Below are 56,574 nucleotides of genomic sequence, written 5' to 3' on the forward strand. Positions count from 1 at the left end.
TTTTAAAGTGTATAAGAAAAAAATCTAATCGTATTGATATTTATGATTTGCTAAATTATAGTAAATACATCTTCTTCATCAAGTCTTGATTTAGGTAGACTAGCATTAAAATCATCATCAGATCTATACCCAAGAGGAACTATTGTAACAGCTGTAAGACCTTTTTTATTTAATCCAAGTTCTTCATTTAGTATTTTAACATCAAATCCTTCCATTGCAACAGCATCAATTCCAAGAGTAGCAGCACCAAGTAGAAGGCTACCCATATTTAAGTATACTTGTTTATCCATCCAATCTTGTAGATCGTTATAATCATTTTTATGGAAATTAGTAAATGTGTTACGTGCATTATGCATACTATTTTTTATTTCATCATTTAGAAAACGTCCATCTTTATCTTCTTTTTCTAGAACATGCTTTAAGTAGTTCTCATCCATAGTAGTTCTTGAACAAAGCACAATAACATGTGACGCATCAAGCACCTTTTCATCATTAAAAGCGAAAAATCCTTGTGTACTTTTACTTATTTTTTTCTTTCCTTCTTCTGTGGAAGCAATTACAAAGTGCCATGGCTGAGAATTAACACTAGAAGCACTAAGTCTCAAAAGTTCTTTAATCTGATTCATATCCTCTGATGAAATTTTTTTTGTTTTATCAAACTTTTTTGTTGAGTAGCGGCTATTCATTATTTTTACTAAATTCATATATGTAGTCCCCTTCTTACTTGAATTTTTATACCTTTCATATCATAGTAGTATATTATCGCAATGCTGTATGATACAATGATAACAACAAATTATATATTAAACAAGTATGTACTTTAAAGTAAGTACTATCAAAAAAATAAAGGTACAAAAGAAAGGCTTAAGCTAAGCTTTTTATAGAATAGATGGAGGATAAGAAATATAATGTGTACAAGTAATGATTTATATAAGGATTTAAAAATTGATTGTGAAAAATGTTTTGGGTTTTGCTGTGTAGCTCTATATTTTTCAAAATCAGAAGGATTTCCTACTAATAAAGATGCGGGAAAGTCATGTATAAACTTACAGAAAGATTTTAGTTGTTCTATTCACAACAATCTTAGAGAACAAGGCCTAAAAGGATGTACAGCATACGATTGTTTTGGTGCAGGACAAAAAGTGGCTCAAGTTACATACAAAGGAGAAAGTTGGATAAACTCACCGCAATTATCACAACAGATGTTTGATGTATTTTTAGTTATGAGACAAATACACGAAATGTTGTGGTATCTTACAGAAGCATATAATATAGAAGTAGCGTATTCTATAAGGGAAGAAATTAGTTTAATGATAAAAGAAACTGAGAATATTACTAATATGAGTCCAAATAATTTATTAAAATTAGATGTAACAACCCATAGATTTAAAGTGAATCAATTATTAAAAAAAGCCAGTGAATTAATAGCTCAAAAATATAAACCAAAAAATAATCAAAAGACTTCTACTAATATAGATTTTATTGGTAAAAACCTTAAAAAAATTAATTTGATAGGTGCGGATTTAAAAGGAGCATTTTTAATTGCAGCAGATTTAAGGGAAAATAACCTGACGGCAGCAAACTTAATAGGAGCAGATATGAGGGATGCTGATATTAGAGGCGCAAATCTTGAAAATAGTGTATTTATTACTCAATCTCAAATAAATGCTGCTAAAGGAGATAGTAATACAAAATTACCTAAAACAATAGTAAGACCTACATATTGGAATAAATAAAATATATTGATACTTTAAAGGGAATCTGACTCACCATAATTAGTTGTTAAATTGGTTATAATATAAAACAAATTAAGGTAAATTTACTAATTGTTTTTTTATCTAAACAGATAAAAAAGATGAATATATATAGAGTTTACGAAGTTTGTAAATAGCATAAGAATATGATATTATATAACCCAATGAGTTTTATAAACTATAACCAATGGAGGTAAGACAACTATGGAAAATTTACCAAATTGTCCTAAATGTAATTCGGAATACACTTACGAAGATGGAAGTCTTTTAGTTTGTCCTGAATGTGGTCATGAGTGGTCTTTAGCATCAGAAGGAAATAATGAAGATAATAATGTTATTAAAGATGCAAATGGAAATATATTAAATGATGGGGATGCTGTAACAGTAATAAAAGACCTTAAAGTAAAAGGAAGTTCTTCATCTATAAAAATAGGAACAAAAGTAAAAAGTATACGTTTAGTTCCAGATGCGGCTGATGGACATGATATAGAATGTAAAATAGATGGTTTCGGAGCTATGAAGTTAAAATCTAGCGTTGTTAAAAAAGCATAATAAGATTTTATATAAAAACTAAGCTATATTTTACTACAGTAGTAAGATGTAGCTTAGTTTTTTACGCTTAAGTAAATTATATTTCACCAACAGGTCGCTCAAGAGAAGCGAATTTTTTATGAAATGGAAAAAAGTGAAATGAATAGTTTCGTGAAATTAAATTGTTAAGATTGTAAAAACATAATATAATAAATAAGACATTAAATAGAAAATAGAGAAAGAGATGACAAAAATGACAAAAGAAAATAGAATGAATATTATTAAGGAATATATCATAACAACTATAGGAGTGATTATAGTTGCATTTGGGATACAGTATTTTTATGCACCTAATGAGATAGCAGGTGGAGGGTTAAGTGGAATGGCTTTAGTAATTAGTAATTACATTCCTCAATTATCTGTAGGAACTATAATATTTATAGGAAATTTAATTTTATTCCTAATATCATTTTTATTAGTTGGTGGAGATTTTGGATTAAAAACAATATATGCTAGTATTATGTTATCTGTAGTAATGGATGTAATGGAAAAAGTATTTCATTCTTATGCTTTAACTAATAATATGGTATTAGCAGTAATAGTTGGTACGTTAATATGCGGTACTGGATTATCTATTGCATTTGCTATAAATGCATCTACAGGTGGTACGGATATACTTGCTAAGATATTAAATAAATATTCAACATTTAATATAGGGATATCATTGTTATTAGTAGATTTATTTGTAGTAGTATGCGGAGGATTAACTTTTGGATTAGACAAAGGGATATATTCTTTAATATGTGTAATTTTAAATGGAATTTTAATAGATAAACTAATGGCTATAATAGAGAAAAAAATAGAGAAAAAAAGAGAAGAAAAAAGAAAAAGCATAAAAGACTATGAGTTAAAAAAAGCTCAGTAGATATAATTGATTAATATAATAAACGAAAAAACACTAAGTTTTAAAATAAAATTTAGTGTTTTTTCGTAAAATTATGTATAAATATATTTTAGTAAAAAAAAATAAAAATATATATTGACCGTTACGTAACGTAACCTTATACAATGATATTAAGCAAGAACTTGGGGGAATTATTATGAAAGAAAAAACCTTTTACACTAGTGGTGAATTTGCTAAAATGGCAGGGGTTACAATTAGAACCATTAGGTATTATGACACAAAGGGGATACTGAAACCATCTCATCGTAATAGTTCAGGTCATAGACTGTACTCAGATATTGATTTCGTAAAGTTAAAGAAAATTTTAGCGTTGAAGTATTTAGGATTATCTTTAGATGAAGTTATGAGTACTGAATTAAGCAACTTTAAAAAGGATGAAATGGTAAATTCTTTAAAATTACAAAAGAATATTTTACAAAATAAAATCAACCATATGAAGACCGTATTAAATGCAATAGAGACAGCAGAGCATAGTATTGAAAATGATGACAATCTTGATTGGAATAAAACAGTAGATATAATAAAAATACTAGAAGACGAAAAAGAATTGTCACAACAATACGTGGATTCATCAAATTTAAATGCGAGTGTTAAACTACAAGATAGATTTAGTTCAAATGAATATGGATGGTATAAATGGACATTTAGCAAGCTTAACTTAAAATCAGAGTGTAAAATTTTAGAAATTGGGTGTGGAAATGGAGCTTTATGGTCTAAAAACATAGGCGAAATAAATGAAGGTTTAGATATAACCTTAACAGATGTTTGTGAAGACATGATTAAAGAAGCTCAAAAAAATCTTATTAATGATAAAGAAAAATTTAATTTTCAAATTGCAGACCCAAATAAAATTCCATTTCAAGATGAAAGTTTTGATGTAATAATAGCTAACCATATATTGTTTTATATGAAAGATATGGATAAGGTACTTTCTGAAATAAAAAGAGTACTAAAAAAAGATGGATGTTTCTATTGTTCTACAATAGATAGTAGTAATATGAAAGAGTTAGAAAATCTTATGTTAGAATTTAATAACCATATTAAAATTTCAGAAGAAAAGCTTTCTAATAAGTTTGGTTTAAAAAATGGAAAATCAATTTTATCTAATTACTTTACAGATACAAAAGAATATTTGTATGAAGATAAGTTGGTAGTAAATGATAGGGATGGAATAATAGAATATATTTATTCTATACCAGGTAATATTTTAGAAGTTTTAGAAACCAAAAAGAAAGAATTTGAGTCTTATGTAGATAAAAATATACGACAAAATGGATCAATTCTTATAACGAATAGAAGTGTTTTATTTGAAAGTAAGAAAGGATAATTTATTTCAAAATATATTTACAGGAAAAGAAAACGATTGCTTAAGGGGCGGGAAGAGAGAGAGGTAATAGTTATGGGGATTAGAGTAACTAGTGAAATTAAACCACTAAAACAAGTTTTACTTCACAGACCTGGTGCAGAAATAGAAAATTTAACACCAGACTATCTAGAAAGATTATTATTTGATGATATACCTTTCTTAGAAGTGGCTCAACAAGAACATGATACTTTTGCTGAAGTATTAAGACAAAATGGGGTAGAAGTATTATACTTACACAAATTAGCAGCTAAAGTTATAGAAGATAAGGAAGTAAAAGAAACTTTTATAAATCAATTTATAGAAGAAGCTGGAATAACTAACTTAGAATTACATAAAAATGTTTATAATTTCTTAATGAAAATAGAGGATAATGAAGAGTTTATAAGAAAGACTATGTCAGGTATAAACAAAAATGAATTACCAAAGTTAGATAAAAAAAGCTTATCTGATTTAGCAGAAGATGATTATCCATTTGTTGCAGATCCAATGCCAAACTTATACTTTACAAGAGATCCATTTGCAAGTATAGGAAATGGTGTTAGTTTAAACAAAATGTACTCTGTAACAAGAAATAGAGAAACTATATATGCAGATTATATATTCAAATATCATCCAGAATTTAAAGATCAAGTTGAAAGATTTTATGATAGAAACTTTGAACATCACATAGAAGGTGGAGATATATTAAACCTAACTGAAAAAACTTTAGCAATAGGTATATCTCAAAGAACTCAAGCTAATGCAATAGAACATATAGCTAAGCAAATATTCTTCAATAGCGGTAACAAAGAAATAGAAACTATATTAGCTTTCAACATACCAAATAATAGAGCAATGATGCATTTAGATACAGTCTTTACTCAAATAGATATTGATAAATTCACTATACATCCAGGAATACAAGGTCCACTACAAGTATTCGAAGTAACAAAAGGTGATGTAGAAGGAGAATTAAATATAGAAGAAATAAATGCTCCATTAGAAGAAATATTAGCTAAACATCTTGGAGTTGAAAAAGTTACATTAATCCAATGTGGTGGAGGAGATAAAGTTATAGCTGATAGAGAACAATGGAATGATGGTTCGAATACATTATGTATAAAGCCAGGAGAAGTTATTGTTTATTCTAGAAACTATGTAACAAACAGATTATTACAAGAAAATGGAATAAAAACACATATTATACCATCAAGTGAATTATCTAGAGGTCGTGGAGGCCCAAGATGTATGTCAATGCCTTTAGTTAGAGAAGCATAAACAAGCTAACAATATCTATAAAAAGGGTTATACATAAACCTTTTTATAGATATTTAAATAAAATTATTTACAACATAATATTAGGGGGATTTTACAATGGGAGCTAATTTAAGAGGACGTTCATTTTTAAAATTATTAGATTTTTCAAGTGCTGAAATAAGATATTTATTAGATTTATCTAGAGATTATAAAAATTTAAAGAGATCTGGTGTAGTACACAAGCAATTAGAAGGAAAAAATGTAGTTATATTATTTGAAAAAGATTCAACAAGAACTAGATGTGCTTTTGAAGTTGGAGCTATGGACTTAGGAATGGGTGTTACTTATATAGGACCAACAGGTTCTCAAATGGGTAAAAAAGAATCTATAGCAGATACTGCGAGAGTATTAGGAAGAATGTATGATGGTATAGAATACAGAGGATTCTCTCAAGAAATAGTTGAAGAATTATCAGCTAATGCTGGTGTACCAGTATGGAATGGTTTAACAGATGAATTCCATCCAACTCAAATGTTAGCAGACTTATTAACTATAGAAGAAAAATTAGGCAGATTAAAAGGTGTAAACTTTGTTTATATGGGAGATGCAAGAAACAACATGGGTAACTCTTTAATGGTTGCTTGTGCTAAAATGGGATTAAACTTTACAGCATGTGCTCCAAAAGAATTATTCCCAGCTCAAGAACTAGTTGATACTTGCAGGGCAATAGCAAAAGAAAATGGATGCACTATAACATTAACTGAAGATGTTATAGCTGGAACTAAAAATGCCGATGTTGTATATACAGATGTTTGGGTATCTATGGGAGAACCAGATGAAGTTTGGGAAGCTAGAATAAAACAATTAATGCCATACCAAGTTAATCAAGCTGTTATGGATAATGCTCATCCAGAATCTATATTTATGCACTGCTTACCAGCATTCCATGACTTAAAAACTAAGACAGGTGCGGAAATGGGTAAAAAATTCGGTATAACTGAAATGGAAGTTACTGATGAAGTATTTGAATCTAAGAAATCAGTTGTATTTGATGAAGCAGAAAATAGAATGCATACTATAAAGGCTGTAATGGCTGCTACAATAGGACAATAATAAATATATAGATTAGGTTAAGATAACTACATAGCCTCCATTTGTTTATAAAAAATATAATGGAGGTTATATTTTTCTAAAAAATTAAGAATTTATCAAATAAATGGGGATATTTAAGAAAAAACAAACTTAGGATATGTTTTAAAAAATTATTAACAGGGGGCTAAAAATATGAAGAGATTAGTTATAGCTTTAGGGGGAAATGCGTTAGGGAATAATGCAGAGGAACAGCTTGAATTAGTTAAACATACAGCTAAAACAATAGTTGATTTATCTCAAGAAGGATATAGTGTTATAGTAGGTCATGGTAATGGGCCACAAGTAGGTATGATAAATTTAGCTATGGATTTTGCATCAAATAATGGTGCTAATACTCCGAGTATGCCATTTGCAGAGTGCGGATCAATGAGTCAAGGGTATATAGGTTATCATCTACAACAAGCTATAAAAAATGAATTAAGACGTAGAAAAATAAAGAAAAATGTAGCTACTGTAGTTACTCAAGTTGTTGTAGATGAAAATGATGAAGCATTTAAGAATCTAACAAAACCAGTAGGTATGTTCTATACAAAAGAAGATGCTATAAAAATATCTGAAGAAAAAGGATTTACATTTGTAGAAGATTCAGGTAGAGGATATAGAAGAGTAGTAGCTTCTCCACAACCACAAAAAATAGTTGAATTAGAAACAATACAAGAATTAGTTGATAATGGAACTATAGTAATAACTGTTGGAGGTGGTGGTATACCTGTAATAGAAAAAGAAGATGAAACGTTAGAAGGTGTAGCGGCAGTAATAGATAAAGATAAATCAAGTGCAAAACTTGCTAAAGATTTAGATGCAGAGATGTTAGTAATATTAACTGCTGTTGATAGAGTTTGTATAAACTTTAATAAACCAAATCAAGAAGAGTTAGCATCTATAAACTTAGAAGAAGCATCTAAATATATAGATGAAGGTCATTTTGCAAAAGGTTCGATGTTACCTAAAGTAGAAGCTTGTGTAGATTTTGTTCAAAGTTCTACTAATGGAAAGGCACTAATAACTTCTTTAGAAAAAGCTAAAGAAGCACTACACGGAACAACTGGAACTATAATATGCAAAACTACTGAGGGTTTTAACACATCTGAAAAGTTAGAATTAAATGCATAAACAAAAAATGTACAAATAAACAAGGAAATGTTATTCTATATTATACAGAATAATATTTCCTTTAAATACCATTTAAGGAAGTTTATTATTAGCTAAAGAAGAGTTAAGCTCTTTAGAAAATATATAGACAAAAGGGGGGACAATTAAATGTCAAATGATGCGAAAAAGAAAAAGTTTAGATTTCCATCAGCTTATACGGTATTATTAACTTTAATGATATGTATAGCACTTATAACTCAAGTTGTGCCAGGGGTAAAGAAAGCACAATTATCAGATTTAGTTATGGCGCCGGTTACAGGTATGATAGGTGTGAGAGATGACGCTTTAGATGAAGAAATATCTGCATCTCTGGATGAAGGTGGAGTTAATTCAGCATTAAAAACAATAAGTAGTGCAGAAGGTCAAAAAATGAGTGTGTGGAATAGTGGTACTCTTAAGGGGGCAATAGATGTATCATTATTCGTATTAATTATAGGTGGTTTCTTAGGAGTAGTAACAAAGACAGGAGCATTAGATGCTGGAGTTGGTGCACTTGTTAAGAAACTAAAAGGAAAAGAAATAATGCTAATACCAGTACTAATGATTATATTCTCATTAGGCGGTAGTTCATACGGAATGGCGGAAGAAACATTAGCATTTTATGCACTAATAACTGCAACTATGATGGCAGCAGGATTTGACCCAATAGTAGCAGTCGGGACTGTATTATTAGGAGCAGGATGTGGTGTATTAGGTTCAACTGTAAACCCATTTGCTATAGGAGCTTCAATTTCAGCAGCAGGAGCAGTAGGTGTAAAAATAAACCAAGGTACAATAATAGTAATAGGTGTTTTATTATGGATATCAACACTAACGATATCAATACTATACGTAATGAAATATGCTAAGAAAGTTAAAGCTGATAAATCAAAAAGTATACTTTCTAAACATGAATTAGATGCTGCATATGAGGCATTTAGTCAAAATTCAGAAGAAATATTAGAATTAGACGGAAAGAGAAAAGGTGTTTTAGTTCTATTTGTACTTTCTTTTGTAGTTATGATATTAGGCGTTATTCCATGGAATGACTTTGGTATAACTATATTTGATAATACAACAGCTTGGTTAAACGGTACTCCATTAGGAGCATGGTGGTTCCCTGAATTAACAGTATGGTTCTTCTTAATGTCAGTAGTTATAGGTTTAGTATATAGAATGCCTGAAAAAGATATAGTATCATCATTTATAGCGGGATCTGCAGATATGGTAGGAGTTGCTCTTGTTATAGGTATATCAAGAGGTATATCTTTCATGATGGCAAACTCAGGATTAGACTTATATATACTTGATAAAGCAGCAGGAGTATTAAGTGGAGTATCAGGGATGTTATTTGCTAATATGGCTTACGTTATATATATGGCGCTATCATTCTTAATACCATCAACTTCAGGATTAGCATCAGTATCTATGCCAATATTTGCACCACTAGCGCAGAAGTTAAACATAGCACCTGAAATAGTAGTAGCTGCATTCTCAGCAGGTTCAGGTATAATAAACTTAGTAACACCAACATCAGGGGTTGTTATGGGAGGTCTTACTATAGCTAAAGTAGATTATGATACCTGGTTAAAGTTTGCAACTAAGCTATTAGTTATGATATTCCTTGCTACAGTGGTAATATTATCAGTAGTGCCAATGTTATTAGGTATGTAATTAAATAAATATATTATAAAATAAAACCATAAGATTTATAATCTTGTGGTTTTGTTTATAATTAAAAATAGGAGAAGATAAATGAGTATAGTTAGTTTTTTAAGCTGTTTATATTTTTTACTTACTATAGTATTAATGTTTAAAAGAAATACTTTAGGAAATACATATATGGGATTTGGCGCATTAACCTTTGTTTTTGTAATGGCATATCCTAGTATTCCTAAAATACCACCACAATTTCAAAGTTTAGGAATATTTTTAGTATTTTCTTTAATGATAATATTGTTTGGGCTAACTTTTGGAATTATAATTATATTATGCAAAAAAAGTAATAAAGTATCAAGAATAACAGCTGTAATTTCATCTACACTATTAATAATATTGTTATTTAACTCAAAAGGATACTTAACATATATGTATATACCAGTGTTATTGTATATGCTACAAGACTATACTAATAAGATGATGGAGAAAGCAACAAATAAATCTTTTGTACTAAATAAATAAAATAAGGACCTGAGCATAAATTTTAAAATTTATGTTCAGGTCCTTATTTTATTTTTATTAAGATAATCATATTATATATAAATTAAAGTTATTAATAGTTAGATTTTGATATGAGTAAATATAAATTAATTCTATTAGGAATACTAAATTATAAAATATATAAATATAGGAAGTGTGAGCTATGAAAAAAGCACTTATTGTTGGAGCTGGTATAGGTGGATTATGTACAGCAATAAGATTATTAAATAAGGGTTATGATGTAACTATTGTAGAAAAAGAAAATACAATTGGAGGAAAAGTAAATGTAATAGGAACTAATCAATTTAAGTTTGATTTAACAGCTTCAATATTAATGACACCAGATATATATACAGAAATATTTAAAGAATGTAAAAAAGACTATAGAGATTATATAGAATTAACAAAGCTAGAACCTACATATAATGTTAGTTATTATGATGGAAAAGAATATAAATTTTACAGCGATTTAAGACGTATGACTAATACACTAGAAAGTATACAACCTGGATTATCAATAGAGTATATAGACTTCTTATCTAAATCTATGAAAAAATACTTGGTTAGTAAGAAATATTTATTAGATAAACCAATGATGAAAATAAATGAAGTTTTAAATATAGAAACACTTAAAAATATAATAAGTATAAACCCTTTTGAAATAACGGAGGATTATATATGTAAGGTTATAAGCAATGAAAAATTACAGGAATTTCTCATATTTCAGTCAATGTATATAGGCGTAAATCCCTACACTAATTCTAGTATATATACGCTAATACCTGCTATATCTCATACTTATGGATTATGGTATATAAAAGGAGGGTTTTACCAATATATTAAGGCTTTAGAAAAATTAATATATGATTTAGGAGGAAAAATAATAACTAATACAAATGTTGAAGAAATAATAGTTCATAAAAATAAAGTAAAGGGACTAAGAACAAATAGAGGTGCTTTTAAATCAGATATATTTGTATGTAATGCAGATTTTTCTTATGCAATGGATAAATTGATAAAGCATAAAAAAACAAAAAATATAGATAAGATAAAGGAAAAAGAGTATTCATGCTCTACATTTATAATATACTTAGGTCTAAATAAAAAGTACGACAAGCTAAAAGTACACAATATATATATAAATAAAAATTTTAAAGTAGGAATAGAATCTCCTTTTAAAGGATTGGTTTGCAAATATCCATCTTTCTATATATATTGTCCTAGTTCAATTGATAATACTGTATGTGAAAAAGGAAAAGAAACCTTAAATATAGTGGTTAGAGTACCAAATCTATCTGCTAAAAATATAAATTGGAACGAAAAATTTATAACGGAATATAGGAATAATATAATAAATCAAGTAAAACAAATAAAAGGTTTAGAAGATATAGAAGAAAATATAATCTACGAATCATACTTAACACCTGTAGACTTAAAAAATAAATTTAACTCCTATAAAGGAACTGCCTTTGGTATTAGTCATAAATTAAATCAAACAACGTATTTTAGACCTCATATGAAAGATAAAAAAATAAAAAACTTATATTTTATAGGATCATCTACTCATCCAGGAAATGGAGTATCCGTTATAATTGGAGGTAGTAAAGTTTTAGTAGAGAAGATTACTTAATCTTCTCTTTATCCCAGAATAACTTTTTTGAATTATGATTTAATACACCTCTCCTCAAGTTAGCACATAAAGAACATGGATTTTTTTCTTTTCTTATATCAAATACTATTTCTTTTATATCAGTTTGAATTTCATAGAAAGGAACATTTAATTCCTCGCATAATTTGTATAAAGGAGAATTATCTACTCATCTTGGATTTAATGTTATAGCAAACTTAACTAAAGTAAAAAATGATAATAAATTGGATTGGAGTATAAAGAATGTTGTTATACGTGAAACTACAAAATAATATATAGATATATTTATAAAAATAGGATGTTATAGATTGATTTTGAAGTATAATATTAAATATATGAGTATAAAAATATGGAGGTATTTGGGATGCAAAAAGTAGAAAGTTTTAAGCTAGACCACACAAAAGTAAAAGCACCTTATGTAAGAAAATGTTGTGTATTAGATGGAGCAAATGGGGATAAAGTATCTAAGTTTGACTTGAGATTTTTACAACCTAATGCAGAAGCTTTTGGGACTGCTGCAATGCATGGTTTAGAACATTTATTAGCTACATACTTAAGAGAAACATTAGATAACATAATAGACTTATCTCCAATGGGGTGTAGAACAGGATTCTACTTAATAGTATGGGGAGATGTAGAGCCATCAGATATAAAGGTAGGACTAGAAAAAGCATTAGAAATGGTGTTAGAGTCAACTGAAATGCCTGCAGCTACTGCTATAGAGTGTGGAAATTATAAAGATTTATCTTTATTTGGAGCTAAAGAATATGCTAAAGAAGCTTTAGACAAAGGATTTTCTTTAAATATATACGGGGAATAAAAACTATGGATAAAATCTGTATTAATCGAGTAGATATAAATAGAGATGAAGTTTTAAGATATTTAGAGTATAAAGGTCAAGAAATAAGTGGAAATTTAGAAAAAGTAATTGACGAATGTATAAAAACAACAATAGAGAAGATAAACCCTCGGTATATTTTGAGGGTTTATCCTATATTGAAAAAATGTGAAGCTAACGAGTATAAAATAATACTACAGGGGACTAATTTAGTAATAAAAAGCAAAGATATTTATAATTTGCTATATGAATGTAATGAATGCATCGTTATGGCAGCTACACTGGGAATAGATATTGAAAAAGAAATAAGAAAAAACTCTTATTGTGAGCTTACTAAAAGTATAATAATAGATGCATGTGCTACTACTGCCATAGAAGCAATTTGTGATTTAATACAGCATAAAGCAAAAGAAGTTTTAAATAATAAAAATAATTACATGACTAATAGATACAGCCCAGGATATGGGGACTTACCGCTACATATTAATAGTAACATTATCAATATTTTAAATGCATCTAAAGAAATAGGATTGACTATTACTGGTAAAGATATTATGATACCAAGAAAATCAGTTACAGCTATAATAGGAATATCAAAAAATAAACTGAAAAATAATTCAGTTAAGTGTTTAGGATGTTCAAAGTATGAGACTTGCAAATATAAAAAAGGGGATGAAAATTGTGGATATAAGAGAGTACATAAAAAATAATATCTTAATATTTGATGGAGCTATGGGGACTATGCTTCAACAAAGTGGATTAAAATTAGGAGAAAATCCTGAAGTGTTTGGTTTTGAAAATCCAGATAAACTTATAAAAATTCATGAATCTTATTTGGAGGCTGGGTCAAATGTAGTGACTACTAATACATTTGGTGCCAATGAATTAAAAGTAGATAAATTAGGATATACTGTAGAAGAAATCGTTGATAATGCAGTTAATATTGCAAAAAAGGCAATAGAAAAGGCAGATAAATCAAAAACAAGGTATGTTGCCTTAGATATAGGTCCAATAGGAGAAATGTTAGAACCTATGGGTACATTAAGTTTTGATAGAGCATATGAAATATTTAAAAGACAGATGATACAAGGTGAAAAATCGGGAGCAAATCTTATAATAATAGAAACAATGATGGATTTATATGAAGCTAAAGCAGCAGTATTAGCAGCAAAAGAAAATACAAATCTTCCTGTATTCTGTACAATGACTTTTGATGCAAATGGAAGAAGCTTTACTGGATGTATGCCTGAAAGCATGGTAGCGACTATAGAAGGATTAGGAGTGGATGCTATTGGAGTAAACTGTTCATTAGGACCAAAACAATTATTACCTATAGTAAAGAAAATCTCAGATATGGCTAATATTCCAGTTATAGTTCAAGCTAATGCAGGTTTACCAGAAATAGTAGATGGACAAGCTGTATATAATGTTAATCCAGAAGAATTTTATGAAGGTGTAAGCAAATTTATAGAAGTAGGAGCCTCTATAATAGGGGGATGTTGTGGAACTGATCCAAAGTTTATTAAATTGATTTCAGAAAATACTAAGACTTTAAAGAAAAGTGATAGAGTTGAATATAATGAATGTATAGTGTGCTCTCCTTCTAAAATAGTAAAAGTAAAAGCCCCTACAGTTGTAGGTGAAAGATTAAATCCAACAGGAAGAGAGCCTCTAAAAGAAGCATTAAGAAATGAAAATTTAGAGTATGTTATGAATCTAGCTCTAGATCAAATTAAAGATGGAGCAGATATTTTAAATGTTAATGTAGGACTGCCAGATATAGATGAAAAAAAGATGATGCCGAAGGTTTTAAAGGAAATACAAGCTATAATTGATACTCCACTTCAGGTAGATTCTTCAAATATAGATGCATTAGAACAAGGTTTAAGATATTACAATGGTAAAACTATAGTAAATTCTGTGAATGGTAAAGAGGAATCTTTAGAAACTATATTACCAATAGTAAAAAAATACGGTGCATGCGTAGTGGGATTAACTTTAGATGAAAAAGGGATACCAAACACTGCACAAGGAAGATTTGAAATAGCTAAAAAAATTGTAGATAGAGCAGTATCTTATGGTATTAGAAAACAAGATATTTTTATTGATTGTTTATCATTAACTGTTTCTGCTCAACAAAATGAAGCTATGGCTACATGTGAATGTATTAGAATGGTAAAAGAAATATTAGGAGTAAAAACTATATTAGGAGTATCTAATATATCTTTTGGTTTACCAAATAGAAAAGCTCTTAATAATACATTCTTAACTATGGCGTTAGCTTATGGATTAGATTTACCAATAATAAACACAAATGAAGAGTGCATGATGGAAGCTATAAATTCTTTTAAAATTATACAAAATATAGACAAAGGATGTACTAATTATATAGAAAAATATAGCACATATAAAAAAGAGCAAAAGGTTGAAAAAAATAATGAAAAAATATCTTTAGAACAAATAGTAGAAAGAGGATTAAAAGATGAGGCGGAAAGTGCTACTTTAAGTATGTTAGAAAAATGCGATGAAAGTCATATATTAGATCAAATACTAATACCAGCATTAGATAAAGTAGGACAGAGATATGATGTAGGAGAAGTATTCTTACCACAATTGATTCAATCAGCTGAAACAGTAAAAGTATCATTAAAGGTTATAAAAGAAGAGTTAATGAAGAAAAATACTAATACAGTATCTAAAGGTAAAATAATAGTAGCTACAGTAAAAGGTGACATCCATGATATTGGGAAGAATATAGTAAAAATAATGTTAGAAAATTATGGTTATGAAGTGATTGATTTAGGTAAAGATGTACCTATAGAAGATGTAGTAGAATGCGCTAAAAAGGAAAATATAAAACTAATAGGTCTTAGTGCATTAATGACAACAACTGTAATTAGCATGAAAGAAACTATAGAAGCTTTAAAATCAGAAGGTATAGATGCAAAAGTCTTTGTAGGTGGTGCTGTACTAACAGAGGAATATGCTAATAATATTGGAGCTAATTATTACTCAAAGGATGCAAAATCAGCAGTTGAAATAGCAAGAATGAATTTTAATAAAAACTAACTTTTACTGTAAAAATATGTATAAACTACATTAAAATACAAAATATATAGAAAAAACTTATAATAATGTGATAAAATAGGAAGGTGATTTTTACGGAAGGTGGACAAAAATGATGGAAAATAGACAGCCTTATGCATTAGTTTTTGGAGTATCAGTATTTGATATTTGTGGCTTTACAGATAGAAATTATAGATCCAATGACTCTAATCCTGGTAAAGTAAAAACTTCTTTTGGAGGTGTTTGCAGAAATATCGCCGAATGTATGGCTAGAGTGGGTGTTAATACAAAGTTTATTTCTATTCTAGGTGATGATGAAACTGGAAACAGAATGATGGAACACTCTAAGATTATGAAGTATGATATGAGTGAGTCTTTAATAGTTAAAGGGGGTCACACGCCTACATATATGGCTATTTTGGATGAGCAAGGTGAGATGGTATCCGCTGTAGTAGATATGAAAATAATAGATATGTTTACTACAGATTTTATAGATTTAAAAGCAGATATAATTAAAAATTCTGAGTATATTATAATGGATTCAGACAGACCTGATATAGTAGAATATATAATAAACAAGTTTAGAGGACAAACTAAATTCGTATTAGATCCAGTATCTGCTGCTAAAGCTAAAAAAGTAAAACATTTAATAAAGCACTTCCATACTATAAAGCCAAATAGATATGAAGCAGAAATAATGTGTGGATTTAAGATACACAATGAAGAAGATTTAAGAAAAGCAGGACAATATTTTATAAGTTTAGGTATAGAAAATGTATTTATAACACTAGATGAAGATGGTATATACTATAACAATGGTAAAGAAGAAGGAAAAATAAAAGCTAATGATGTAAAAGTAGTAAATGTTACAGGAGCAGGTGATTCTTTCGTTGCTGGAATAGCTAGTGGGTATATGAATGATATAAATATAGTAGATACTGTAAAATATGCTATAGCAATGTCTACAATAACTATATCAACAGAAGAAACTATACATCCAGATATGTGTAATGAATTAGTTAAAGAATATATGAATACAATAGAATGGACAGAGATAAACTATTAAAGTAATAATTTATGTTAAAAAACATATAATTAAAGTTAGAAATTAATTTATTTATAAAGATTAATTAATATAAAAATCATTTATCGTCAACACGTCAACATAAAGAAGGCCGAAAGAAATAAATAGTTTCTCTCGGCCTTTTTACTTATAAAATAATATTAAAAAGCCCAGTTTCCGTTTTTGAAAATTTGAACTTCAGTATCATCATAAGTAACACCCATTATATCCATATCATTTGAACCTATCATGAAATCAACGTGAGTTAAACTATCGTTCACTCCGTATTTATCCATTTCATCATCTTGAATTTTATCTCCATCTTTTATACAAGTTTTGTATGCAGAACCAAGAGCGAAGTGGCAAGATGCATTTTCATCAAATAATGTATTAAAGAATACTATGTTAGTGTCAGAGATAGGAGATTTAAAAGGTACTAAAGCAACTTCTCCTAGATAATGAGAACCTTCATCAGTATCTATTAATTTACCTAAAGTTTCATAACCTTTTTCAGCGGAATAATCTACTATTTTACCATCTTTAAAAGTTAAAGAGAAATTATCAATAATATTTCCACCGTAAACGAGAGGCTTAGTACTATAGACAACACCATTTACTTTGAATTTATGAGGCATAGTAAAAATTTCTTCAGTTGGCATATTTGCGTTGAAACTTATGCCATTAGGATCATGAGAAGCACCACTTAGCCATATATGACCTTCTGTTAAATCCATAGATAAATCAGTTTTTGAAGATTTAAATCTTAATGTTTTAAAGTTATTTTTATTTAAAAATTCTGTTCTTACTTTTAAGTCTGCATTATGTTTTTTCCAAGCTTCTACAGGGTTTTCAGTATCTATTCTTGTACATTTAAATATAGCTTCCCAAAGCTTATCAATAGCTTCTTCTTTAGATACGTCAGCAAACACTTTTGTAGCCCAAGCTTCAGTAGGTATAGAAACAATACTCCATTTACATTTATCAGATAAAGTATAAGATCTCCATTCTTTTAAAGCTTTAGCAGAAGCTTTTTGGAAATTAGCAACCCTTTGAGGGTCTACGTTTTTTAGCAAATCTGGATTTTGAGCGTATATAGTTAAGAATGCTCCTCCATCTTTTGCTATATCTACATATTGATCAGATACCCATCTAGGGAATTCATTGAAAGTTTCTTCAGGTGCATTTAGATACTTTATTAAAGTACACTCTTCATCAGACCATTCTATATGTACATTTTTAGCTCCTAGTTTATAAGCCTGTGTTACAACTTTTCTAACAAAATTAGCACATTCTATTGGTGATCTAACAAGAAGAGTTTGGCCAGGTTGTATATTAACACCAACTTCTACGGCTAATTTAGCATATTCATTTAAATTTCTTTCAAAGTTCATACATTTACCTCCTAGTTTTAAATTTAATGCTATTTATATTTTAGTACATATTAAGGATAAAAATACTATTAAAATTAATAAAATGGGTATTTAATACATAATATCCAAATTAAATCAATTTATCTAAAGAATATAGATAAATATGAATCTAATATTGGAAACAATATATAAAAATAAAGTAAATATTAATAAAATTATTTAAAAAAAATTATAAATGTTGAAAAATAGTGTTTTTTAACTTAAAAACTATACACAAAAATAAAAAAGAATTTATAATAGATATATATAGATAATGCAATTAATTAGGAGGAAGCAGATGGAGCTATATGATGCCATTTTTTATAGAAGGACAACGAGAAAGTATTCAAATAAAAAAGTAACCGTAGAACTATTAGAAGAAATAAAGAGAGTTTGTAATAATATAACATATTTAAATCAAGATTTAAATATAAAAGCACATGTTGTAGAGAGAGGTCATATCGTACATTTTTTACAAGGTAAAAACTGTAAAGTTAAAGCTCCCCATTATTTAATAATAACATCTACTAAAGGGGAAGACTATTTAGAAAACATAGGATTTGCGATAGAAGAAATCGTATTAAATTTGACTACTTTAGGGATAGCAACATGTTGGCTAGAGTCTAATTTAAAAAGAGAAGATATTTTAGAATTTGTAGATTTAGATGAGGAAGTAGTGCAAGATGAAGAGGTGGAAGAAGAATTGAATTTAGAACAGCCATGTATTATGGTAGCGTTTGGGTATCCAGGAGAGTCAGAACAATTACTTAGAAGAGATAAAGCGAAAATAGATAGAAAGAAGTTAAGATATATTTGTAAAAAGGCATCAAGAAAAAATATTAAGATTATAAATGCTATTAGATTCTCTCCATCAGTTAAAAATTGCCAACCTTGGGTTTTATATAACGATGATGATTCACTTCATTTATATGAAGATAAACAAAAGAAAAACTTAAGGGAAATGAGTAAAATAAGTATGGGTATAGGTCTTAGACATATAGATATATCTTGTAAAAAACATGCTATACCAGTAACCTATGAAAAGGTTAAATATAAGAAAAAGATAGGGAAAGAATATTATATAAGCATTATTTTAAAATAGGAAATAAAATATAAATAAAAAAATGAAATAATAAATAAAAGAATAGTTGACAATAATAGGAAAAGATGTGATAATTGTATACAAAGATAAAGCTTTAAAATATCCCAGAGAGGATATGAAGCTAATCAAGATTAAATATAATAATAAAAATCCTTAAAAATAGTCCAGAGAGGCTAAAAAGGTTCAATATAAACTATGATTATTTGAATTTGTATTTATAACCTCTAGCTGGATTAGTTAGAGGTTTTTTTGAGTAAAGAGTAAAGTTGTTGATGGTCTAAAAAGTAGCACCAACACGTGGCTCACGCAAAATTAAGTTTCATAACATATTAAAAAAAAATAAAGTCTTTTAAACTAGTCCAGAGAGGCTGGGAAAGATATCTTGAAATAGATAACCTCCTTATACCCTCATTTGGTATAAGGATTTTTTATTGTAAGGCTTTATTAAAATAAGGAGAGGTCAATATGATAAACGGAAAAGAAAAACTAATAGTTGCAATCGATACTAATGAATTTGATAAAGCTAAAGAACTTATAGATAAACTAGAAGACAGTGTAGATATATTCAAGGTAGGGTTAGAGCAATACGTAGCTACAAGAGGAAAAACAGTAGATTATTTAAATGAGAAAGGGAAAAAAATATTCTTAGATCTTAAATTCCATGATATACCAAATACTATGCAAAGTGCAGTAAGAGCTGCGGTAAGAGATAAGGTTTGGTTAATGACAATACATGTATCAGATATGGAGGGTATGAGACAATGTGCTTTAGCTGCAAATGAAGAAGCAGAAAAGTTAAATATAGAGAAGCCTATAATAGTAGGGGTTACAGTGTTAACATCGTTAAGTAACAAAGATTTACAAGATATAGGATGCAATATGACTACAGAAGAATTAGCTATAAAGAGAGCTAAATTAGCTAAAGAAGCAGGAATAGATGGAATAGTTTGTTCAGCTCAAGAAGTAGATAAAATAGTAGAGGCATGTGGAAAAGATTTCGTAACGGTATGTCCAGGAATAAGACCATCTACAGCAGACGCAGGAGATCAAAAAAGGGTAGTTACTCCAGCTGAGGCTATAAACAAAGGTGCACATTATTTAGTAGTTGGAAGACCTATAACTAAAGCAGAAAACCCAAGACAATCAGCAATAAATATAGTAAATGAAATAGAAAATGCTTAGGAGGTAGGATTATGAAGGGAAAATTAATATTACAAGATGGAACAGTATTTGAAGGTAAAGCTTTTGGATATTTACAAGACAGCGTGGGAGAAGTTGTATTTAATACTTCTATGACAGGATACGGAGAAGTATTAACAGATCCTTCGTACTATGGACAGATAGTAACAATGACTTATCCACTTATAGGGAATTATGGAATAAATTTAGAAGATGTAGAATCAAGAGGAGTTCATGTAAAAGGTTTTATAGTGAGAGAAAAAAGTGACACACCAAACAACTTTAGATGTGAAATGGATTTAGATACTTACTTAAAGCAAAACAAAGTTATAGGTCTTGAAGGAATAGACACAAGAGCTTTAACTAAGATATTAAGAAATAGTGGAACTATGAAAGGCATAATAACTTTAGAAAATGCTTCATTAGAAGATGTTCAAGCTAAGTTAGATAATTTCTCAAACACTACAGCTGTAAAAACAGTAACTAGAAAAGAAATAGAGCGTATAAATGGAGAAGGAACTAAAGTAGCTGTAATGGACTTTGGTGTTAAGCAAAATATATTAAGATCATTTGCTAATAGAGGGTGTGATATAACAGTATTCCCTGCAACAACAAAAGCAGATGAAATATTAGCTATAAATCCTGAACTAATATTCTTATCCAATGGACCTGGAGATCCAGAAGATTTAGAAGATGTTATCGAAAACATAAAAGAATTAGTAGGTAAAAAACCTATAGTAGGTATTTGCTTAGGTCACCAATTATTAGCATTAACATTAGGTGGAAAAACTTCTAAATTAAAATTCGGTCATAGAGGTGGAAATCACCCAGTTAAAGATTTAGAAGAAAATAAAGTATTCATAACATCTCAAAATCATGGATACTACGTATCTGAGATGCCAACAGATATGGAAGTAACACATATAAACTTAAATGATAATACAGTAGAAGGTATGAAACATACTAAGTTACCGATATACAGTGTTCAATATCATCCAGAGGCTTGCCCAGGGCCAAAAGACAACGATTATATATTTGATAAGTTCTTAGAATTAGTATAGATTGTTAACATTTATTAGATTAGATAAGGAGAAAAAAATATGCCTAAAATAGATAGTATAAAAAAGACATTAGTATTAGGTTCAGGACCTATAATCATAGGTCAAGCAGCAGAGTTTGACTACTCTGGAACACAAGCATGCCAAGCATTAAAAGAAGAGGGAATAGAAGTTGTATTAATAAATAGTAACCCAGCTACAATAATGACGGATAAAGAAGTAGCGGATAAAATATATATAGAGCCATTAACAATAGAGTTTATAGAAAAGATAATAGAAAAGGAAAGACCAGACAGTTTACTAGCAGGAATGGGTGGTCAAACAGCTCTTAATTTAGCTGTTGAATTACATGATGCTGGTATATTAGAAAAGTATGGTGTAAAGATAATAGGTACTTCTGTTGAATCTATAAAAAAAGGTGAAGATAGAGATACTTTTAGAGAAGTAATGAGAAAAATAAACCAACCAGTAGTAATTAGTGATATAGTAACAGATTTAGAAAGTGGATTTAAATTTGCAGAGCAAATAGGATACCCGGTAGTAGTTAGACCTGCATACACATTAGGCGGAACTGGTGGAGGTATAGCTGAAACAGTTGAAGAACTTACTGAAATACTTACTCAAGGATTACAATTAAGTCCAGTTAGCCAAGTATTACTTGAAAAAAGTATAAAGGGTTGGAAAGAAATCGAATATGAAGTAATGAGAGATAGTAATGGAAACTGTATAACTGTATGTAATATGGAAAATATAGATCCTGTTGGAGTACATACAGGAGATAGTATAGTTGTAGCGCCAAGCCAAACTTTAAGTGATAAAGAGTACCAAATGCTTAGAAAAGCATCAATCGATATAATAAATGAAATAAAAGTTGAAGGTGGATGTAACGTTCAGATAGCATTAAACCCAACTAGTTTAGAGTATGCAATAATAGAAATAAATCCAAGAGTAAGTAGATCTTCAGCATTAGCATCAAAAGCTACTGGTTATCCAATAGCTAAAGTTGGAGCGAAAATAGCTTTAGGATATACATTAGATGAAATTGAAAATGCAGTAACAAAAAAGACTTATGCATGTTTTGAGCCTACATTAGACTATGTAGTAGTAAAAATACCAAAGTGGCCATTTGATAAGTTTAAGCAAGCTAACAGAAAGCTAGGAACAAAGATGATGGCAACTGGTGAAATAATGAGTATAGGAAGCAACTTTGAATCGGCTATGCTTAAGGGAATAAGATCTTTAGAAATAGGTAAATATTCTTTAGTTCATGCTCCATCAGAAGAAAAAAGTATAGAAGCATTAAAGAAAAGTGTAGTAGTTCCTGATGATGAAAGATTGTTTGATTTAGCTGAAATGATAAGAAGAGGCTATAAAATAGAAATGATAGAACAAATCACTGGTGTAGATAAGTGGTTTATAAATAAATTCAAGTGGATAGTAGATCAAGAAGAAAAATTAAAGGGAATGAAAATAGAAGACTTAAGTAAAGACTATCTATTACAACTAAAGAAAAAAGGATTCTCTGACAAAGGTATAGCAGACTTAATGAAGATAAGTCCAGAAAGATTACTTGAGTTGAGAAAATTATATAATATACAACCAGCATACAAAATGGTTGATACTTGTGGAGGAGAGTTTGATGCCTTATCTCCATACTACTACTCAACATATGAGCAATATGATGAAGTAGAAATAAGTGAAAAAAGAAAAATAATTGTTTTAGGATCTGGACCAATAAGAATAGGTCAAGGTATAGAGTTCGACTATTGCTCGGTTCACTGTATAAAATCGTTAAGAAACATGGGAATAGAGACAATAATAATAAATAATAACCCTGAAACAGTAAGTACAGACTTTGATACATCAGATAAATTATACTTTGAACCACTTACAGAGGAAGAAGTATTAAATATAATAGAAAAAGAGAATCCAGAAGGTGTAGTATTACAATTTGGTGGTCAAACAGCAATAAAATTAGCTAAGTTCTTACATGAAAAAAATATAAGAATATTAGGAACTGATTTCAGTGATATAGATGCAGCAGAAGATAGAGAAAAATTTGAAGAGTTACTAGAAAAATTAGATATAAATAGACCAAAAGGAAAAGCTATTTGGTCGGTAGAAGAAGGTATAGAAGAAGCTAGTAAGTTAGATTATCCAGTATTAGTTAGACCATCTTATGTACTTGGTGGCCAAGGTATGGAAATAACTTATGATGAAAATAAATTAGCTACATACTTAGAAAGTGCTTTTCAAAGAGATAAGAAGAATCCTGTACTTATAGATAAGTACTTAACAGGAAGAGAAATAGAAGTAGATGCAATCTGTGATGGAACAGATATATTAATACCAGGAATAATGGAACACTTAGAAAGAGCAGGAGTTCACTCTGGAGATAGTATAACAATGTATCCAAGCCAAAATATAAGTAATGAAATAAAAGCTAAAATATTAGAGTATACGAAAAAAATTGCTATAGAGTTAAATGTACTTGGAATGGTAAACATTCAGTTTATAGAATTCCAGAATGAATTATATATAATAGAGGTTAACCCAAGAGCGAGTAGAACAGTACCATATATAAGTAAGGTAAGTAATGTACCTATAGTAGACTTAGCTACTAGATGTATGTTAGGAGAAAAATTAGTAGACCTAGGATATGGAACGGGTGTATATAAAGAGCCTAAGTTAATATCAGTAAAGGTTCCTGTATTCTCAATGTCAAAACTTGCTAGAGTTGATATAAGCTTAGGTCCTGAAATGAAATCTACAGGAGAAGTATTAGGTGTAGGTGAAACTTTAGAAGAAGCTTTATATAAAGGATTCTTAGGAGCAGGTAAAACTATGTCTGATAAAAAAGGTGTAGTATTAGCAACTGTAAATAACTATGATAAAGAGGAATTTATAGAAATAGCAAAAGATATGAATGAATTAGGATATACTTTCGTAGCTACAGAAGGAACTGCAAATTTATTAAGAAATAATGGAATAAATGCAGATACAGTTAATAGAGTAGAAGAAGCTAGACCTAATATATTAGATGCTATAAGAAACAAGCAAGTTGATATAGTAATAAATACTCCTACAAAAGGAAATGACTCAACAAGAGATGGATTTAAAATAAGAAGAACTGCTATTGAATTCGCTACAGAAATAATGACATCACTTGATACATTAAGAGCTCTAGTAGAAGTTAAGAAGAAGCAAATAAGCAATAAAGAATTAAAAGTATATGATATAGCGCAAGAAGAAGTTGCAACTACAAACTAGAACTATATAATAGTTAAAATAAATTCTAACATAAAAAAATCGAGGTTTAATTAAACCTCGATTTTTTATGTTAGAATTTATTTATTTTTTAAGTTGTTTAGACCTTTTTAGGGAATCTTCATAAACGACATTAGTGGAATCACAATAAAAACGAGGATTAATATAAGGTGCAAACCTACTGAAAGACATTTTAAACTTAGGTATACCCATCTTTGAAGGAGAAAGTTCATCTAAGCCAAAATATATTACTATACCATCATCTGTAATATAAAATGCTTGGTCTTCAGGAATTTCTATTACTACATCTTTATAATACAGATCTTTATTTTGACTTATCTTATAGTTAATATAATTAGAAACAACTTTAATATAATTAATATTTTTGTTAAATATATCCTTTAGGTAAATGTTATTCCCGGTAAGTAAGTCAATGTTATAGTTATACAAATCATTGTATTCAGGACCGAAATCACCTCCAAAGCCCATAAGACTTAAAATAACACTTAGTACGTGATTCTTATTAAAAGTAACTGCATAGTCTGAGAAGACTTTATAATTTCTTTTTGGTAAAGCATTTTGAATTGCTGACTTATTGTATTCTTCTTCTTCTTTTTTTAAGCCTTCTTTGAAACTTTCCACATCAAGTTTAATTGTTGAATTTAAATTGTTTAATATAACTGAATTAACATAAAAATAAGTATTTTTAAAGTTGTAAAAGCTAGGATATTGAAGATTGTAAGAAAAAAAGTTGCTATTATTAAATTCTTGATTAAACTTTATATAAATTAAATTATATATACAATTGTCCATATAATTCTCCTCCTTTTAATACGGTTATAATATACTATGCTAGACAAAGGAAGATAATTAATAATCAAAAGAATATTCTTATAATAAAAAAGCAAATATAATCATTATAGGTATTTAGCACAAACTAAAGTATATAAAGTATTCAAAATAGCGAAAATATAGATAAATATATGGTATAATACATAAATTAAGAGTAATTAATTTAGGAGGCAAAAGATGTTATTATTAGCAGATAAATGGCAAGACTATGAACTTATAGATATGGGTAACGGAGAAAAATTAGAACGTTGGGGTGATATAGTATTAAGAAGACCAGATCCTCAAGTTATGTGGCCTATACAAAATGAAAGTGGATTATGGAAGAATCCTCATGGGCACTACCACAGAAGTGCTAGAGGTGGAGGACAATGGGAACACAAAAAGAAATATGCAGAAAAATGGGTAGTAAGTTACAAAAACTTAAAATTTAATATAAGTCCAACAGGATTTAAACATACAGGATTATTCCCAGAACAAGCGGCAAACTGGGATTGGGCAATGGATAAAATAGAAAATGCTAAAAGACCTATAAAGGTACTAAACCTTTTTGCATATACTGGTGGAGCAACTGTAGCTTGTGCAGCAGCTGGTGCAGAGGTATGTCATGTAGATGCTTCTAAAGGTATGGTAACTTGGGCAAAGGAAAACTTAGAAACATCAGGACTAGGAGACAGAAAAGTAAGATTTATGGTTGATGATGTTGTTAAGTTTGTTGAAAGAGAAATAAGAAGAGGAAATAAATACGATGCTATAATAATGGATCCACCTTCTTATGGAAGAGGACCAAAAGGTGAAGTATGGCAAATTGAAGAAAAATTATATGGATTAGTTGAATTATGTACTAAGGCATTATCAGATGAGCCTTTATTCTTTTTAATAAACTCATATACTACAGGATTATCTCCGATAATACTTGAACATATATTAGATGCAACAGTAGCTAAAAAGGCTAAAGGCGGTAAAATATATGGAGGAGAAATAGGTATACCTACTTCTAGAGATGGGAAAGTACTTCCTTGTGGTATATTTGGAAGATGGGAGTCTAAATAATGGTTAAAGTTATATATGAAGATAACCATTTATTAGTTGTAGAAAAACCTGTGAATATGCTATCTCAAGGTGATGATACCAATGACAAAGATATGGTAAATCTTTTGAAGCAGTATGTCAAAGAAAAGTATAATAAGCCTGGGAATGTATTTATAGGTTTAGTGCATAGACTAGATAGACCAGTAGGTGGAGTTATGGTGTTTGCAAAAACTTCAAAAGCTGCTTCTAGGCTATCTGAGCAAGTAAGAAGTAAATCAATTAAAAAGACTTACAAAACTGTTATACATGGAACTATGAATAAAGAAAAAGATACTTTAAAAGACTATCTTTATAAAAATAAGAAAACTAACATGGTAAGTGTAGTTAAAAAAGACCATAAAGAAGCTAAAGATGCAGAGTTAAGTTATAGTACTTTAGGTAAAAAGAATGAATTTAGTCTTGTAGAGGTAGACCTAAAAACTGGAAGATCTCATCAAATTAGAGTACAGTTTGCAAGTAGAAAACATCCCTTGTTTGGAGATCAGAGGTATGGACAAAATTTAAATAAAGTAGGTCAACAAATTTCATTATGGTCATACAAAATAGAAATAAATCATCCTACAACTAAAGAAAAAATGGAATTTATATGTGAACCTCCAAAAGAATATCCATGGGATTTATTTATTTAATAGATTATTAACGAAGGGGGGAGATGTATGTCTAATTATTATTCTATAGGAGAGATGTCAAAACTTAATAAAGTTAGCATACAGACACTAAGATATTATGATCAAATAGGATTATTAAAACCTGTTTATGTGGACAAAGAAAGCAACTATAGGTATTATTCAATAGATCAATTTCCACAATTAGATTTAATTAAATATTTAAAATACTTAGGTATGCCATTAAAAGATATTAAATCAAAGCTGAGCAATAGTGATGAAGAAATGCTAGACTTATTGAATAACAAAATAGAAACAGTAAATGAAAACATATTAGAGCTACAAACAATAAAACGTATATTATCTAAGAAAAAAGAATTGCTAGAAAGAACAATGAAAGAATACGAAACAGATATTATATTTAGAAAACATATACCGATGAGAAGTATATTGCAAGTAGAATATGAGAATTGTAGCTACAAAAACCATGAAATGAGCTTGGCTAGAAGGGAATTAGCTAACATTATGGAAGAAAATATATCTGTATTTTATGGGGGAGTAAGTGGAATAATCGATATAGACAAATTTATTGAAAATAAAGAAGTTAAGTACAAGGGTAGCTTTTTAGTGATTGAAAAAGAACTGAGCACTACAAAAAATAAGCTTAATATTAGAGATATTGAATCAGGTGATTTTATATGTGTAAGGTATACAGGTAACTATGAAAATAATCATAAATACATACAACAATTAATGGATTATATAGAATATAAAAGAATACCTGTAGAAAATTATATTTATGAAATATCAATAATAGATCCAATGTCGACTAACGATGAATCAAAATTACTGACAGAAATTCAAATACCGGTTGTTAAAAGAGAAATAGACTTAAGATGCTTGGTCTAAAAATGGTATTTAATATAAGTTGAAATATAAATAAAGTAGGTAAAGAACTAAGTTGAGTGTATTAGTATGCAGAGACTTAGTTCTTTTTTATATACGAAGAAGATTAGAAAAATAACAATAAACAATAAAAAAAAGTAAAGTTAAACAATATTTTAGATTATAAAATGACATTCATATCAATAAAAAGTTATTTTAATATTTCAAACCCTATAGTTAAAACAGAGTTATGGATGTATAAAATGATTTAAAAGTTAGTATATTTATTAAAAAAATTGTTAAAAAGTTATTTTAATCCGTTGACTCTATAGTTACTATAGAGTATATAATGGTATCATAGTAAAATTTGTAGAATTATGAAAGATAAAATAGAAAACAAATAAAACATAAAATAGGAGGAGTAACGTGAATAATAACAACAATTATGATTTAGAAACGAAGTTAATTCATGGTGGTCACAAACCAGATCCAGCAACAGGAGCATTAGCAACTCCAATATATCAAACGGCAACATTCGCCGCTAAAACAGTAGAACATTTTGAAGAATTATGTCAAACATGGGGATATGTATACACAAGAGAATGCAATCCTAATCTTTCGGAGTTAGAAATTAAGTTGAGTATACTTGAAGGTGGGGAAAACGCTATTGTAAGCACATCAGGAATGGGTGCTATAGCATCAACTGTACTAGCGTTAGTAAAAAGCGGAGATCATGTAATTTGTTCAGATGGAGTATTTTCACATACTAAAATTTTAATGGGAGAGTTATTAACTAAGTTTGGAGTTGAAGTAACATTTGTTGATGCTGTTGTTCCAGATAACATAAGAAAAGAATTAAAAGAAAACACTAAGTTTGTCTATATAGAAAGTCCATTGAATCCAACATTAGACCTAGTTGATATAAAGTCTATTTCTGAAATAGCTCATGCAAATAAAAGTCTAGTAATAGTAGATAGTACATTTGGAACTCCTATAATTCAGCAACCAATAAAGTTAGGAGCAGATTTAGTTATACATAGCTTAACTAAATTCATGAATGGTCATGGAGATACTTTAGGTGGAGCTGTTATAGGATCAAAAGAACTTATAGAATTAGTAAGATGGCCAAGTTTATGCTGTTTTACAGGAGCATCATTATCTCCGATGAACGCATGGCTTATAACTAGAGGACTTAAAACTTTAGATATGAGGATGAAGAGACATTGTGAGAGTGCATTACAAATAGCAAGTTTCTTAGAAAGTCAAGATTGTGTAGAAATAGTTAAATATCCAGCTTTAAAATCACACCCTCAACATGAATTATGCAAGAGTCAAATGAATGGACTTGGTGGAGGTATAGTTTCATTTAAGTTAATAGATGGCATAAATGGATTTACTAGAGATGAAGCAAGTAGAAAACTAATGAATTCCTTAGAATTAGTTACAATAGCTACTAGTTTAGGAGAAGAACATACTTTAGTTCAAATGAATGGTGAGAACTTAATAAGAATAGCAGTTGGTTTGGAATCAGTTCAAGATATAATAAATGATTTTATACAAGCAATACAAAAAATTGAAGGTAGCTTTGAAAAATCAGAAGCATAAAAAATAAAAAACATAAATAAGCAGGAGGGTAATATGAAAGACAATAAAAATTTTAAAAGGTATTTTCTAATATTTGTATTAGCATTTGGTACTACAGCGATGTATAGTTTACCATACATGAAATCATCATTTTATGATCCAATGCAACAAGCTTTAGGTTTATCACATACTCAAATAGGTAATTTGTTAAGTGTATACGGACTAGTAGGAATGGTTTCTTATTTCGTAGGAGGATGGTTTGCAGATAAATTCTCTGTAAAGATATTAATTCCATTTTCTTTAATAGCATCAGGTTTATTAGGGTTTTACTTCTCTACATTCCCACCATATAGCCAAATATTATTAATATTTGTATTATGGGGAATCACAACGATATTAACTTTCTTTGCAGGATCAATTAAAGTTATAAGAATGCAAGGAGATGAATCTGAACAAGGTAGACTGTTTGGATTTAATGAAGGTTTATCAGGTATAGCAGGAACTTTAATATCTTTCATAGGTTTATATTTGTTTGGAAAATTAACTGATGTAACAGTAGGATTTAAGTATGTTGTATGGTTATACTCTGGAGCATCTATATTATGTGGTATATTATTATTCTTCTTAATACAAGATAAAAAAGAAGAAAAAACCTCAGGGGAGGCTCTTACATTTAAAGCTTTAACTAAGGTAGTTACTATGCCTAAAGCATGGTTAATAGGACTTATAATATTCTCTACATACTTAGTATTCTCAAGTTTAACTTACTTAAGCCCATATTTATCTGAAGTTTATGTAATGCCAATGACTTTAGTTTCAGCATTATCAATAGTAAGAACATATGTTATAAAAATGGGAGCATCTCCATCGGCAGGAGTAATAGCGGATAAAGTAGGATCACCAATAAAAGTTATGTTTGTAGGATATATATTAACAGCTGCAAGTATGGCAGCATTTTTAGTAATACCTAAGGAAAATAATTTTATGATGATAGCTGTTATAAATATGATAATATTAAGTACAATATTATTTGGATTTAGAGGTATATATTTTGCATCAGTTTCAGAGTCTAACATATCTATGGAAACTACAGGTATGGTAGTAGGATTTGCTTCATTAATAGGATTTTCTCCAGATGCATTCTACTATACATTAGCAGGAAACTGGTTAGATAGTTATGGTCAAACAGGATATACATATATATTCATGTTATCAGTAGCAGCAGCTGTAGTAGGTATATTTGCAACATATACTCTAAATAAAATAAATCAAAAAGAAAAAGAAACATCAAAAAATCAAGTAGCATAGTTTTAATATAGAAATATCAGACTCTACTCATTATAATAAAATGGGTAGAGTCTAATGCTTTATAGGAAACTGGTAAAAAATGTAATATAAACTAGCTTGAAAATTATTATATATAAAGAGGATTATAATTATGGAGAGAAAAAATATTAGTAATAACATAAACTACATCAATACAAAAGTAAAAATGAGGAAGTCTATATTTATACCTATGACCGTAGTATTTCTAAGCATTATTCTAATAGGTCTTATATCTCCAAAAAATTTCTACAATATTCAAAATTACATCGTACAAATAGCGCTTGATAATTTCGGTTGGTTATTTCAATTATCTGCAATAGCCTTTGTAATTATATGTGTATGGTTGATGTTTTCTAAGTATGGTGATATAAAGCTTGGAGGTAATAATGCTAAACCTACTTTAACTTATTGGAATTGGTTTACAATATCTCTTACTTCTGGAATAGGTACAGGTGTTTTATTCTGGGGCATAGCAGAGCCTATTACTCATTTTATGAACCCTCCACAGATAGGTACAAATATAGAAGCTGGAACGGAAGCAGCAGCTATGATGGCCATGAATATATCTTTTACTCATTGGACATTTATACCATATGCCATATATGCAGTAGCGGGTGTAATGATAGCATTTGCTGTATATAATATGAATTTACCATGCAGAGTAAGCTCTGTATTTTATACCTTAAGAGATAGAAAAGTTAGCAAAGTTACTGAAGCAATAATAGACAATATATGCTTATTTGCAATTTGTGGAGGAGTAGCAGCGTGTTTAGGTGTTGGAACTATGCAACTAGGAATGGGATTAGAACAAGTCTTGGGTATACCGAACACGAAAGTTACATGGACTTGTATAGTTATGCTTATTGTTGCTGTATATATAATCTCTAGTATTACTGGTATAGACAAAGGTGTAAAATGGATAGCAGATAAAAATGCGAAGTTATATATTTTGTTATTAGGATTTGTGTTTATAGTAGGTCCAACTACATTTATCTTATCTCTAGGAACACAGTCGTTAGGTTATATGGCAGACAACTTGTTTGCAGTCCCAACGTATTTAAGTCCTATAAATGGATCAGATTGGCCTAGATGGTGGTCTGTTTACTATTGGGCTATATGGTTAGCATATGCTCCTATTATGGGAATGTTCTTTGCACTAATAAGTAAAGGAAGAACTATAAAAGAATTTATGATGATGAACTTTATTGTCCCAAGTGCATTTGGTATAATGTGGTTTATAATCTTTGGAGGTGCATCTATACATCAACAATTAAATGGTATTGATTTGTGGGGAACTATGAATAACTTAGGAACAGAAGTATCATTGTTTTTATTTATAAAGGAGTACCCTTTATCCACATTGATATCCATTTTATTTATAGGAGCGATATTTATATCAATAGTAACTATGTGCGACACTATGACTACGACTATATCAACATTATCCCTTAACACTAGAAATGCTCAGGACAATAAAGTACCTTGGAAGATAAAGATATTCTGGGGAATATCAATGGCATCAATAGCTATTATAAATTTATTGTCATCTAACGAAGGAGTAAGTGGAATAGATGCTACTAAACAGTTGGCTACAGTAACAGGATTTCCTATATTATTTATAATGATAATTTTAGTATTTTCTGGATTGAAAATGATAATAAAAAATAAAGAATATGATAATAGTATTCAACAAGATAAAAAAATTGTATAATTTAATATAAGAATATCCTTTGGAGCAGAATAGCTTTAAAAGGATATTTTTATTTGAAGAATTCAGAAGAAAGGAGATTAAATATTGTGGATAGATATAAAGGCTTTTATATAACAAAATGTAGTGGAAATAATGTGTTTTCATACAACGAAAGACGAGATAAACAAATATATGTGCCAAAGTTAATAGAAGGAAATCTAGAAGATGTTTGCATTGGTGAAGAAGTAGTTTTCAATGAGATAGATGAAGGTATAGAAATAAAAGCAAAAGGCCTAAAAAATATGGTTAAACTTGACAGTAAAGATAAAGAGATATATATATTCGATAACCATAATCATGCTTTTTATTTTTGGATAAAAAGTCTTAATAAAGGGAATTTTAGTAAAGGGTGCAAACTAGTTCATGTAGACCAACACAAAGATACTAGAGTACCTGAGAATTATAATGTAGATATAAATAATATAGATGATGTATTTAAATATACCAATGAAACTTTAAATGTTGGTAGTTTTATAAAACCTGCTTTAGAGCATAAAATATTTTCAGAACTGATTATTATTGATAGTTCCTATGGCTTTACTTTAGATGTAAAGGGTGAATTTGTATTAGATATAGATTTGGATATATTCTCAAAAGATATGGATTATATACCATATGACTTAAAAATATATAAGATAAAAGAACTAATAAAGAGAGCTAAAGTAATAACTATAGCATCAAGTCCGTTTTTTATAGATCAAGAGTATGCTATAAAAGTATTAAAAGAATTATTTAATTATGGTATAATAGAGGAGTTAATTTAAAGTGTTTTTATAAATACATAATCAAACTTTAATATAAAATGAAATTTAATTAGGAGGACAAAAGTATGAGTTTATATACTGAGTGGAGAAACTTAAGTGACAATCATGCAAGTCAAGAAGAAGAAGTGAAATTCTGGGAAGATTATTTAAAAGTAGAAGCTGGAATATACAATGAATTATTAAACAAAAAAATAGAAGTTATAGAAGGTAAAGTTAGCGAATTAGCAGCTAGCCACAATACTTCTGTTGAATACTTCATGGGATTCATAGATGGAATCAGTGAAAGTTTAAAAGCAGATATAACTTTAGAGACTATAGAAGCTGACAGCACTATAAAATTAGATATAGATTTTAAAAAATTATACTACAACATGGTAGCGGTAGAAGCTCACTGGTTATATAGCTTACCAGGATGGAATGATATATTAGCAGATGATGAGAGAAAAGAAATACAAAAGGCTTACAAATTATCTAAGACAGTAGTTAGAGAAGACAAAGTAGGAAGAAATGACGCTTGCCCATGTGGAAGTGGAAAAAAATATAAAAAGTGTTGTGGAAAGTAAGGTAAATTTATGTTTATTCTAAGATTCATGAATGAAGATGATGATTTATCAGTTAAAGAATTTATTCACTTAAGTGAAGTAAAAAGCTTTGTAACTGAAAATAATCTAGACAGAACATGGCATCAAATAGAAGAAGTTAAAAAAGTAATACCAAACTTGAAAGAAGACTAAAAAATAACTCTGATAATTATTAATTATCAGAGTTATTTTTATTAAATTAAAGCAAATTTAAATTTATTTGTTTATATTTGCTAAATCGCTTGCTATTTGAGCTGCAACTTTAGCATTATTGTAAACTAACTCTATGTTAGATGCTAAACTTTTGCCTTCAGTCATAGTCTTAACTCTGTCTAATAAAAATGGAGTAACTTTTTTACCAGCTATATTCTTTTCTTCAGCTTCTTTTAAAGCAGATTCTATAGCGTTATTTATAGTATCGTAATCCATTTCAAATTCTTCTGGTATTGGATTTCCTATAACCATTCCACCCTTTAAGTTTAAGTCCCATTTAGCTTTTAGAGCTTTTGCAACTTCTATAGAAGAATCAACTCTATAATCAACACCAAATCCACTTCTTCTAGTGTAGAAAGCAGGTAATTCATCTGTACCAAAACCTACTACAGGGACTCCGTTAGTTTCTAAGTACTCTAATGTTAATCCTATATCTAATATAGATTTAGCACCAGCACATATAACAGCAACGTTTGTGTTAGCTAATTCTTGTAAATCTGCAGAAATATCAAAAGTTTCCTCTGCTCCTCTATGAACACCACCGATTCCACCAGTAGCAAATACTCTAACGCCAGCTAAATCAGCTAATATCATTGTAGTAGCAACTGTAGTAGCTCCAGTTAACTTTTTAGATATTATGAAAGGTAAATCTCTTCTACTAGCTTTAACAACATCTTTGCTTGTTCCTAAGAACTCTATTTCTTCGTCAGTAAGTCCTACTTTTAAAACTCCATCTATTATAGCTATAGTAGCAGGAATAGATCCATTTTCTCTTATTATTTTACTAACATTTTTAGCCATTTCTATATTTTTAGGATAAGGCATACCATGAGAAATTATAGTTGATTCTAAAGCAACTACAGGATATCCTGCATCTATTGCCTTTTTAACCTCTGGATGTATTTGTAAATATTTTTCTAACATAAAATCATCTCCTTAAGAATTTTTTCTATATTGTCAATCGACATATTAGGGTTTATTGTATTTTGATGAGATAGAGCAATTATAGATGCTGCCATAGAAACTTGAGCAGTATATTTTATATCAAATTCATTTAAAAAGCTGTATATAATAGCTGCTGTAAAAGCATCTCCTGCTCCTGTTGCACTAACTATATCGGTTTTTACTCCGTCAATTTTAAAACTAGAAGTTTCGTTAGCACAAAATACTCCGTCTTTACCAAGAGTAATGAATAAGTTTTTTACACCCATGCTCAATAAATAATTAGAGCAGTCATCTAAATCCTGTGTGGTATTTATTTTTATACCAGATAAAGCTTCTGCCTCATATTTGTTTAATTTTATTGTATTAAATCTACCAATAATATCTTTGATTTTAAGACATTTTGCAGTGGATACTGTATCTACAAATAGGGGTATATGAGAATATGTAGATGTTATATAGTCTATTGTATCTTTAGGTAAGTTAGTATCTATTACAACAGCCAAAGATTCGTTAATAGATTGATGTTTTGAATTAATATAATCTATATCAATTTTATCTAATATATCCATATGTGATATAGCCACTTGCATATCATTACTGTCATTTAAAATTGAAACATATATTGACGTTGGTATTTCATTTGAAATGTAGCAGTCATCAATATCCATTCCATATTTTTTACATTCTGATAATACTTGATTACCATACAAATCATTTCCTATAGCAGAAATAAGTTTTGTATTTATACCTAATCTACAACTATTATCAGCAATATTTCTTCCTACCCCCCCTAAAGAAATATCTACTTTACCAGGGTTAGAATCAAGCATTACTAATTTCTTATTTGGAACCCCTTGAATATCTATATTAGAGCCGCCAATAACAGTAATGTAATCATTTGTATTTAAAATATATCCTTTTCCCTTTATATAACCCTTTTTCATAAGATTGGTTATATGTACTGCAACAGAAGACCGAGTTATATTTAACTTATCAGCTAATTCTTGTTGAGAAATTAGAGGGTCATCTTTTAAAATATTTAAAATTTCTTTTTCTCTATCCGTCATATTTATTCACCTATAATAAATATTTGCTTATAATAATAAACATTTGTTTAAAAACATACTACCACTGTAAAACAAATATTTCAACAAAAAAATGTTTTATTTTTTAAAGTAACAAAAAAACTTATTAAACATATTATAAATTAACATTAAAAAGCTAGACTAGGAGGACAGCTATGAAGATAGGAGACATAGTGGCAAGAAAATCATACAACCAAGATATAATATTTAAAATAGTTGGATTTAGCATAGATAGCAAAAATGAAAAAGTAGCTATATTAAAGGGAGTTGCTTTTAGAGTGATTGCAGATGCCTATTTAGATGATTTAGAAGAAATAAAAATGCCTAACCTAAAGGATGTTTTAATAGATAAAAATGTAGAAACTTTATTATATAAATCTGTAAGAACTGCAAAAGAAAGACAAAAAGACTTGAATAGAGCAGCTCCTAAACTTCAATTTAATTCTAATATTTATGGTATGCCAGGTAAGGTATTGCAAGTTGATGGAGATAAAGATTATTTAAAAATATGTCTAGATGTATATACAGAATTAGGCATACCTGCAGTCGGGGTTGCTATACCAGAAGCAAATCAATATAAAGAAATATATGGATTATTAGAAAAACATAATCCTGACATATTAGTTATAACAGGACATGATGCACTTACATCAAGAAAAGGAAATATTACTGATTTAAATAATTACAGAAATTCATTAAACTTTATAAAAGCAGTTAAACAGGCTCGAAAATGGCAGCCAAATTTGGACAATTTAGTTATATTTGCAGGAGCATGTCAATCTAATTATGAGCAAATAATCAGAGCAGGAGCTAATTATGCAAGTTCTCCTGGAAGAATAATGATACACGCATTAGATCCTGTTTTTGTTGTAGAAAAAATAGCTTGTTCAAGAATAGATACCATAGTTCCTATAGATGAAGTTATAGAGCAGACAGTTACAGGAATGAAAGGTGTTGGGGGCTCAGAAACGAGAGGGAAATTTAGATGGGCAATGCCTAAATCTATTCTATATTAAGGAATTTCAAATATTATACAGTATATATTAAAAAATACTATTGACTTTTGGACAGAAAATATATAAAATAATTAGTTTATACATTTGACAAAAAGCTGAAAATATGATATTATGTAAACATACAAACGTTTAAAGAAGGTGATATTATGGCTACTGTTCAAACTCTAGATAAGATTAGAGAAAGTTTAGAGAGACACTTAGGTAAAAAGATACTACTTAAGGCTAATAAGGGAAGAAAGCAGATTGTTACTAAGAAGGGGATACTAGAAAAAGTATATCCAAGTGTGTTTGTTGTAAAATTAGATGACGGAGCTAATGGATATTCAAGAGTATCATATAGTTATTCAGATTTATTAACATCTAATGTTAAGTTGCAAGTATTTAAAGATCAAAATAAATTAAATGTAAGTTAAAAAATTATACCTATTAAAAATAGGTGTAATTTTTTTTTGCCTATTTAAATATAAATATAGTGTGATATTTTTATTTAAATACAGGGGGGACAATGTATGGAATTAATTAAAGATGTAATTAAAGTTGACAATAGAATAGACTTTGGAAAATTTCAAACATTTATTGAGACAGAAGCAGTAGTGCCAGATAAAAAGCCAGATGTTTATGATATCGTAAAGACAGAAGGGTACATAGCCATCAAAAAGATAGAAGTGACAGATGGAAAAATATTATGCAGAGGTAGTTTCAACTATAATGTAATTTATATTACAGATGATAAAAATACAGTTTCTAATGTAGATGGCAAAATAGACATAAATGAAGTTATAGAAAAAGACAATATAGAGCAAGATATGGAATTTATGTTATTTCCAGAATTAGAGCATGTAGATTGTACTATAATGAATGAAAGAAAAATAAGAGTAGGAGCTCTTATGAATGTAAGAGGAAGTTTATTTGAAAAGCAAAGATTAGATATAGTAAAAGATGTATCTCAAGTAGAAGGAATTCAAAAACATAGAAAAGAAATTTCATATCAAGATATAGTAGGTATTGAAAAATCAGAGAGTGTAATAAGAGATACTATAACTATAAACACAGAAGAAATTCAAACAATAATAAGTTTAAATCCATATACAAGAGTAAAAGAAAGCAGAATAACAGATAATAAAGTTATAATAGGTGGAATAGTAGAAATAAATCCATTGGCTTGCACATATGATGGTGAAATAGTTGAATTAGATAAGATAGGCATTGACTTTACTCAATTTATAGAGGTTCCAGGAGCTTGTGATGGTATGTCAGAAGAAACTTTATTATCCATGGGAGACTTCAACTATATATTTAAACAAAATAGTGAAAGTAATACAGGTATACTTGAGATTGACTGTACAGTAAGTAGTAAAGTTAAAGTTACAGATGAGATAACAAGAGAGGTATTACAAGATGCTTATTCACCACAAAAAATGATTAAATTTGACCATAAAACAATTGAGGTTAATAAAAGATTAAATTGTGGAACAGAAACTTTTGTGGTAAGAGATAATATCAAAAATAACCATGAAGATATACAAATAAAAGAAATAGTAAGTGTGTGTCCATCTATATCAATAGAAAATTCTTATATAGAAGATGATAAAAGTATTATACAAGGTATTATTAAGGTAGATATACTATATGTTCCTGTTGAAGGATTAAAATTAGTTTATAAAATAAGTGAAGAGATACCTTTTGAGCATGATGTTACAGTAGATAATCTAAGTGATACTTGTAAGGTATTCAATACAGTATGCATAGATAAATTAGATGTAGACTTAAATAGAGATGAAATAGATATAGTTATAAAAGCAAAGAGATTTATAGAAGCTATTGATAAAAAAGGAGAAAGTTTTATAGTAAAAGGAGAAGATATGGGTATATATGATTTATCCAAAGCTCCTAGTATAATAGTGTATGTATGTAAAGATGGAGATACATTGTGGAATATAGCTAAGAAATACAATACAACTGAATGTGAAATAGCAGAATTAAATGATATAAAGGCAGAAGAACCTCTAAAAACAGGTAAATGCTTGATTCTAGAGAAAAAGGCTGTTTTAGTTGATTAAATTAATATACTACAAAAAATAAAATAATAGGGGATTATAATCCCCTATTATTTTATTTTTTGTAGTATAATGTTAGTAGTTAGAAATGCATTATACTATATACAAGGAGGCTAAAATGAATTCTATAAAGTTAAAAAGCAGAGCAAAAATAAATTTATCAATAGATGTGCTAGGAAAAAGAGAAGATGGATATCATTTAGTCGAAATGATAATGCAGACGATAAATTTATACGACATAATAAAAATAAAAGAGTTGGAATTAAATGAAATAGTTGTAAAAAGTAATAGTTCTGATATACCTGTAGATGAAAATAATATTGTTTATAAAGCAGCCAACTTGATTAAAAATAAGTTTAATATAGACAAGGGTGTAGAAGTATTTATAGAGAAAAATATTCCAATAGCAGCAGGAATGGCTGGAGGAAGCTCTAATGCAGCGGCCGTTTTAGTTGGACTTAATAAAATTTGGGAATTAAATTTATCAGAAATAGAATTACAAGAAATAGGGTTTAAGCTAGGAGCAGATGTACCTTATTGTATATCGGGTAAAACATCTCTAGCTCAAGGTGTAGGGGAAAAACTAACTAATATTAAGGGTTTACCTGGAGATATTAGTATATTAGTTTGTAAACCGGAGATATTTGTGTCTACTAAAGATGTATATAAAGGTTTAGATTTGAAAAATATTAAAAATAGACCAAATACTGAATATTTAATAGAGTGTCTAAAAGAAGAAAAAATAGAAGACTTATCAAAAAATATGGTTAATGTACTTGAAGATGTAACGAGCAATATGCATAAAGAAATAAAGGAAATTGAGCATATTATGATGAGTAATAATGCTTTAGGTTCTATGATGAGTGGAAGTGGGCCTACAGTTTTTGGACTATTTAAAAGCATAGAAGATGCTTTAAAAGGAAAAGAGGAACTACTAAAGAACTATCATCAAGTATATATTGTTAATAGTAGTGAAAAAGGAGTTGAGATTAATGGATAATTTAACAAAATTAAATTTAGACGAGTATAAACCATTAAGAGATGTGGTATTTGAAAATTTAAGAGAAGCAATATTAGAGGGAAAAGTAAGTCCAGGGCAAAGATTAATGGAAGTGCAGTTAGCAGAACAACTAGGGGTAAGTAGAACGCCAGTTAGAGAAGCTATAAGAAAACTTGAGTTAGAAGGATTAGTAGTAATGCTTCCAAGAAAAGGTGCTTATGTTGCTAATATGTCTTTAAAAGATATAATAGATGTATTAGAAATAAGAGCTAGCTTAGAAGGTCTTTCAGCGTCTTTAGCAGCAGAAAGAATAAGTGAAGACGATATTAAGAAGCTTGAGCAAATAGCAGGAGACTTCAAAAAAAGTACAAGTGATTCAGATGTAGAAGCATTATTAAAAATGGATGTGGAGTTTCATGAATGCATATTTAAAGCTACAAACAACAAAAAACTTCATCAACTAATAAATTCTTTATGGGAACAGGTATATAGATTTAGAGTTACATACATATCTGATTATGATTCATCTGTAAATATAATTAAAGAACATGAACTTATATTAGATGCTATCAAAAAAGGAGACAGTGAGCTAGCTAAGAGATATGCAACGGAGCATATAGAAAAGGCTGAGCAATTTATAATTGATAGAGCTATGAACAATAAAGAGAATTAACATTAAAGAAGGTTGAACCTTCTTTTTTTTGTTTTTTAAAACAATAATATTTATGAATAACTTTCCCCCGAGTGGACATACTCAAAATAGTAATATGTTGAAGGGGGAAAATATAAAATGAGAGTAATAAAAAATAGATTAAGAATATTAGCTTTCTGTTTAATTTCATTAATTTTAATTATGACAGTAGTAATAAATGGGGAAATAAAAAAAATAAACGCAGCAACAATAGACTATAAGGAAAAATTAATAAGATTTCATGTTATAGCTAATAGTAATTCTGATAAAGATCAAAATCTAAAACTAAAAGTAAGAGACAATGTTATAGCATATTTACAGCCTAAATTAGCTAAATCAGAAAGTATACAAGAAAGTGAAAGAATAATAAAATCAGAATATGATAATTTAAGAAAAGTAAGCGAAGATACTATACATGCTAATGGGTATAATTATGGAGTAACAGTAGACATTGTATACAGTGAATTTCCGACTAAACAATACTCTAATGTAATCTTGCCAGCAGGAGAATACAAGGCTTTAAAAATAGTAATAGGTAGTGGACAAGGTAGAAATTGGTGGTGTGTTATGTTTCCTCCGTTATGCTTTGTAGATGACGAAAAAGGTATGATAGATAAAAAAACTGATGAAAAACTAAAACAAATTTTAACTGAAGAGGAATATAAGTTGATAACACAAAAAAGCCAAGATGATGTAAGTAGAGCAACAGTTAAATTTAAAGTTATAGAAGTATTAAAAGGCGTTTTTTAAAATTAGAACTTAAAGGAGTGACTTTAATTATGGAGAGGTGCTATAAGCTGATAGTAACTTTATTAGTTTTAACCTATGTACTTATCCCGACCCAAAAAGTACTAGCGTATGATACTGACTTATCGAATGAGGATGTTAAAATTATACATGCTAATTCTACAAAACAAGAAAAGAAAGAAGTTATAAATATAACTAATGAAGAGTTATTGTTATTATCTAAATTAGTTACAGGAGAAGCAAGAGGTGAAAGTTACGAAGGTCAAGTTGCAGTAGCTGCAGTTGTAATAAATAGAGTAATAGATTATAGGTTTCCCAACACCATAAAAGATGTAATATATCAAAAAAATGCATTTTCTGTTGTTAAAGATGGATCTATAAATATGCAACCTACAGAATCCGCATATGATGCAGCTAGAGAAGCATTATATGGATATGATCCTACAAATGAAGCTATATATTTTTGGAATCCTGATATAGCTACATGTAAATGGATAAAAACATTAGACCCATATATGAGAATAGGGAATCATGTTTTTGCTAAGTAGAGTAAATAAGTTATTGAAAATATGGATAAAGGAGCTTTTTGCTCCTTTATTTTTTTATGAAAATAAACTATAATAATCATTTAGATAACAAAAAGCATAAAATACAAGAGTTAAGTTAACTAGCATATATTAGGAAGGTGAAAATATGAATAAAATTAATATAGCTTTAATATTTGGTGGTAAGTCAGGAGAGCATGAAGTTTCTCTATCATCAGCAGCTTCAATTTATAAACATATTGATAAAGATAAATATAACGTTTTTACTATAGGAATAACTAAAGATGGAAAATGGATGTACTACGAAGGTAGCGAAGAAAATATAAAAAATGGAGAATGGGTTAATTTAGTTAATAAAAATGTAGAAATTAATTTAATGCCATCAGGAAACAAAGAAGTAGGAATATTATTTGAAGACGGTAGAGTTGAGAAAATAGATGTATTATTCCCTGTATTACATGGTCCATATGGAGAAGATGGAACTATACAAGGGTTGTTCGAAATAAGTCAAATACCATACGTAGGTTGTGGAGTATTAGCTTCAAGTGTAGGTATGGATAAACTAATTTGTAAAAAAGTATTTTCTCAAATTGGATTGCCACAAGTAGATTATACTTATACAAATAAATGGTCATTTACTAAAAATACAGATAAAGAATTAGATGAAATAGAAAGTAAATTGAGCTATCCTATATTTGTAAAACCTGCTAATTTAGGTTCAAGTGTTGGAATATCTAAAGTTACTAATAGAAAAGAACTTCTAAATGGAATAAATGAAGCATTAGAGTATGATTCTAGAATTGTTTTAGAACAAGGAATAGATGCTAGAGAAATTGAAGTTGCAGTTCTTGGAAATGATGATGTAAAAGCATCTATAGCAGGAGAAATAAAACCGGCTAAAGATTTCTACGATTATGAAGACAAGTATATAAATGGAGCGTCTAGTTATGACATTCCAGCAAATATAAGAACTGAAGATATGGATAAAATAAGAGAGATGGCTATCGAAGCTTTCAAAGGAATAGACGGAAAAGGACTTTCTAGAGTAGATTTCTTCATTGATAAAAATTCGAATGAAATATTTATTAATGAGATAAATACATTACCAGGTTTCACAAGTATAAGTATGTATCCTAAAATGTGGGATGCTACAGGGTTAAGTTATTCTGAACTTATAGATAAACTTATAGATTTAGCATTAGATGCTAATAAGTAAAGTAGGTGTTGATATGAATGATAGACCAATAGGAGTATTTGATTCTGGTCTAGGAGGATTGACAGTATTAAAAGAAATAATGAAAATTCTCCCTAATGAAAATATAGTATATTTTGGAGATACAGCTAGAGTACCTTATGGACCTAGATCTAAGGAAACAGTAATGAAATATACATTTCAAGCAATAAATTTTTTAATATCAAAGAATGTAAAGGCTATAGTTATTGCTTGCAATACAGCTACAGCAAGATGTTTAAAAGAAGCAAATGAAAAATATGATATACCTATATTAGGTGTTATAGAGGCTGGAGCTAGAACAGCTGCATATTCAACAAAGAATAAAATTGTAGGTGTAATTGGAACGGAAGGAACAATACGTTCAAAAGCATACAATTTAGAAATTGGAAAAATAGATAAAGATATCCGTATAATAGATAAATCATGTCCGTTATTTGTACCAATAGTTGAAGAAGGATGGGCAAATACAGATATAGCAAGCTTAACAGCTAAAAGATACTTAAAAGAGCTTGTAGATGAAAATATAGATTCTTTAGTATTAGGTTGTACACACTATCCTCTACTAAAAAGAACAATAGGGCAAATAGTTGGAGAAAAAGTTAAATTAGTAAATCCAGCAAAAGAAACAGCAAAGGATTTAAAAAAAGTATTAGAAGCTAATAGTGTATTAAGAAAAGACAATAGCGGAGTATATGAATACTATGTATCTGATATACCAGAAAAATTTGCATCTATAGCAGGTGAGTTTTTAAAGAAAGAAATAAAAGATATAAAAACTATCGAAATACAAAAGTATTAATTTATAAATAAACTTTAGGTTAATAAAGCTTAAATTTTATCATTGCTTAGGAGGAAGTTTTTTGTGGAAGTGAAAATTAATATAGTTACAAAACAGTATGATGAAAATTCTAACGTAGACACTATAAGTATAGAAGCGGAAGGTAAATCATACGTAAAAAATAATGAAACTTATGTAGTGTATAAAGAAACAGAAGATGGAAATGAAACAACTACTACGATAAAAATATCTGATGTTGATGTTTCTATAAAAAGATTTGGAAGTTCTAACTCAACAATGGTATTTAAAAACAATGAAAAAAATACTACTAAGTACAGAACTCCTCAAGGATTATTACTTATAGAAACTGATACTAAAAATTTAACTATAAATAATAATGAAAATGGTCATATAAAAATAGACATACGATATAATATAAAAATAATGGAATTGTTCCAAGGAAAAAATGAAATAAGTATATTAATACAAAATAAAGAATAATATATATTTATAAATTATAAAATAATATGTCGATAATATAAATTTTATAAGGGGTAGTTAAAATACTACCTTTTATTTGATTTATTTGGTATTATAATAGTTATACACTAAAGTTTATATCTTTTGAAAAAAGATACAAGGGTTTATAGTTTTTTTATAGAAACTATACATGAAAGTTAATAAAAACTAAATGTAAGAGGTATAAATATGATTTTAGAAAAGGTACTAAGTACTATAAATAAATATAGCTTAATTAATAATGGAGACAAGATTGTAATCGGGGTTTCCGGTGGTCCAGACTCCATATGTTTACTACATATATTAAATAGGCTTAAAGAAAAATTTGATATAGAAATTTATGCTGCACATTTAAATCACCAATTGAGAGGAATTGAAGCTCAAAAAGATGCTTTATACGTTTCTCAAATATGTGAAGAAATGGGAGTAACTTATTTTATAAAATCTATTGATGTAGCTAAGTATTGTAATGAAAATAGTTTATCTATTGAAGAAGGCGCAAGGAAACTTAGGTATGAAATGTTTGATGAAATAAGACTAAAAACTAATTCTAATAAAATAGCTATAGGACATAATCTGAATGATCAAGCAGAAACTATTTTAATGCGTGTGATGAGAGGTACAGGATTACAAGGACTAAGAGGCATAGAATATATTAGAGATAATGGTATAATTAGGCCGCTTTTAGATATTAATAGAACAGAAATAGAAAATTACTGTGAAGAAAATGATTTAAATCCAAGAATAGATAAAAGTAACTTAGAAAGTATATATACAAGAAATAAAGTAAGATTAGAATTAATACCTTATATGAAGGATAATTTTAATACTAATGTAATAGAATCTATAGTTAGAATGAGTAATGGATTAAGACATGATAGCGACTACATTGAAGAAGAAGCTAAAATTAAATTTAAGAAAATATGCAATTTAAACTCCAATGATGTAGAAATTAAATTAAAAGACTATATAAATTTGCATATAGCTATAAAAACTAGAATTATAAGAAATAGTATTAAACATATACTAGGAGATACTAACTTTTTAGATCAAAAACATATAGAAGATGTTATAGATTTAGAAAATCAAAATAAAATAAATAAAACTATAATGCTTCCAAGAGGTGTATTTGCATATAGAAAGCAAGATATAATACTGTTAACGACAAAAGAAATAGTTAATAAAGAAATAGAATTTTGCTATAATATACCTAGTAATGGATTTGTAAAAATAAAAGAATTAAATTTAATAATTGAAACCCAAAAGATGAGTATAGATAGATATAATAGTTTAAAAAATGACAAATGGTCCAAAGGGTTTGATTTCAATAAAGTAAAAGGAGGTTTAGTTGTAAGAAACAGAAAGCAAGGAGATAAAATAAAACTTGCAGGAGGAACTAAAAAACTTAAAGATTTATTCATTGACTTAAAAATACCAAGAGAAGATAGAGATAAAGTTCCTGTTATGATAGATGAACAAGGAGTTTTACTTGTAGGGGATTATAGAGTTAGTGAAAATTATAAAATTGATTCTCAAACAAAAGAAGTCTTAAAGATTAGCTTTAAGAAACTATAGAATAAAAACAACGTATGAAAGGAGGGCTTCTTTTGAATAAATTTTTCAAAGGAATAGGTTTCTACCTACTAATTTTCATAATAATAGTAGGAATAGTGCAGTTCTCAGGTAAGCCGACAGATAAAATAGAAACGATGGAATTCTCAAAGGTATATAGAGAATTATCTAGCGAAAATATATCAAGGTTATACTTTATAAATGAAACTGCAGTAGAAGGAACAATAAAAGATAGCAACACTAAATTTAGATCATATGTACCAAAGGAAATAATAGGAGATAAACTTTCGAGTGAAGTTCTAGCTCAAGCTAAAGAAGGTAAACTAGTATTTGGAGGAGAACCAACTCCATCTGCACCATGGTTCTTAGAAATGTTGCCTACATTATTACTAATATTCTTTATGGTAATACTTTGGTTTGTGTTCATGAATCAGTCTCAAGGTGGAGGCGGAAGAGTTATGAATTTTGGTAAATCAAAAGCTAAGGTTCATAAAGATGATGAAAAAACAAGAGTTACATTTAAAGATGTAGCGGGGTTAAATGAGGAAAAAGAAGATTTACAAGAAGTTGTAGACTTCCTAAAGAATCCCAAGAGATATATTGAATTAGGTGCAAGAATACCAAAAGGTATACTTATGGTAGGGCCTCCAGGAACAGGTAAAACTTATTTATCAAGAGCTGTTGCGGGAGAAGCAGGAGTACCGTTCTTTAGTATAAGTGGTTCTGATTTCGTTGAAATGTTTGTTGGGGTAGGTGCTTCGAGAGTTAGAGATTTATTTGAACAAGCGAAGAAAAATGCACCAGCTATAATATTTATAGACGAAATAGATGCTGTTGGTAGAAAAAGAGGAGCAGGACTTGGTGGTGGACACGATGAAAGAGAACAAACTCTGAACCAACTTTTAGTTGAGATGGATGGGTTTGGTGTAAACCAAGGAATAATAATAATGGCAGCTACAAATAGACCTGACATACTTGACCCTGCGTTACTTAGACCAGGAAGATTTGATAGACAGGTAGTTGTTGGAGCACCAGATGTTAAAGGAAGAGAAGCTATATTTAAAGTTCACTCTAAAAATAAACCTTTAGCAGAAGATGTAAAAGTAGAAGTATTAGCTAGGAGAACTCCTGGATTTACTCCAGCTGATATAGAGAACTTAATGAATGAAGCAGCTATATTAACTGCAAGAAAAAGAGAAAAGAAAATCCAAATGGAAACTATAGAAGAGGCTATAACAAAGATTATAGCAGGAGTTGCTAAGAAATCAAGAGTTATAAGTGAACCTGAAAGAAGACTTACTGCTTACCATGAAGCAGGTCATGCAGTTTGTGCTCATGTTCTTACTTATGCAAGTCCAGTACATCAAGTTACAATAGTTCCAAGGGGTAGAGCTGGTGGATTTACTATGCAGCTTCCAATTGAAGATAAGTTCTATGCAACAAAAAAAGAAATGAAAGAAAATATAATTGTATTGCTTGGTGGTAGAGTAGCTGAAGAGTTAATACTAGATGACATATCAACTGGTGCATCTAATGACTTAGAAAGAGTGGCTGCAACTGCAAGAAATATGGTTACTAAATACGGAATGAGTTCTAAACTTGGACCAATGACATTTGGAGATGGTGATGACGAAGTATTCTTAGGTAATAGTTTTGCTACAAAGAGAAATTATTCTGAAGAAGTTGCGTCAGAAATAGATAAAGAAATAAGAAGAATTGTTGAAAGTTCACATAGAGAAACAAAGAAAGTGCTACAAGAAAATATGGATAGTTTAGAATATGTAGCTCAATCACTATTAATCTATGAAACACTAGATGCAGAACAGTTTATAAAAGCATTTAATAAAGAGCTGCCTTTAGATAAAATAGAAGATAATAGCAAAGATAAATTTGCTGTAACTATAGAAGAAAACACTTTGGAAGAAAAAGAAGTGGACTTAATAGCTAAAGACACAGAAATAAAAGATATAAATGTAGAACAAAATCTAGAAAACAAAGACAATGATAAATAAATACTTATTTAAAATAGGACCTATTAATAGGTCCTATTACTTTATCCAATAATAAAGATTAGATACAAACTATACCTTTTTTAATATAAAATTGTAGGGTATAATTATTTACTATAGATATAGAAATTACATTAAAATAGAGGTGTAATATGAGAGATAAAATAATAGAAATCATACTGGATCAAGATGGCGGTTTTATTTCAGGAGAAGAGCTATCTAAATATATAGGGATATCACGAGCGGCAATATGGAAACATATCAAAATTTTAAAAGAAGAAGGATACAATATTGAATCAGTGAATAAAAAAGGTTATAGATTAATAGAAATACCTAAGGATTTATTAACTTACAAAAACATTAATCATAAACTGAATGCAAAAATAATTGGTAATAAAATAATACACTTTGAAACTATAGGGTCTACCAACGATTATGCTAAAGAAATAGCGTCAAATGAAGATGAAGGGACTATAATAATTAGTGAAGAGCAAACTAATGGAAGAGGAAGATTAGGCAGGCAATGGTATTCTAAATCTTATGATGGAATATGGATGAGTGTGATTTTAAAACCTAATATAATGCCATACGAAGCACCGTTTATAACTTTAATAGCTGGGGCTAGTATAGCAAAGGCACTAAAAAATTTGGGCGTAGAAACGTTAATAAAGTGGCCAAATGATGTAATTTTGAACGATAAGAAAATATCAGGTATACTGACGGAATTATCAGCGGAAATTGAAAGAGTAAATTACATTGTATTAGGCATTGGTATAAACGTAAAAACTATGGAATTTTCTCAAGAAATATCGGATATAGCTACATCTTTATATAAAGAAAACTATAAGATTTCTAGAGTTGATATAGTTAAAAATATATTAGAAGAATTTGAAAAATTATATTTTAAATATGTAAATGAAAATTCAAAAGAAGAAACTCTTGATATATGTAGAAAATACTCAGCTATTATTGGAAAAGAAATATATCTGCTTAAAAATAAAAGTAAAGAGCTAGTAAAATGTTTAGATATTAATAAAGATGGTAACTTAATAGTAGAGAAAAAAAATAAAACTATTCAAGAAATAGTATCGGGTGAAGTTTCAATAAGGGGTGTTGAAGGATATGTATAATAACGTACTTGATGTTAAAGGAATAAAAATTGGACAAGTAGAAGATAGAGAGGGTTTAACAGGATGTACAGTTGTTATATGTGAAGAAGGTGCAGTATGTGGAGTGGATGTTAGAGGAGCTGCCCCAGGAACAAGAGAAACAGATCTTTTAGATCCTATAAATATGATTCAAAAAGTTCATGCTGTAGTACTGTCAGGAGGATCAGCTTTTGGTCTAGAATCTACATGTGGAGTGAGTAAATATTTAGAAGAAAATAATATAGGATTTGATGTAGGAGTTGCTAAGGTTCCTATAGTTGTAGGTGCAGTTTTATTTGATTTAGCGGTAGGAAATCCTAAATGTAGACCTGACATAGCGATGGGATACAAAGCTTGCGAAATTGCGAGTAAAACGGAACTAAAGCAAGGTAATTATGGTGCAGGGTGTGGTGCTACTGTTGGGAAGATAAGAGGTCCAGAGTATGCCATGAAAGGTGGTATAGGAAGTTATTCTATAAAATTAGATAATGGATTAGTTGTATCTGCATTAATTGCAGTTAATGCCTTAGGTGATGTATATGAAAATGGAAAAGTAATAGCAGGAGTAATGGATAATGATAAAACAAAGGTACTTAATAGTTATGAAATTATGAAAAATGGACTAACAAAAGGTGGATTTAACATAGATAACACTACTATAGGGGTAGTTGTAACTAATGCTAAGTTAACTAAAGCAGAATGTAAAAAAGTATCTCAAATGGCTCATAATGGATATGCAAAGTCTATATTCCCTATACATACTCCTCATGATGGAGATACAATATTTACTATGGCAACAGGAGAAATAGAAACTGATATGACCTTATTAGGCTCCTTAGCTACAGAGGTTGTAGAAAAAAGTGTTATCAATGCTATAAAAAATGCTGAGGGTGTTAAAAATATACTAGCATATAAAGATTTAATTTAACAATAACAGTTGTTGACAACAGCATATACTATTGCTAAAATTGTTGTTGTTAAAGCTGGCATCCAATTAATGTGGAGCCTGACTTGACAATCATAGTAAGACGTAAGTTAACAAAAAAATAAAAAAAGTCCGGCATCTTTTATGAGCTGGAACGGAGGTGTATTTTTATTATGAATACAGAAACAACAGACGTAATAAAAGTTAAGTCATCAGATGTTGTGGTTATGACATCACAAAAGAAATATCAAGGAAGAAAAAGTGTAAATGTAAGAAGAATGGCTATAATAGGTGTGCTATCAGCTATATCTATCATGCTATCTATTACTCCTTTAGGATTTATACCAATAGGTCCTGTAAATGCAACTATAATGCATATACCTGTTATTATAGGGGCGATAATAGAAGGTCCTGTAGTAGGTATGTCAATAGGACTTATATTTGGTGCTACAAGCTTAATTAGAGCGTTAACAATGCCTACAATAACATCATTTGCATTTATAAATCCGATGGTATCTATATTGCCGAGAGTCGTAATTGGATTGGTAGCATACTATGTATATAAAATATCAGTAAAGACAACAAAGAATGCTTTTTTATCTGGATGGATATCTGGAGCGATTGGTTCTTTAGTAAATACAATGGGTGTTTTAGGTATGATATACGTATTATACGGAGAGAGATATGCGAAAGCTATGGGAGAAAGTGCTGCAGCAGCTAAAACACTTTTATTAACACTAGCTACGACAAGTGGTATACCAGAAGCTATTGTTGGAGGCTTTGTAGTATCTGCAGTTGTAGTAATACTTAGCAAAAGGAAAAAATAGAAAGAAGGTTAATAATATATGCTTTTAGTATTCGACGTTGGAAATACCAACATGGTTTTAGGAATATACAAAAATAAAGAGTTAATAAAAAATTGGAGAATAAATACGGATAAAGAGAAAACATCAGACGAATATGGTATGATAATAAGGAGCTTATTTCAGTATGACAATGTAAATATGGAAGATATAGATGATGTTATAATATCATCAGTAGTTCCTAATATTATGCATGCTCTTGAAAATTTCTGTATAAAATACTGTAAAAAAGAGCCTAAAATAGTAGGTCCAGGTATTAAGACAGGATTGAATATAAAATATGATAATCCTAAACAAGTTGGTGCAGATAGGATTGTTAATGCAGTAGCAGGTATAGAAAAATACGGATACCCATTGATAATAGTAGACTTTGGAACGGCAACTACATTCTGTGCTATATCTGAAAAAGGTGAGTATCTAGGTGGAACGATAGCTCCAGGAATAAAAATATCTAGTGAAGCTTTATTTCAAAGAGCCTCTAAACTTCCGAGGGTAGAGTTAGTTAAGCCAGGTATGACTATATGTAAAAGTACTGTATCAGCTATGCAATCAGGTATAATCTATGGGTATGTAGGATTAGTTGACAAGATAGTAGAAATGATGAAAAATGAATTAAATCATAATAACATTAAAGTTGTAGCTACTGGTGGATTAGCAACTCTTATTTCGTCAGAAACTAAAAGTATAGATTATGTAGATAAATTCTTAACGTTAGAAGGCTTAAGAATTATACATGAAAAGAATAAAATGGATTTAGTATCTAATGGACAGATAGAGGAACTCTAAGGTTTATATATAAAAATAACAATAGTAAGGGGGAATTGAGTAATATGCTCAATTCCTTTTTGTATAAAATTTATAACTAATATGAGGAGACAGAATATGAAAATAGGAAATGTTGAACTAAACAATAAGGTATTTTTATCTCCAATGGCAGGAGTTACAGATTTACCTTTTAGACTTATATGTAAAGAACAAGATTGTGGAATGCTTTATACAGAGATGATAAATGCAAAAGCTTTATGTTATGACGATGAAAATACAAAAAAAATGTTAAAAATAGAAGAGGAAGAACATCCTGTAGCGGTTCAAATATTTGGTTCAGATCCAGAATTCATGGGAAAAGCAGCGCAAATATTAAATGAGTACCCTAATGAGATACTAGATATTAATATGGGATGTCCTGCCCCTAAAGTGATTAGAAATGGTGATGGTTCAGCATTAATGAGAAAACCAAAACTAGCAGAAGAAGTATTAAAATCAGTTGTAAAAAATTCTAATAAACCAGTAACTTTAAAAATAAGAAAAGGTTGGGATGATGAAAGTGTAAATGCTGTAGAAATAGCTAAAATAGCAGAAGCTAGTGGAATAAGTGCGTTAGCTATACATGGTAGAACTAGAGAACAATATTATTCAGGAAAGGCAGATTGGGATATAATAACAGAAATAAAAGAAAATATAAGTATACCAGTTATAGGAAATGGAGATATATTTAGTATAGAAGATGCTATAAACATGTTAAACAAAACAGGTTGTGATGCTATAATGATAGGTAGAGGAGCCCAAGGTAATCCTTGGATATTTAAAAGAATCAACCATTATATGCAAACAGGAGAAATTTTACCAGAACCAGCATTAGAAGAAAAAATAAATACAGCCATAAAACATTTACAATTAGCTTTAGAAGAACATGGAGAATATGTTGCTGTAAGAGAAATGAGAAAACATATTGCGTGGTATTTAAAGGGGCTTAGAAATTCTGCTAAAGTAAGAGATGAAATTAATAAAATAGAAAGCCATGAAGAGGTAGTGAATAAGTTAAAGACATACATGCAAGACTGCTTGACATTAGAATAATAGTGACATATAATAAACGGCATAAATTAAAACTAAGTAAATAGAATTGGGAGAAATCCCAAATACATAATGAAGGAGTTGTAGGGGTTATGGAAGATAAGAAAGAAATACTGTTAACTCAAGAAGGATACCAAAAATTAGAAAATGAAGTGGAGCTTTTAAAAGCAGTTAGAAGAAGAGAAGTTGCTGAAAGAATAAAGGTAGCTATATCTTTTGGAGATATATCTGAAAACGCTGAGTACGATGAAGCTAAAAATGAGCAAGCTCAATTAGAAGAGAGAATATTAAAATTAGAAAATATGATAAGAAAAGCTGTTATCATAGATGAAAGTAAGCTAGATGGTAATCTTGTAACTATAGGATCTATAGTTAAAGTGAATGATGTTGATTTTGGTGAAGAAGTTGAATATGTAATAGTAGGTTCTGCCGAAGCTGATCCATACGAAGGGAAAATATCAAATGAGTCGCCAGTAGGGAGAGCTCTTTTAGGAAGAACTGTAGGTGATATGGTAGACGTACAAGTTCCGGATGGGGTATCTAAGTTTGAGATATTAGAAATAAAAAGATAATTGGGAGGATAACAAATGAATAATGATCAACAAAATGCTAACAATGATCAATTACAAGAAGAACTTAGTGAAGTTCTTCAAGTAAGAAGAGACAAGTTAACTAAATTACAAGAGATGGGAAAAGATCCTTTCCATGTGAGTAGATACGATAGAACAAGTAATTCAAAAGCTATAAAAGATGACTTCGAAAACGTAGAAGGTAAAGTTGTTAAAATAGCAGGTCGTATAATGAGTAAAAGAATCCAAGGTAAAGCTGGATTTATAGATATACAAGACCAAGAAGGAAGAATTCAATGTTACGTTAGATTAGACAGAATAGGAGAAGAAGAATATTCTATTTTCTCTACATATGATATAGGTGACATTTTAGGTGTTGAAGGTGAAGTATTCAAAACTAAAAAAGAAGAAATATCTGTAAAAGCTAATGAAGTAATATTATTATCTAAATCTCTTCAAATACTACCAGAGAAATATCATGGATTAAAAGACCAAGACTTAAGATATAGACAAAGATATGTTGATTTAATAGTTAACCCAGAAGTAAAAGATGCATTTATGACAAGAACAAAAGCTTTAAAAGCTTTAAGAACTTATTTAGACGAAAGAGGATTCTTAGAAGTTGAGACTCCTATATTAAATACTATAGCAGGTGGAGCTAACGCTAGACCATTTATGACTCATCATAATACATTAGATATACCAATGTACTTAAGAATAGCAAATGAGCTATACTTAAAGAGACTTATAGTTGGTGGATTTGATAAGGTTTATGAAATGGGTAGAATGTTCAGAAATGAAGGTATGTCTATAAAGCATAATCCTGAGTACACAGCTATGGAATTATACCAAGCATATGCAGATTATACAGATATGATGGAAATAACAGAAAATCTTATATCTCATATGGCGGAAGTTGCTACAGGAAGTATGGTAGTAAACTATCAAGGAACTGAAATAGACTTTACTCCTCCGTGGAAGAGAATGACTATGGAAGATTGTGTTAAGGAATATACGGGAGTAGATTTCTCTACTATAAACACAGATGAAGAAGCTTTAGAAGTAGCTAAGGAAAAAGGAATAGAAATAAATGCTGGAATGAGAAGAGGAGAAGTTATAAATGCATTCTTTGAAGAATTTGGAGAAGATAAATTAATCCAACCTACATTTATAACTCATCATCCAGTTGAAGTGTCGCCACTTGCGAAAAGAAATGTAGAAGATCCAAGAAGAACTGATAGATTTGAAGCTTTTGCAAATAAGTGGGAGTTAGCTAATGCATTCTCTGAACTTAATGATCCAATCGATCAAAAAGGAAGATTTATGGATCAAGTAAGAAAGAAAGAATTAGGTGATGATGAAGCTTGTGATATGGATGAAGATTTCATAAATGCTTTAGAAGTAGGTTTGCCACCTACAGGAGGTCTTGGAATAGGAATAGACAGAACTATAATGTTATTAACTAATTCTACGACTATAAGAGACGTTTTATTATTCCCAACAATGAAACCTATAGAAAATAATCAAAATAAAATAGAAGAATAAAAATAAAAGGGATTTATATATCTAACTAGATTAGATATATAAATCCCTTTTTGAATTTGAACAAATGATAATAAATTAATTGTTTAGTCGATGTTGAGATATAATTTATATTTTTCATATAAAAATATAAAAGTTTTTAGTGATGATAATAACAGTAAATATAAAAAAATGATATGAAATGGTGGAGATAAATTGAATTTGATGAGAAAAAATAACTTAAAGGATTTTATTATGAATATATATAGAAGAATTTTTGTGAAGGAAAAATGAATAAACTTTAAGAATAATAAATAAAAATTAAATATTTAGGGGGAACTAGATATGTATGGAATTATAAATTGGATATGTTTAATATGCATAAGTTTCTTAGTTTTAGATGTTATGGTATATTTCTGTAAAGATGCAGTAAAAGTAATAGAAACCTCACAAAAACCTAAGTCTAAGGTGGTTAGAAAGACTAAAAGATATGTGTATGAAAATAAAATAGCAAAATAAATAAAAAAGTTTTAAAAAAAGTATTGACCTAATATAATAAAGATGATAAAGTATTACTTGTCCTTAAGAAAAGGAAAAACAAAATGTTTCAAAAGAGCAAGTAAGAACTTTGAAAATTAAACAGTAGGTTAATTTATAGAAACAAACATAATTCTTAACAGAATTAAAACACAAACAAACCAAGCCAGATATTCAGATAATGATTAGCTGAGCGATGGACAACTTTTATTTGAGAGTTTGATCCTGGCTCAGGATGAACGCTGGCGGCGTGCCTAACACATGCAAGTCGAGCGATCTTCTTCGGAAGAGAGCGGCGGACGGGTGAGTAACGCGTGGGTAACCTGCCCTGTACACACGGATAACAT

Annotated in this window: 53 protein-coding genes and 1 rRNA gene; 49 read left to right on the forward strand and 5 right to left on the reverse strand. The window is 29.2% G+C overall.

Features of this window, described 5'->3' with window-relative positions:
* Positions 1–50: 50 nt before the first annotated feature.
* Positions 51–704, reverse strand: coding sequence for an oxygen-insensitive NAD(P)H nitroreductase (nfsB, locus tag ACRC03_RS09470; RefSeq protein ID WP_438652320.1), 654 nt, complete (start codon positions 702–704; stop codon positions 51–53).
* 204 nt (positions 705–908) lie between these two features.
* On the opposite strand from nfsB, the gene ACRC03_RS09475 reads away from it, so the two are divergent.
* The 15 genes from ACRC03_RS09475 to ACRC03_RS09545 all read left to right on the forward strand — a co-directional run bounded on the left by ACRC03_RS09475 (position 909) and on the right by ACRC03_RS09545 (position 16,951).
* On the forward strand, positions 909–1,736 hold the full coding sequence (locus ACRC03_RS09475) for a pentapeptide repeat-containing protein (protein ID WP_438652321.1): 828 nt from the start codon (positions 909–911) through the stop codon (positions 1,734–1,736).
* Positions 1,737–1,958: 222 nt separating this feature from the next.
* Entirely contained in the window at positions 1,959–2,306 is a 348-nt protein-coding gene (locus ACRC03_RS09480; RefSeq protein ID WP_438652322.1) for a zinc ribbon domain-containing protein YjdM, read from the forward strand.
* Between the two features lie 232 nt (positions 2,307–2,538).
* Positions 2,539–3,210, forward strand: coding sequence for a YitT family protein (locus ACRC03_RS09485; protein WP_438652323.1), 672 nt, complete (start codon positions 2,539–2,541; stop codon positions 3,208–3,210).
* Between the two features lie 175 nt (positions 3,211–3,385).
* Entirely contained in the window at positions 3,386–4,576 is a 1,191-nt protein-coding gene (locus ACRC03_RS09490; RefSeq protein ID WP_438652324.1) for a MerR family transcriptional regulator, read from the forward strand.
* A 72-nt stretch (positions 4,577–4,648) separates the two neighbouring features.
* Positions 4,649–5,872, forward strand: coding sequence for an arginine deiminase (gene arcA / locus ACRC03_RS09495; protein WP_438652325.1), 1,224 nt, complete (start codon positions 4,649–4,651; stop codon positions 5,870–5,872).
* A gap of 96 nt (positions 5,873–5,968) precedes the next feature.
* Positions 5,969–6,964, forward strand: coding sequence for an ornithine carbamoyltransferase (gene argF / locus ACRC03_RS09500; protein WP_438652326.1), 996 nt, complete (start codon positions 5,969–5,971; stop codon positions 6,962–6,964).
* Positions 6,965–7,135: 171 nt separating this feature from the next.
* On the forward strand, positions 7,136–8,116 hold the full coding sequence (arcC, locus tag ACRC03_RS09505; RefSeq protein WP_438652327.1) for a carbamate kinase: 981 nt from the start codon (positions 7,136–7,138) through the stop codon (positions 8,114–8,116).
* 147 nt (positions 8,117–8,263) lie between these two features.
* A complete protein-coding gene (locus tag ACRC03_RS09510) occupies positions 8,264–9,808 on the forward strand; it encodes a YfcC family protein (RefSeq protein ID WP_438652328.1) in 1,545 nt (514 codons plus the stop codon).
* 81 nt (positions 9,809–9,889) lie between these two features.
* On the forward strand, positions 9,890–10,315 hold the full coding sequence (locus tag ACRC03_RS09515) for a hypothetical protein (RefSeq protein ID WP_438652329.1): 426 nt from the start codon (positions 9,890–9,892) through the stop codon (positions 10,313–10,315).
* Positions 10,316–10,496: 181 nt separating this feature from the next.
* On the forward strand, positions 10,497–11,963 hold the full coding sequence (locus ACRC03_RS09520) for a phytoene desaturase family protein (RefSeq protein ID WP_438652330.1): 1,467 nt from the start codon (positions 10,497–10,499) through the stop codon (positions 11,961–11,963).
* Between the two features lie 164 nt (positions 11,964–12,127).
* A complete protein-coding gene (locus ACRC03_RS09525; RefSeq protein WP_438652331.1) occupies positions 12,128–12,253 on the forward strand; it encodes a hypothetical protein in 126 nt (41 codons plus the stop codon).
* Between the two features lie 92 nt (positions 12,254–12,345).
* The gene (locus ACRC03_RS09530; RefSeq protein WP_438652332.1) at positions 12,346–12,801 is read left to right on the forward strand and encodes an S-ribosylhomocysteine lyase; all 456 of its coding nucleotides are present in this window, start codon (positions 12,346–12,348) and stop codon (positions 12,799–12,801) included.
* A gap of 5 nt (positions 12,802–12,806) precedes the next feature.
* Positions 12,807–13,529, forward strand: a complete 723-nt coding sequence (locus tag ACRC03_RS09535; protein ID WP_438652333.1) for a vitamin B12 dependent-methionine synthase activation domain-containing protein — start codon at positions 12,807–12,809, stop codon at positions 13,527–13,529.
* Entirely contained in the window at positions 13,501–15,888 is a 2,388-nt protein-coding gene (locus ACRC03_RS09540; protein WP_438652334.1) for a homocysteine S-methyltransferase family protein, read from the forward strand. The genes ACRC03_RS09535 and ACRC03_RS09540 overlap by 29 nt, the downstream gene beginning before the upstream one ends.
* 109 nt (positions 15,889–15,997) lie before the next feature.
* Positions 15,998–16,951 (forward strand): carbohydrate kinase family protein, encoded by a 954-nt coding sequence (locus tag ACRC03_RS09545; RefSeq protein ID WP_438652335.1) that lies wholly within the window; start codon positions 15,998–16,000, stop codon positions 16,949–16,951.
* 158 nt (positions 16,952–17,109) lie between these two features.
* Here the strand turns inward: ACRC03_RS09545 and ACRC03_RS09550 are convergent, their stop codons facing one another.
* Entirely contained in the window at positions 17,110–18,339 is a 1,230-nt protein-coding gene (locus tag ACRC03_RS09550; RefSeq protein WP_438652336.1) for an aminopeptidase, read from the reverse strand.
* Positions 18,340–18,655: 316 nt separating this feature from the next.
* On the opposite strand from ACRC03_RS09550, the gene ACRC03_RS09555 reads away from it, so the two are divergent.
* The 4 genes from ACRC03_RS09555 (at position 18,656) to carB (ending at position 24,966) form a co-directional block, all read left to right on the forward strand.
* Entirely contained in the window at positions 18,656–19,459 is an 804-nt protein-coding gene (locus tag ACRC03_RS09555) for a nitroreductase family protein (RefSeq protein WP_438652337.1), read from the forward strand.
* A gap of 465 nt (positions 19,460–19,924) precedes the next feature.
* Positions 19,925–20,641 (forward strand): orotidine-5'-phosphate decarboxylase, encoded by a 717-nt coding sequence (gene pyrF, locus ACRC03_RS09560; RefSeq protein ID WP_438652338.1) that lies wholly within the window; start codon positions 19,925–19,927, stop codon positions 20,639–20,641.
* An 11-nt stretch (positions 20,642–20,652) separates the two neighbouring features.
* Complete coding sequence (gene carA, locus ACRC03_RS09565; RefSeq protein WP_438652339.1) at positions 20,653–21,699, forward strand: glutamine-hydrolyzing carbamoyl-phosphate synthase small subunit; 1,047 nt, start codon at positions 20,653–20,655, stop codon at positions 21,697–21,699.
* Positions 21,700–21,738: 39 nt separating this feature from the next.
* Positions 21,739–24,966 carry a carbamoyl-phosphate synthase large subunit gene (gene carB / locus ACRC03_RS09570; RefSeq protein WP_438652340.1) on the forward strand — a complete coding sequence of 1,076 codons (3,228 nt, stop codon included), beginning with the start codon at positions 21,739–21,741 and terminating at the stop codon, positions 24,964–24,966.
* A gap of 81 nt (positions 24,967–25,047) precedes the next feature.
* Here the strand turns inward: carB and ACRC03_RS09575 are convergent, their stop codons facing one another.
* Complete coding sequence (locus ACRC03_RS09575) at positions 25,048–25,776, reverse strand: DUF3298 domain-containing protein (protein WP_438652341.1); 729 nt, start codon at positions 25,774–25,776, stop codon at positions 25,048–25,050.
* Between the two features lie 216 nt (positions 25,777–25,992).
* Between ACRC03_RS09575 and ACRC03_RS09580 the strand changes: the two genes are divergently transcribed.
* The 9 genes from ACRC03_RS09580 (at position 25,993) to ACRC03_RS09620 (ending at position 34,552) form a co-directional block, all read left to right on the forward strand.
* A complete protein-coding gene (locus tag ACRC03_RS09580; RefSeq protein ID WP_438652342.1) occupies positions 25,993–26,865 on the forward strand; it encodes a class I SAM-dependent methyltransferase in 873 nt (290 codons plus the stop codon).
* Positions 26,865–27,533: an RluA family pseudouridine synthase gene (locus tag ACRC03_RS09585; protein ID WP_438652343.1), complete on the forward strand. Its 669-nt coding sequence runs from the start codon at positions 26,865–26,867 to the stop codon at positions 27,531–27,533. Before ACRC03_RS09580 ends, ACRC03_RS09585 begins: the two co-directional genes overlap by 1 nt.
* Positions 27,534–27,560: 27 nt before the next feature.
* The gene (locus tag ACRC03_RS09590; RefSeq protein WP_438652344.1) at positions 27,561–28,418 is read left to right on the forward strand and encodes a MerR family transcriptional regulator; all 858 of its coding nucleotides are present in this window, start codon (positions 27,561–27,563) and stop codon (positions 28,416–28,418) included.
* A gap of 402 nt (positions 28,419–28,820) precedes the next feature.
* Positions 28,821–29,999, forward strand: coding sequence for a trans-sulfuration enzyme family protein (locus ACRC03_RS09595; protein ID WP_438652345.1), 1,179 nt, complete (start codon positions 28,821–28,823; stop codon positions 29,997–29,999).
* A gap of 33 nt (positions 30,000–30,032) precedes the next feature.
* On the forward strand, positions 30,033–31,286 hold the full coding sequence (locus ACRC03_RS09600) for an MFS transporter (RefSeq protein WP_438652346.1): 1,254 nt from the start codon (positions 30,033–30,035) through the stop codon (positions 31,284–31,286).
* A 130-nt stretch (positions 31,287–31,416) separates the two neighbouring features.
* Positions 31,417–33,015: a BCCT family transporter gene (locus tag ACRC03_RS09605; RefSeq protein ID WP_438652347.1), complete on the forward strand. Its 1,599-nt coding sequence runs from the start codon at positions 31,417–31,419 to the stop codon at positions 33,013–33,015.
* A gap of 86 nt (positions 33,016–33,101) precedes the next feature.
* Positions 33,102–33,818: a UPF0489 family protein gene (locus tag ACRC03_RS09610; RefSeq protein ID WP_438652348.1), complete on the forward strand. Its 717-nt coding sequence runs from the start codon at positions 33,102–33,104 to the stop codon at positions 33,816–33,818.
* A 65-nt stretch (positions 33,819–33,883) separates the two neighbouring features.
* Positions 33,884–34,381, forward strand: coding sequence for an SEC-C metal-binding domain-containing protein (locus tag ACRC03_RS09615; protein WP_438652349.1), 498 nt, complete (start codon positions 33,884–33,886; stop codon positions 34,379–34,381).
* A 9-nt stretch (positions 34,382–34,390) separates the two neighbouring features.
* Complete coding sequence (locus tag ACRC03_RS09620; RefSeq protein ID WP_438652350.1) at positions 34,391–34,552, forward strand: hypothetical protein; 162 nt, start codon at positions 34,391–34,393, stop codon at positions 34,550–34,552.
* Between the two features lie 63 nt (positions 34,553–34,615).
* Here ACRC03_RS09620 and ACRC03_RS09625 read toward each other — a convergent pair whose 3' ends face one another.
* Entirely contained in the window at positions 34,616–35,536 is a 921-nt protein-coding gene (locus ACRC03_RS09625; RefSeq protein ID WP_438652351.1) for a pseudouridine-5'-phosphate glycosidase, read from the reverse strand.
* Positions 35,530–36,624 carry a PfkB family carbohydrate kinase gene (locus tag ACRC03_RS09630; protein ID WP_438652352.1) on the reverse strand — a complete coding sequence of 365 codons (1,095 nt, stop codon included), beginning with the start codon at positions 36,622–36,624 and terminating at the stop codon, positions 35,530–35,532. The genes ACRC03_RS09625 and ACRC03_RS09630 overlap by 7 nt, the downstream gene beginning before the upstream one ends.
* Before the next feature lie 173 nt (positions 36,625–36,797).
* Here ACRC03_RS09630 and yabG point away from each other — a divergent pair, with 173 nt between their 5' ends.
* The 21 genes from yabG to ACRC03_RS09735 form a co-directional block, all read left to right on the forward strand.
* Complete coding sequence (yabG, locus tag ACRC03_RS09635; RefSeq protein WP_438652353.1) at positions 36,798–37,658, forward strand: sporulation peptidase YabG; 861 nt, start codon at positions 36,798–36,800, stop codon at positions 37,656–37,658.
* 146 nt (positions 37,659–37,804) lie between these two features.
* Positions 37,805–38,071, forward strand: a complete 267-nt coding sequence (locus tag ACRC03_RS09640; protein WP_438652354.1) for a Veg family protein — start codon at positions 37,805–37,807, stop codon at positions 38,069–38,071.
* Positions 38,072–38,167: 96 nt separating this feature from the next.
* A complete protein-coding gene (locus ACRC03_RS09645) occupies positions 38,168–39,718 on the forward strand; it encodes a DUF3794 and LysM peptidoglycan-binding domain-containing protein (protein WP_438652355.1) in 1,551 nt (516 codons plus the stop codon).
* A gap of 115 nt (positions 39,719–39,833) precedes the next feature.
* Positions 39,834–40,715: a 4-(cytidine 5'-diphospho)-2-C-methyl-D-erythritol kinase gene (gene ispE / locus ACRC03_RS09650; RefSeq protein ID WP_438652356.1), complete on the forward strand. Its 882-nt coding sequence runs from the start codon at positions 39,834–39,836 to the stop codon at positions 40,713–40,715.
* Positions 40,708–41,388, forward strand: coding sequence for a GntR family transcriptional regulator (locus ACRC03_RS09655; RefSeq protein WP_438652357.1), 681 nt, complete (start codon positions 40,708–40,710; stop codon positions 41,386–41,388). Before ispE ends, ACRC03_RS09655 begins: the two co-directional genes overlap by 8 nt.
* Before the next feature lie 117 nt (positions 41,389–41,505).
* Positions 41,506–42,156 (forward strand): stage II sporulation protein R, encoded by a 651-nt coding sequence (spoIIR, locus tag ACRC03_RS09660; RefSeq protein ID WP_438652358.1) that lies wholly within the window; start codon positions 41,506–41,508, stop codon positions 42,154–42,156.
* Positions 42,157–42,185: 29 nt separating this feature from the next.
* Complete coding sequence (locus ACRC03_RS09665) at positions 42,186–42,701, forward strand: cell wall hydrolase (protein WP_438652359.1); 516 nt, start codon at positions 42,186–42,188, stop codon at positions 42,699–42,701.
* A 145-nt stretch (positions 42,702–42,846) separates the two neighbouring features.
* Positions 42,847–43,914, forward strand: coding sequence for a D-alanine--D-alanine ligase (locus tag ACRC03_RS09670; RefSeq protein ID WP_438652360.1), 1,068 nt, complete (start codon positions 42,847–42,849; stop codon positions 43,912–43,914).
* 13 nt (positions 43,915–43,927) lie between these two features.
* Positions 43,928–44,731 carry a glutamate racemase gene (murI, locus tag ACRC03_RS09675; protein ID WP_438652372.1) on the forward strand — a complete coding sequence of 268 codons (804 nt, stop codon included), beginning with the start codon at positions 43,928–43,930 and terminating at the stop codon, positions 44,729–44,731.
* A gap of 63 nt (positions 44,732–44,794) precedes the next feature.
* The gene (locus ACRC03_RS09680; protein ID WP_438652361.1) at positions 44,795–45,211 is read left to right on the forward strand and encodes a DUF1934 domain-containing protein; all 417 of its coding nucleotides are present in this window, start codon (positions 44,795–44,797) and stop codon (positions 45,209–45,211) included.
* A 207-nt stretch (positions 45,212–45,418) separates the two neighbouring features.
* Positions 45,419–46,804, forward strand: coding sequence for a tRNA lysidine(34) synthetase TilS (tilS, locus tag ACRC03_RS09685; protein WP_438652362.1), 1,386 nt, complete (start codon positions 45,419–45,421; stop codon positions 46,802–46,804).
* A 32-nt stretch (positions 46,805–46,836) separates the two neighbouring features.
* Complete coding sequence (ftsH, locus tag ACRC03_RS09690) at positions 46,837–48,813, forward strand: ATP-dependent zinc metalloprotease FtsH (protein WP_438652363.1); 1,977 nt, start codon at positions 46,837–46,839, stop codon at positions 48,811–48,813.
* A 149-nt stretch (positions 48,814–48,962) separates the two neighbouring features.
* Entirely contained in the window at positions 48,963–49,940 is a 978-nt protein-coding gene (locus ACRC03_RS09695; protein WP_438652364.1) for a biotin--[acetyl-CoA-carboxylase] ligase, read from the forward strand.
* Complete coding sequence (locus tag ACRC03_RS09700; RefSeq protein ID WP_438652365.1) at positions 49,933–50,886, forward strand: P1 family peptidase; 954 nt, start codon at positions 49,933–49,935, stop codon at positions 50,884–50,886. The genes ACRC03_RS09695 and ACRC03_RS09700 overlap by 8 nt, the downstream gene beginning before the upstream one ends.
* A gap of 170 nt (positions 50,887–51,056) precedes the next feature.
* On the forward strand, positions 51,057–51,710 hold the full coding sequence (locus ACRC03_RS09705; protein ID WP_438652366.1) for an ECF transporter S component: 654 nt from the start codon (positions 51,057–51,059) through the stop codon (positions 51,708–51,710).
* 18 nt (positions 51,711–51,728) lie between these two features.
* A complete protein-coding gene (locus ACRC03_RS09710; protein ID WP_438652367.1) occupies positions 51,729–52,532 on the forward strand; it encodes a type III pantothenate kinase in 804 nt (267 codons plus the stop codon).
* 96 nt (positions 52,533–52,628) lie between these two features.
* Positions 52,629–53,603, forward strand: coding sequence for a tRNA dihydrouridine synthase DusB (dusB, locus tag ACRC03_RS09715; RefSeq protein ID WP_438652368.1), 975 nt, complete (start codon positions 52,629–52,631; stop codon positions 53,601–53,603).
* 89 nt (positions 53,604–53,692) lie between these two features.
* Positions 53,693–54,172 (forward strand): transcription elongation factor GreA, encoded by a 480-nt coding sequence (greA, locus tag ACRC03_RS09720; RefSeq protein WP_438652369.1) that lies wholly within the window; start codon positions 53,693–53,695, stop codon positions 54,170–54,172.
* Between the two features lie 15 nt (positions 54,173–54,187).
* Positions 54,188–55,714, forward strand: coding sequence for a lysine--tRNA ligase (gene lysS / locus ACRC03_RS09725; RefSeq protein ID WP_438652370.1), 1,527 nt, complete (start codon positions 54,188–54,190; stop codon positions 55,712–55,714).
* A gap of 321 nt (positions 55,715–56,035) precedes the next feature.
* Positions 56,036–56,209: a hypothetical protein gene (locus tag ACRC03_RS09730; protein ID WP_438652371.1), complete on the forward strand. Its 174-nt coding sequence runs from the start codon at positions 56,036–56,038 to the stop codon at positions 56,207–56,209.
* A gap of 225 nt (positions 56,210–56,434) precedes the next feature.
* Positions 56,435–56,574: ribosomal RNA gene (locus ACRC03_RS09735) — 16S ribosomal RNA — on the forward strand; the annotation flags it as partial.

This window comes from Romboutsia sp., assembly GCF_051659545.1.
In the GTDB taxonomy this organism is placed as follows: Bacteria; Bacillota; Clostridia; order Peptostreptococcales; family Peptostreptococcaceae; genus JBOFOR01.

Bases quoted from the DNA above. Each gene is read 5' to 3' on its own strand.
- nfsB (WP_438652320.1), bottom strand. From the start codon at position 704: ATGAATTTAGTAAAAATAATGAATAGCCGCTACTCAACAAAAAAGTTT.
- ACRC03_RS09475 (WP_438652321.1), top strand. From the start codon at position 909: ATGTGTACAAGTAATGATTTATATAAGGATTTAAAAATTGATTGTGAA.
- ACRC03_RS09480 (WP_438652322.1), top strand. From the start codon at position 1,959: ATGGAAAATTTACCAAATTGTCCTAAATGTAATTCGGAATACACTTAC.
- ACRC03_RS09485 (WP_438652323.1), top strand. From the start codon at position 2,539: ATGACAAAAGAAAATAGAATGAATATTATTAAGGAATATATCATAACA.
- ACRC03_RS09490 (WP_438652324.1), top strand. From the start codon at position 3,386: ATGAAAGAAAAAACCTTTTACACTAGTGGTGAATTTGCTAAAATGGCA.
- arcA (WP_438652325.1), top strand. From the start codon at position 4,649: ATGGGGATTAGAGTAACTAGTGAAATTAAACCACTAAAACAAGTTTTA.
- argF (WP_438652326.1), top strand. From the start codon at position 5,969: ATGGGAGCTAATTTAAGAGGACGTTCATTTTTAAAATTATTAGATTTT.
- arcC (WP_438652327.1), top strand. From the start codon at position 7,136: ATGAAGAGATTAGTTATAGCTTTAGGGGGAAATGCGTTAGGGAATAAT.
- ACRC03_RS09510 (WP_438652328.1), top strand. From the start codon at position 8,264: ATGTCAAATGATGCGAAAAAGAAAAAGTTTAGATTTCCATCAGCTTAT.
- ACRC03_RS09515 (WP_438652329.1), top strand. From the start codon at position 9,890: ATGAGTATAGTTAGTTTTTTAAGCTGTTTATATTTTTTACTTACTATA.
- ACRC03_RS09520 (WP_438652330.1), top strand. From the start codon at position 10,497: ATGAAAAAAGCACTTATTGTTGGAGCTGGTATAGGTGGATTATGTACA.
- ACRC03_RS09530 (WP_438652332.1), top strand. From the start codon at position 12,346: ATGCAAAAAGTAGAAAGTTTTAAGCTAGACCACACAAAAGTAAAAGCA.
- ACRC03_RS09535 (WP_438652333.1), top strand. From the start codon at position 12,807: ATGGATAAAATCTGTATTAATCGAGTAGATATAAATAGAGATGAAGTT.
- ACRC03_RS09545 (WP_438652335.1), top strand. From the start codon at position 15,998: ATGATGGAAAATAGACAGCCTTATGCATTAGTTTTTGGAGTATCAGTA.
- ACRC03_RS09550 (WP_438652336.1), bottom strand. From the start codon at position 18,339: ATGAACTTTGAAAGAAATTTAAATGAATATGCTAAATTAGCCGTAGAA.
- ACRC03_RS09555 (WP_438652337.1), top strand. From the start codon at position 18,656: ATGGAGCTATATGATGCCATTTTTTATAGAAGGACAACGAGAAAGTAT.
- pyrF (WP_438652338.1), top strand. From the start codon at position 19,925: ATGATAAACGGAAAAGAAAAACTAATAGTTGCAATCGATACTAATGAA.
- carA (WP_438652339.1), top strand. From the start codon at position 20,653: ATGAAGGGAAAATTAATATTACAAGATGGAACAGTATTTGAAGGTAAA.
- carB (WP_438652340.1), top strand. From the start codon at position 21,739: ATGCCTAAAATAGATAGTATAAAAAAGACATTAGTATTAGGTTCAGGA.
- ACRC03_RS09575 (WP_438652341.1), bottom strand. From the start codon at position 25,776: ATGGACAATTGTATATATAATTTAATTTATATAAAGTTTAATCAAGAA.
- ACRC03_RS09580 (WP_438652342.1), top strand. From the start codon at position 25,993: ATGTTATTATTAGCAGATAAATGGCAAGACTATGAACTTATAGATATG.
- ACRC03_RS09585 (WP_438652343.1), top strand. From the start codon at position 26,865: ATGGTTAAAGTTATATATGAAGATAACCATTTATTAGTTGTAGAAAAA.
- ACRC03_RS09590 (WP_438652344.1), top strand. From the start codon at position 27,561: ATGTCTAATTATTATTCTATAGGAGAGATGTCAAAACTTAATAAAGTT.
- ACRC03_RS09600 (WP_438652346.1), top strand. From the start codon at position 30,033: ATGAAAGACAATAAAAATTTTAAAAGGTATTTTCTAATATTTGTATTA.
- ACRC03_RS09605 (WP_438652347.1), top strand. From the start codon at position 31,417: ATGGAGAGAAAAAATATTAGTAATAACATAAACTACATCAATACAAAA.
- ACRC03_RS09615 (WP_438652349.1), top strand. From the start codon at position 33,884: ATGAGTTTATATACTGAGTGGAGAAACTTAAGTGACAATCATGCAAGT.
- ACRC03_RS09620 (WP_438652350.1), top strand. From the start codon at position 34,391: ATGTTTATTCTAAGATTCATGAATGAAGATGATGATTTATCAGTTAAA.
- ACRC03_RS09625 (WP_438652351.1), bottom strand. From the start codon at position 35,536: ATGTTAGAAAAATATTTACAAATACATCCAGAGGTTAAAAAGGCAATA.
- ACRC03_RS09630 (WP_438652352.1), bottom strand. From the start codon at position 36,624: ATGACGGATAGAGAAAAAGAAATTTTAAATATTTTAAAAGATGACCCT.
- yabG (WP_438652353.1), top strand. From the start codon at position 36,798: ATGAAGATAGGAGACATAGTGGCAAGAAAATCATACAACCAAGATATA.
- ACRC03_RS09640 (WP_438652354.1), top strand. From the start codon at position 37,805: ATGGCTACTGTTCAAACTCTAGATAAGATTAGAGAAAGTTTAGAGAGA.
- ACRC03_RS09645 (WP_438652355.1), top strand. From the start codon at position 38,168: ATGGAATTAATTAAAGATGTAATTAAAGTTGACAATAGAATAGACTTT.
- ispE (WP_438652356.1), top strand. From the start codon at position 39,834: ATGAATTCTATAAAGTTAAAAAGCAGAGCAAAAATAAATTTATCAATA.
- ACRC03_RS09655 (WP_438652357.1), top strand. From the start codon at position 40,708: ATGGATAATTTAACAAAATTAAATTTAGACGAGTATAAACCATTAAGA.
- spoIIR (WP_438652358.1), top strand. From the start codon at position 41,506: ATGAGAGTAATAAAAAATAGATTAAGAATATTAGCTTTCTGTTTAATT.
- ACRC03_RS09665 (WP_438652359.1), top strand. From the start codon at position 42,186: ATGGAGAGGTGCTATAAGCTGATAGTAACTTTATTAGTTTTAACCTAT.
- ACRC03_RS09670 (WP_438652360.1), top strand. From the start codon at position 42,847: ATGAATAAAATTAATATAGCTTTAATATTTGGTGGTAAGTCAGGAGAG.
- murI (WP_438652372.1), top strand. From the start codon at position 43,928: ATGAATGATAGACCAATAGGAGTATTTGATTCTGGTCTAGGAGGATTG.
- tilS (WP_438652362.1), top strand. From the start codon at position 45,419: ATGATTTTAGAAAAGGTACTAAGTACTATAAATAAATATAGCTTAATT.
- ACRC03_RS09695 (WP_438652364.1), top strand. From the start codon at position 48,963: ATGAGAGATAAAATAATAGAAATCATACTGGATCAAGATGGCGGTTTT.
- ACRC03_RS09700 (WP_438652365.1), top strand. From the start codon at position 49,933: ATGTATAATAACGTACTTGATGTTAAAGGAATAAAAATTGGACAAGTA.
- ACRC03_RS09705 (WP_438652366.1), top strand. From the start codon at position 51,057: ATGAATACAGAAACAACAGACGTAATAAAAGTTAAGTCATCAGATGTT.
- ACRC03_RS09710 (WP_438652367.1), top strand. From the start codon at position 51,729: ATGCTTTTAGTATTCGACGTTGGAAATACCAACATGGTTTTAGGAATA.
- dusB (WP_438652368.1), top strand. From the start codon at position 52,629: ATGAAAATAGGAAATGTTGAACTAAACAATAAGGTATTTTTATCTCCA.
- greA (WP_438652369.1), top strand. From the start codon at position 53,693: ATGGAAGATAAGAAAGAAATACTGTTAACTCAAGAAGGATACCAAAAA.
- lysS (WP_438652370.1), top strand. From the start codon at position 54,188: ATGAATAATGATCAACAAAATGCTAACAATGATCAATTACAAGAAGAA.
- ACRC03_RS09730 (WP_438652371.1), top strand. From the start codon at position 56,036: ATGTATGGAATTATAAATTGGATATGTTTAATATGCATAAGTTTCTTA.